This is a genomic window from Clostridium mobile, from assembly GCF_018918285.1.
In the GTDB taxonomy this organism is placed as follows: domain Bacteria; phylum Bacillota; class Clostridia; order Clostridiales; family Clostridiaceae; genus Clostridium_AW; species Clostridium_AW mobile.
Genome location: NZ_JAHLQF010000002.1, coordinates 1,095,761 through 1,137,742 on the forward strand (window position 1 = coordinate 1,095,761; position 41,982 = coordinate 1,137,742).

The following is a 41,982-nucleotide window of genomic DNA, read 5'->3' on the forward strand; positions in this document are numbered from 1 at the left end:
GAATTCTTAAAAGTAAAGGAAAAAACTCAAGGAAATTAGAAAGTCACCAGGAGGATAATATGAGCGGTATTACTTATGACTACATGGAAGAATATTTAAGGGGATTGATAACTGAAGATAGAATTCCGTTATTAGAGCTGGAGAAATATGCTTTAGAAAATAATGTTCCTATAATTCAAAAAGAAGTTAGAAAATTTTTAGAGGTGATATTAAATATAAAAAAACCAAAAAAAATTCTAGAACTTGGAACTGCTATAGGGTATTCTTCTATTCTTATGGCAATGAATCGCAAAGAGCAATGTAAAATAACCACTATAGATAGAGATGAAACTATGATAGAACTTGCTAAAAAAAATATTGAAAAGTATGGTTATAGTGACAATATAAATATAATTCAAGGTGAATGTTTGGAAGTTTTAGAAAAATTAGATGACAAATTTGACTTTATATTTATGGATGCTGGAAAAGGTCATTATAATCACTTTCTTCCTCATTGCTTAAGAATGTTAAATGAAGATGGAATTATTGTAGCAGATAATGTATTGTTTAGAGGAATGATAGCCTCAGATGATCTTGTAAAAAGAAGAAAAATTACTATAGTAAAAAGAATGAGAAATTTTCTAGAAGAGGTTTCAGGAGATGATTTTCTAACTTCCATAATTCCTATGGGAGATGGAATAGCGGTTATAACAAGGAGGAATAAATATGAATAAACCTGAAATATTAGCCCCTGCAGGCAATTTAGAAAAATTAAAGACAGCTATTTTATTCGGAGCAGATGCTGTATATTTAGGAGGAAGCAAATTAAATTTAAGAGCTTTTGCTGATAATTTTTCTGATGAAGAATTAAAAGAAGGAATAGAATTTGCGCACAGCAGAGGAAAAAAAGTATATGTAACAGTAAATGTATTCCCTCACAATGAAGATTTAGAAGGATTAGATGAATATTTAATTCAATTACAAGACTTAAATGTAGATGCTATATTAGTAGCTGACCCAGGAATAATAATGACAGCTAGAGAGGTAGTACCAAATCTAGAAATACATTTAAGTACTCAGGCCAATAACGTCAATTGGAAATCAGGGTTGTTTTGGTACAATCAAGGGGTTAAAAGAATAGTTATGGCTAGAGAATTATCTATAGAAGAAATAAAAGGAATTAGGGCTAAACTACCTGAAGATTGTGAAATAGAAGCTTTTGTTCATGGCTCCATGTGCATGTCCTATTCAGGAAGATGTGTTATTTCAAATTACATGACTGGAAGAGATTCAAATAGAGGACAATGTGCACAACCTTGCAGGTACAAGTATAATGTAGTTGAGGAGAAAAGACCAAATCAATATTTCCCTGTATTTGAAGATGAAAGAGGAACATATCTTTTCAATTCAAAAGATTTATGTATGATTAAGCATATACCAGAATTGGTTCAATCAGGAATAAATTCTTTAAAAATAGAGGGTAGAATGAAAAGTTCCTATTATGTTGCCGCTGCAGTAAAATCTTATAGAGAGGCTCTAGATAGTTACTTTGAAAATCCAGAAGAATATACATTTAAAGAAGAGTGGATGGATAATCTCTTAAAGACTAGCCATAGAGAGTACTATACAGGATTTTATCTTGGGGATAAAGACAGCATTGTATATGAGAGTTCATCTTATATAAGAGATTATGATATAGTTGGTATAGTAAGAGGATATGATGAATCTACAGGAGAGGCTATAATAGAGCAAAGAAATAAATTATTTGAAGGAGATGTTGTCGAAGTATTAAGACCTACTGGAGACAATTTTAAGGTTAGACTTCAAAATTTAAGAGATGAAAAGGGAAATAAAATAGATGCTACCCCAGTAGCTCAGATGATATACAAGGCAAATGTAGATAAATCATTAGAAGAAAATTATATGCTTATTAAAAGCAAGGATGAATAAGCATAATTCAAGGGGGAGAAGTTTTACAACATGAGAAAGCCAGTTTTAATAGGTATAACAGGTGGAACAGGTTCAGGCAAAAGTACAATTGCTAAAGAGATTTATAAAAAGTTCAATGAGGACTGCATAGCTATGATTGAACAGGATAGCTACTATAAAGACCAAAGTAATCTTACTCTTGAAGAAAGGATGAAAACTAACTATGATCATCCAGATGCTTTTGACAATGAATTATTAGTAGAGCATTTAAAACAGCTATTAAGAAATGAAGTAATAAATAAGCCAATATATGACTTTGAGAAACACAATAGAAAAGAAGAAACTGTAAAAGTTTATTCAAAGGATATTATAATTGTTGAAGGTATATTGGTATTAGAAGATAAGGCATTAAGAGATATGCTTGATATTAAAATATTTGTAGATACAGATGCAGATGTAAGAATAATAAGAAGGCTTCTAAGAGATATGAAGGAAAGAGGAAGAACAGTAGATTCAGTTATAAATCAATATTTGGATGTGGTTAGACCTATGCATATGCAATTTGTTGATCCAAGCAAAAGATATGCAGATATAATTATTCCAGAAGGCGGACATAACAAAGTTGCTATAGATGTAATTGTTGGTAATATAAAGCAGTTATTACAATACGGTAAATAAAACAGAAGAATAGAATACCTCATTTTGGCTATAATCATAGTTGAAAGTGAGGTGTTTTTTTGTGCGCAGAGACAGAGTAAAGTATATATTTTTAGTTTTTATAATTTGTTTTATATATTTATTTGCAAGGGTATTTAATTTACAATATAAAGAAGCTGATGAATTAAGTGTTATAGCAGATTCTCAATATACTCAAAAGGAATGGGTGGAGGAGCTTAACTATAAATTGTTAGATTATAGTGGGAAAGACCTATTAGAATATAATATAAAGTATAATGCTGTCATACTTCCAAGTACATTTATAAAAAATAATACAGAGTCGGAAAAGGAAGAGATGCTTAAATTACTATATATATTAAAAAATTATGATGAAGAATATGATTTAACAGAAGGTAAAATAAATAATATAAGCCAAAAATTATATTTTCCTATAGATAAAATAACTTATGAAAAACTTAAAAGAATTAAAGGGGTAAAGGGGTTTTATGTTTATTCATATGAAGAAGTGGATAGAAGTGAAGGATGGAAAATAGAAAACTTAATAACTAATACAAGAAATATAGTTGATAATTCATTTAAAAAAGAAAATAGTTTAGAAATGTTTTTAAACAATAAGGTAAAAAATAATAAAAGGCCTTCTAAAGAATTCATATTAGACATGGATGGCAACATAAGTAGTAAGGAAAATGAAAAAGATTATTTAAATAATAAAAACATTATGCTCACTTTAGATAGGGATTTTCAAGATAAAATAAGAGAAGTTTTGAATAGTAAATATAATAAATATGAGCAAATTGGTGTGGTAGTAATGGAGAGTGAAACAGGTAACATAAAAGCAATGGTGCAAAAAAATGACAAGTTACCTAATGTAAATATAGGTGCTGAAACATTGAATGGTTTTTTTCCAGGGTCCATTTTTAAGACCATAATACTAGAAGGAATACTAGAGGAGGGAAATATATCTCTAGATGATAAAATGACCTGTAGAGGACTTTACGAGGGAGGTAAAGACAAAAAAAATCCTGGGCATGGCACTTTAAGTGTTGAGGATGCTTTTGTAATTTCTTGTAATGATGTATACTCTCAACTAGGAAATAAATTAGGGGGAGAAAAAATATTAGAACTAATAGAGAAACAAAATATACTTTCCAAGGTGTTAGGCTTTGAAAGAGAACAAAGTGGAGCTTTAGAGAAGAAAGAATTAAAAATTGAAGATGGAAGTTTAGGTATTACAGCTATAGGACAAAATATAAGAATGACACCAATTCAGGCTATTGGAATAGTAAATACCATAGTAAATGATGGAGTGTATATAAAGCCTAGGCTTGTAGAAGGATTAGTAAATAAAAATGGAAGCATATATGAAAAGATGGAGAGTAGTAAATGGCAGGTTTTTTCAAAGGATACAGCCACTAAAATGAAAAGAGCAATGAATAGAGTTGTAAATGAAGGTACTGGAAGAAGTGCTAGGGTAGAGGGGATAGAAGTTGGTGGGAAAACCGGTTCTACAGAAAGAATAGAAAATGGAGAAAAATATTCTGATGGATGGTTTATTGGATACTTTAATAAAGATAGCAAGTATTATTCTACAGTTGTATTTGTGAAGGGAATAGATAAAGACAATGAAAGTGGAGGTAGCACTGCATCACCAATATTCAGTGATATTGTAAAAATAAAATAAAAAATTCCCTCCCGTATATACCATTTTAGGTAGGGAGGGGATTTTTATTTTTTAGGAAACCAGCCCTTTTTTACTCTTTCACGTTGCTGTATAAGCTCGTGAATTCCCCATAAGAAAGTCACCCCAACAATTCCAAGAGAGCCTGATACTAAATCATTTTTAACTATGAAAGATGAAAGAGTGCATAAGATTCCTACTATGAGAAATAATGGCCACAATTTAATTCCAAAATGATATTCACCTTTAATAACAATAATGTGTCCTAGACCAGTTGAAATTAACATAACTAGTCCGATAATTAAACCATAAAAATTTAAAGTCATTGCTATTTCACCTCGATTCAAAAGTGTATATTATATTTATTATACATTCAATAAATTAGTATTAAAACCTATTTATAGGCAAATTGTTATAAATTTTATCATACTTTAAAAAACAGAACATATGTTTGATTTTTCGCGAAAAGAGTAGTATAATAATCTTATAGCTCAATATGAATCAGAGGTGTTAAAAATGTATGATTACGTATTAAGAACATCTTTAACAGAGCATAAGATTATTGACATAATGTATTTAAAAGGTAATGAAATTACACAAAGAAAAATAAAAGTCATTAAAATCAACGATAATAATATAGAAGCGTATTGTTATTTAAGAAATAATATAAGACACTTTAAAAAAGAAAATATACTTGCTGCAATGTATACCAACTAGCATGTATTTTCAATTAAATAAAAGATAAATTTTAGAAAATACATATCTGAATAATCTTATAATATGGTATACTTAAATTAGACATTTTTTTAGCAATACAACTATAGGTAAGGTATATTTATATCAAAGACAGCTTTTTATAGTGTTTATATGACATAATTTTACTTTATCTTAATTTTAAAAAGGAGCAAGTTTATGAAGGGAGATATGACAAAAGGGAGTGCATCAAAGCTACTTGTATCTTTTGCAGTTCCTATGATGCTTGGAAATATATTTCAACAATTGTATAACACTGTTGATTCTGTTATAGTAGGGAGATTTGTAGGAAAAGAAGCATTGGCGGCTGTTGGTGTTGCCAATCCAATTATGTCCATTGTAATTTTCTTTATTGTAGGAATTTGTATGGGTGCTTTGGTGCTTATGGCAGAATTTTTTGGTGCAGAGGAGAAGGACAAACTAAAGAGAGAAGTATCTACATCGCTGATTATTGGAACAATATTTACTTTAGTGTTATCTATAGTGAGTATAATGTTGTCGAAAACTATTCTTATATTAACTCAAACTCCTGAAAATATAATCAATGATGCGGATGCATATCTAAAAATAATATTTATTGGACTTATATTTTCTTTTTTATATAATTTTTACTCTTCAGCCTTAAGAGCAACTGGAGATTCAAGAACTCCTGTATTTTTTTTGGTTATTTCAGCAATAATTAATGTTATTTTAGACATTGTTTTTGTGGTGGTTTTCAATTGGGGCGTAGTTGGTGCTGCAATTGCAACTGTTGTGGCGCAGGCAATATCAGCGATACTTTGCATACTATATATTTATTTCAAAATACCAATATTGCGTCTTAAAAGGAATGAATTAATTGTTGATAAAGGGCTTTTAAAAGCAACTATAAATTACAGTTGGGTTTCCGCTACACAGCAAACTTGTTTATATGTTGGTAAATTATTAGTACAGGGAGTGGTTAATTCTTTTGGAACAAATGCAATTGCTGCATTTAGCGCTGTTACAAGAATAGATGCCTTTGCATTGGCACCAGGAGGCAGTATTGCCGACGCTGTTACTACATATACAGCTCAAAATAATGGTGCAGGAAGACAAGACAGAATAAAGGAAGGATATAAGAAAGGTAATGTAATTATTATTGTATACTGCTTTATTGTAACTACACTTATTTTCTTTGGAGCTGACATAATAATGAAGTTTTTTGTGTCGGAATCTGAAAGAGAGGTTATTTTAATCGGCGTTGATTATCTAAAAACAATGTCATTATTTTATGTAGTTTCAGGACTTTGTAATGTGTTCCAAGGATTATTTCGTGGAGTGGGAGAACTACGCGTAACTTTATTTGCTACCCTTCTTCAAATATCTATTAGGGTTGTTCTTTCCTATATGCTTGCACCTTATTTAGGTGTAACAAGTGTCTGCTATGCAGTTATTATAGGTTGGATATTTATGATTTGTTATGAAGGAATGGCATATAGGAAATATGTATATAAAATTAATCAGGTTTCCTTGAAAGAGTAAATTAAAAACATTTATATTAAAATAATGAATTGAAATAGAAATCCCTAGGATTAATCGGGGATTTTTATTTCGCATAGAAAAATAAGTAAATATTTAAAAGAAAAATTAAATACTAGAAACAAAGAAATATATATGAAAAGCTAAATTGCATTGATTTTACTAACTTGTAAAAAAAATATAGGTAAATAGGAACTAAAATTACAGTTTTTGAATAATATAATAATAAGCACTATTTGGAGGAACAAATGTGTTATTCATTAATAATTTACTAAACCTATTAAGTGATAGTATTTTACTAACTGCCTATGTAAGTGGAAGAAATTCCTTTCCCCAACCCTTAGATGAAAAAGAAGAGGAATACTATTTAACTAAATTAAAAGAAGATGGAGATCTCAATGCAAAAAATATATTAATCGAAAGAAACTTAAGATTAGTTGCTCATATAGTGAAGAAATATTCCTATCCAGGAAAAGATATGGACGACTTGATTTCTATAGGGACCGTAGGTTTAATTAAGGCCATCGATTCATTCAATACTAATAAAGGAACAAGACTTGCTACTTATGCCGCTAAGTGTATTGAAAATGAAATATTAATGTTAATTAGAAATAATAAAAAGACTAAGGGAGAAGTATATCTTCAAGACCCTATAGGTGTTGATAAAGAAGGCAATGAAATATCTCTTATGGATGTGCTTAGCTATGAGGAAGATTCTATAGTAGAGATGGTAGAGCATAAAATACAGGTGAAAAAATTGTATAATAAAATATGCAATTGTCTCTTAGAAAGAGAAAGATCTGTTATTGAAATGAGATATGGACTTGTAGATGGTAAACCTAAAACTCAAAGAGAAATAGCGGTAATATTGGGTATATCAAGATCTTATGTATCTAGAATTGAAAAAAGGGCATTAAAAAAACTTTACAAAGAATTAAACAATAAGGTATAAAAATGTATTAAGCACTAGCAATTCTTGTAATTTTATTATAAAATTAAATTGGTAATAAAATATAATTAATGAATAGTATACCATAGGAGAAAAAAATGAAATATACTGGACTTTTAGGAAAAAATATAGGGTATTCTCAATCTCCTCAAATTCATAACAATTATTATAGAATTAACAATATTGACTTTTATTATAAAATCTTTGATATTGATGAGAAAGATATATCAGATTTTATAGATAATCTCAAGGAAAATGACATACTAGGTTTTAATATAACTATACCCTATAAGAGAGTAATATTGAACTACTTAAAAAAAGTAAAATATCCTGCAGATAAAATAGGAGCAGTTAATACAGTGGTTTTAACTGAAGAAGGATTAGTAGGATACAATACAGATTATTATGGTTTTTTAGAAAGCTTAAAAATAAATGAAATAAATTTATATGATAAAAAAGCTCTTATAATTGGTAATGGAGGAGCAGCTAAATGTGTTTATGAAGCACTTGTAACTTTAACCTTAGGTAGTATAGATATGGTGAGTAGAAGTATTATTAAAGATAAGGATGAATTTAAAAATATTAATAAATTTTTAATCTTAGGAGAAGAAAATGATTATTCGCCTTACCATATAATAATAAATTGTACACCAGTGGGTGGAGAAAATTATAAAGATATTTCACCAATAAATCTTGGTGAAATTAATGAAAATTTAATAATTTATGATTTAAATTACTCGCCAAGTAAAACTAAGCTATTAAAAGAAGGAGAGCTTCTAGGAGCTAAAATAATTAACGGAGAACTCATGCTTAAATTACAAGCGTACAAAGCAATAGAAATTTGGAAACAACATAGGTTAGAGAGGAGATAATTAACTTGGTATCTTTAAATAGTTTGTTAGAAACCACAATCAAAGAAAAGGCGTCTGATTTACACATCACTGTTGGTGTATCACCAGTGATTAGGGTAAATGGTGATTTGAAAAACATAGGAGAGGACAAATTAACCCCAATAGAGACTGAAAAATATGTTAGAGAAATTTTAGGTGACTTATATGAAGAATATATGCTGAAAGGTGAAATTGATACATCTTTTTCAGTATCTGGACTAGGAAGATTTAGGGTAAATGTTTTTAAACAACGAGGCAGTGATGCGGCTGCAATAAGAGTAGTAGGACTTAAAGTTCCAACAATAGGAGAATTGAATTTACCACCAGTGATAACTAATTTAACTAATAAACAAAGAGGATTAGTATTGGTAACTGGACCTACTGGTAGTGGTAAGAGTACAACTTTAGCAGCAATGATAAATGAAATTAATTCTAACAGAGCAGCTCATATAGTTACACTAGAAGATCCAATAGAATATTTACATAAGCATAACAAATCCATAATCAATCAAAGAGAAATAGGTAAGGATAGTAAAAGTTATGCTAATGCACTAAAATCCGTTTTAAGAGAGGATCCAGATGTTATACTAGTAGGAGAAATGAGAGATCTTGAGACTATTTCTATTGCTCTAACAGCTGCAGAAACCGGTCATTTAGTATTTTCAACCCTTCATACTATAGGAGCAGCTAAGACTATAGATAGAATTATAGATGTTTTCCCTCCTTATCAACAGCAGCAAATAAAAATACAACTTTCTGCAGTGTTAAAAGGAGTAATATCACAACAATTAATTCCAAGAGCTGATGGCAATGGAAGAATTGCTGCATTTGAAGTTATGGTTTCTACTCATGGAATACAGAATTTAATAAGAGAAGGGAAGACGCATCAAATAGAGTCTTCAATACAAACAGGTGGGAAATATGGAATGAAAACTATGGATATGTCCATATCTGAAATAATAAAAAAAGGACTTATAAGTAAAGAAGATGCTATTGCGTATTCTGTAGATAGAGAAATGTTAAGCAGATTAATTAATTTATAAGAAATAAAAAAGAGAGGTAGTTAGAACTATCTCTCTTTAATTTGTTAAAATACAGTATAATCGTACATCTTTAAACAATATTGGTTGTAGAGCTTGTTTATTTTTTGACTATATAAATATTTTCGTACTTTTTTATTGTTAACCATTTTTATATTTTTTTTACTATACTTTCTCATAATTACCCCTCCTAATTTCTGAAAATAAAGAAATATGAAGGGTCTACCAGAAAGATTCATCTTTTTTATGCAATTTTCTTAAATCTAAAAAATATATAGAATGAAAGTATCTCATCGTTTTAGCCCCCTTTAATGGCGCCATGGAATGGATATTTATTTACTTATATGATATCATATATAATTGAGAAATTCAAAGTTGATAATATTGCATAATGAGTTACTTATTCACACCTATTTTTTATATATTTAAATGATTATTATTTTCTTCAATGTTCCTATTAAATCCTTAAATTTAGCTATATGTGCAATAATTATTTAATTAATTGTAAATAATTAATGCATATATATAGTAATTATGAAATTTTTGTGCTAAAATAACTGTGAATTAGGGGGGAATATTAAATGGAAATTATAAATAGCTTAATTCTCGAAGTATCAAAAGTAGCAACCTATATAGTATACATAATTTCTATGTACTATTTGTTTATTTCCTTTTTCGGATTGTGGAGAAGAAAGGATGAAGAGGAAATTCCGCCGAAGAAGAGCTTCGCGTTAGTAATCGCAGCTCACAATGAAGAGATAGTTATAGGCAACACCGTTCAAAGTTTATTGGACATAGATTATCCACGAGAGTTATATGACATATATGTTATAGCAGATAATTGTACAGATAGAACAGCACATAGAGCTAGAGAAAAAGGTGCTTTTGTCTATGAGAGGAATAATATCAAAAAAGTGGGTAAAGGATATGCTTTAGAATGGATGTTTGATAAACTATTCAAAATGGATAAAAAATATGATGCTGTAGCTATTTTCGACGCTGATAACTTAGTACATAAGAATTTTTTAAGAGAAATTAATAAAAAGATGTGCAAAAATTATAAGGTGGTTCAAGGCTACCTTGATAGTAAGAATCCTGTAGACACCTGGATTACTGGCAGCTATTCAATTGCATTCTGGACATCAAATAGAATGTTCCAACTTTCAAGAAGCAATTTAGGATTGTCAAATCAGCTGGGGGGTACAGGATTTTGTATCGACATAGATGTGCTTAAAGAACTAGGATGGGGAGCTACATGCCTAACAGAAGATTTAGAGTTTACTTGTAAACTGGTGCTAAACGGTTACAAGGTAGGATGGGCTCATGATGCAATAATATATGACGAAAAACCGCTAACATTAAAACATTCATGGGCTCAAAGAAGAAGATGGATGCAAGGTTTTGCTGATGTATCCCATAGATATTTTTTTAAGCTAATAAAAAGGTCAATAAGAAAATTTGATTTTAAAGCATTAGATTGTGCATTATATACTATTCAACCAATAGTTATAATATTAACTGGTTTTTCAATGGTGGCATCAATCTTTAATTATTTAGTAAGAGCTTATAACTTAATGATTAATTTTAATACACATATAAATATTTATTCTATGAACTTTAAATTAGTGGCGTTACTTGGTATATTGGTATCAATTATGCAATTTATTTATACACCTTTCATATTGCTATTGGATAAAAAATTAAGCCCTAAAATATTTTGGTATTACTTAATTTATCCTATATATACAATAACTTGGTTACCAATATCAATTCAAGGTATTTTAAGGAAAAATGATAAGGTATGGAGTCATACTCCTCACACGAGGGATGTACACATTAATGAACTAGAAAAAGCCAATTAAAAGAAAGATTTCATAATCTTTCTTTTTTCGTTAAAAAATATGTATATTAATGTATATATTTTTTAAATAAGGCTGAAATATAGGTTAAATTTTTTTCTGCTTTTAGAGGAAAAAACTCTTTTTTGTTGAATATATAACTTAACGGTTCTCTTTAAGGAGGTTGTGGATAACATGAATGAATATGTAGTAGGAATCGATATAGGATCTTCAAAAGTGTGTGCAGCAGCAGGTAGATTAGATAGAAACAATAAAATTCAAATTATTGGTATTACTTCAACTCCTTGTAGTGGTTTAAAGAGAGGTATAGTAGTTGACATAGATAGTACCGCTGATGGGATAATAAAAGCTTTAGAACAGCTCGAAAGAATGATTGATTCTAAAATTAAAGACATTTATATTTCTATTTCAGGAGAAATTTGTGAAATTACTTCTAATAGAGGAGTGGTAGCAGTTTCGGCTGAAGATAGAGAAATAACAAAAAATGACGTTGATAGAGTATTAAAAGCAGCTAAAATTATTTCAGTTCCATCCGATAAAGAGATAGTAGGTGTAGTGCCTGAACAATTTGTTGTAGATGGATATGATAATATTACAGATCCAGTTGGTATGTGTGGGATGAGATTAGAGGTAGATGCGCAAATAATAATGTGTCAATCTACTATAATTAGTAATCTGTTTAAGAGCATCAACAAAGCTGGATTTCAAAGTAAAGGAATAGTTTTTCAGCCAATAGCAACTGCTTTAGCTGTTATGAACAGTGAAGAAATGAAAATAGGAACTCTTTTGTTAGATATTGGAGCTGAAACAACAAACATATCAGTGTTTAAGGATAATAAATTAGTATTAAATGATAAATTACCTTTAGGCGGAAACACTATAACAAATGATATATCACTTTGTTTAAAACTTCCTCAATCAGAGTCAGAAAAAATTAAAATTAAATATGGTAACATTACGGACGCTTTTGATAATGAGGATTTTAAAATTAAAATTAATGCTAACTATGATAGTATTGTAGAGGTTAGCAATAATTTATTAAATGATATAATTGCTGCAAGAATTGAAGAGATTATGTATTTATTAAAAAAGAAATTGGACTTACATGGTTATTTAGAAGAAATTTCAGGTATAGTCGTAATAGGGGGAGGTATAAGTTTAGTAAAAGGTAGCATTGATATTTGTAGAGAAATTCTAGGAAAACCTGTTAGAATAGGAATTCCAGAATACATTGGTGCAGAAAACACAATGTATTCATCTGCTATTGGAGTTGTAAAAGACGTAATAAGTTCAGGAAAAGTAGATTTCAAAGAAGAAAAAATAACTAAAGAAAAAAAGAAAAGTGATGTTAAATCTATTTGGAATGATGAAGATGATGAGGATAATGATGAAGAAAATGATGAAGGATTCTTCTCTAAAATAAAAGATTTTTTTACAGACTTTTTTTAATATGAATTAAGGGAGGTATTATTGTGCTAGATTTCGATGTAGATGTAAAACAATTTGCGCAAATAAAAGTAATTGGTTGTGGCGGTGGAGGAAATAATGCTGTAAATAGAATGATTAAGGAAGGACTTAGGAATGTTGAATTTATAGCAGTTAATACAGATAAACAAGCATTAATGTTGTCACAAGCTTCACAAAAAATTCAAATTGGAGATAAATTAACAAAAGGACTTGGAGCAGGTGCTAATCCAGAAATTGGACAGAAAGCAGCTGAGGAAAGTAAAGAGGAAATTTCTCAGGCTATAAAAGGTGCAGATATGGTATTTATAACTGCAGGAATGGGCGGAGGAACTGGTACAGGTGCTGCTCCAGTAATTGCTGGAATTGCAAAATCTATGGGTATACTGACAGTAGGAGTTGTTACAAAACCTTTTCCATTTGAAGGAAGAAAAAGAATGCTCCATGCTGAAATGGGAGTTAATAATTTAAAAGACAGTGTAGATACTTTAGTTACAATACCAAATGAAAGATTGCTAAATATAGTAGATAAGAAAACTACATTAATGGATTCTTTTAGATATGCTGATGATGTATTAAAACAAGGTGTACAAGGTATATCAGACTTAATCACTATACCTGGATTAGTTAATCTTGACTTTGCTGACGTAAGAACTATCATGACAGATAGAGGACTGGCTCACATGGGTGTTGGTAATGCAACAGGCGATAATAGAGCTCAAGATGCTGCTAAGCAAGCTATATCCAGTCCACTTTTAGAAACCTCAATTGTTGGTGCCACAGGAGTATTGTTAAATATAACTGGTGGAGCTGATTTAGGATTATTGGAAATAAATGAGGCAGCTGAAATTGTACAACAAGCTGCTGATCCAGATGCAAATATTATATTTGGTGCAGTTATAGATGAAAGTTTAAAAGATGAAATAAGAATTACTGTTATAGCAACAGGATTTGAACAAGATAAATCAATTGCAAAAGAAAAAGGCGCATCAACTATTAACACAAAAGCTGGAAAAACTAATTCAGAAGCAGCTGCAACTGTAGAAGATAATTTTGACAATTATAGCCCAGAAGATTTAGAAATTCCAACTTTTTTACGTAGACAAAGACTATAAACAACATATTATATTAAAAAAATCTGATCATTTAACAAAATGGTCAGATTTTTTTATTTTTATGGGGAAATATAAAAAATAAAAATAGGAATAATTAATAAAATATGACAAAATTTTGAAGTGAATAGTTATATAATTATCTATAGAGGTGAAGGGATGTGGTTATTTATTTAGATGTATTACTTTTAGAAAACTTTATTGTAAACACCTTTTTAATATTTTTAACATCAGATACGTTAAAAATAAGAGCAAAGAAGTTAAACGTATTAATAGGTGCCTTAATAGGAACTTTGTATGTTATAACTATACTTTTTAAGAGCTTAAATGTATTTAATAACATACCAGTTAAAATTAGTATGGCACTTATAATGATTTTAATTTCCTTTAGAAAAAAAAATATACTGTTTAATTTAAAGGCAACTGCCATATTTATTTTATATTCTATGCTACTTGCTGGTTTATGCATTTTTATTGAATTTAATAAAAGTGGTGGGAGATTAGATTACGGTATAATAATTAATTTTTCTTATAAAAAACTTATGATAGCTTTAATGGTAATATACTTGATTTTAAGAAGAGTAGTATTCTTTATAAAAGATAGAAAAATATTGAATAACTACATTTACGGAGTTGAAATAGTATTAGATAGCTCTGTAAAAAAGATAAGAGCATTTTTAGATACAGGAAATGAACTTGTAGAGCCTATAACCAATTTACCAGTAATTATAGTAGAAGAGAGTTTATTTACAAGAGAAGAGATTAAAAATTATAAATATTATTATATACCTTACAATGTTATAAATGGTAGCTATGGTAGATTAGAAGCAATTAAACCAGAGAAAATTATGATATATAAAGAAGATTCTGTAGAAGAGAAGGAAGCACTGATAGCTTTTTGCCACAATAAATTAAGTGGTGAAGACGATTACCAAGGTTTATTATCTAGGGGAATATTATAGGGAGGTTAGAATATGATAAACATAAAATTATTTCTAAACAATATAATTAGCAAACTAAAGATATTTGCTAGAAAAGTCTATTATATTGGAGGGAATGACGCTCTTCCCCCACCCTTGACAAAAGAAGAGGAGGAAAATTTAGTACAAAGATTAATTTATGGAGATGAAAGTGTAAGATCAATTTTAATAGAAAGAAATTTAAGATTAGTTGTTTATATAGCTAGGAAGTTTGAGAACACTGGTGTTAATGTTGAGGATTTAGTATCAGTGGGAACTATAGGCCTCATTAAAGCAGTTAATACCTTTGATCCTGATAAAAAAATAAAGCTTGCTACATATGCATCAAGATGTATAGAAAATGAGATACTAATGTATTTAAGACGCAATAGTAAAGTTAAGGCAGAAATATCTTTCTATGAACCATTAAATGTAGATTGGGATGGAAATGAACTTTTATTATCAGATATATTGGGAACAGAAAATGATGTGGTTTATAATTTAATCGAAGATGAGGTTGATAAACAACTGCTTTTTATAGCTATGGGAAAACTAACTAATAGAGAAAAAGAAATAGTAAATTTAAGATTTGGATTAGGGGGGCATAATGAGAAAACTCAAAAAGAAGTGGCAGATATGCTAGGAATATCCCAATCCTATATTTCAAGATTAGAAAAAAGAATTATAAAAAGACTTAAAAAAGAAATTAATAAAATGTTATAAGGCTTGTTCGTGTATAAAAATCAGCTTCAAAGGAGATAATTAAAATGCAACAATATAGAAGGGGCTGATTACATATGATGATAAACAAAGTTGAGATTTGTGGAGTAAATACATCTAAATTACCGGTTTTAAAAGAAAAAGAAATGATTAGATTACTGAAATTAATGCGTGATACCGGAGATAATGAAGCTAGAGAAACTTTTATTAAAAGCAATTTAAGATTAGTTTTAAGTGTTATACAAAGATTTAACAATAGAGGAGAGAATGTTGACGATTTATTCCAAGTAGGCTGTATTGGGCTTATTAAAGCCATAGATAACTTTGATTTAAGTCAGAATGTAAAATTCTCGACATATGCTGTTCCTATGATTATAGGCGAAATAAGAAGGTATTTAAGGGATAATAACTCCATTAGAGTTAGTAGATCGCTTAGAGACATTGCTTATAAAGCTCTACAAGTTAGGGATAGATTAATTGCTGAAAATAACAAGGAGCCTACGGTAGCTGAAATTGCTAAAGAGTTGGAAATTCCAAGGGAAGAAGTGGTTTTTGCACTAGATGCCATACAAGATCCTGTGTCTCTTTTTGAGCCTATTTATAACGATGGGGGAGATGCAATCTTTGTTATGGATCAAATAAGTGATAGTAAAAACTTAGACGATAGTTGGCTTGAGAATATAGCTATTAAAGAAGCCATGAAAAAATTAAATGATAGAGAAAAATTAATATTAACTTTAAGATTTTTTGATGGCAGAACTCAAATGGAAGTAGCAGAAGAAATAGGAATATCTCAAGCACAGGTATCTAGACTGGAAAAAACAGCTTTAAAGCACATGAAAAAATACGTATAAAAATTTAATAGGTAAAACTAAAAAAGAGGCTAACTTAATCTATATTTGTAGCCTCTTCTTTTGTTTTATAAATTTAGTTATATAATATTCTAAAAAACATAAAATATAGTATAAAATAAAAGGGGGATGAAAAATGGAGTTAACATATCATTCTATTAACAATATAAGAACTATGGAGATTATAGATATTAATTCAGGGGCTAAGTTAGGATATATGAGAGACTTTAAAATAGATGTAATAAATAGTAAAATAATATCAATTATAATTCCATCTCAAAAAATATCTTGGTTTGGAAAGAATAATGATATTGAAATACCCTGGGAAAAAATAAAGAAAATAGGTGTGGATGTGATATTAGTAGATGGAGAAGAATATTTTATTGATAAACCTTAGTGAAAATATAGAAAAAAAGCTGTATAATATATTATTATATAACTAATAAGGAAAAAGGCGGGAGAATATATGAAATGTCCATTTTGTGGATATACAGAAAGCAAAGTTGTAGATTCAAGAGCTACGGAAGAGAATGTATCAATAAGGAGAAGAAGAGAATGTTTAAAATGCAATAAAAGATATACAACCTATGAACAGATAGAAAATATACCGGTGTTGGTTATCAAAAAGAATATGAGCAGAGAATACTTTGATAGAACCAAGATGATTAATGGAATCATTAAAGCTTGTGAAAAGAGACCAGTTTCAAGAAATCAAATTGAAAATATAGCTGATGAGGTAGAAAAGAATATTAACAATCAAATGTTAACAGAAGTAAGCTCTGAATACATAGGGGAAATGATAATGGATAATTTAAAAAAAATTGACGAAGTATCTTATGTTAGATTTGCCTCAGTTTATAGACAGTTTACAGATGTAAACACTTTTATAGATGAAATTAAAAGATTGATTTCTAATAAATAATGATTTGAAATGGTTTTATGATAGTCGTAAAACCATTTTTATGTTAAATATACATTAAATAATGTTAAATATATGGAATTTAAATTAACTTTATTTGAAAAGATGTTACAATATAGTTAAAAAACAAATAGTTAAAAACCAATGACTATAATAGTTTTGGAGGTTTATTATGGCTGATGAGAAGATTTTAGTTGTAGATGATGAAGAAAATATAAGAGAATTGCTTAAATTTAATTTAGAAAATCTAGGATACAATGTTATTTGTTCAGACAATGGTAAGGATGCCTATAATGTTGCAAAGGCTGAAAAACCTAATTTAATATTACTAGATGTAATGCTACCAGGTATGGATGGATATGATGTGTGTAAATCAATAAGAATGAACAATTCAATATCAACTACTCCTATAATAATGATTACCGCAAAGGGAGAAGAATTAGATAAAGTATTAGGGTTAGAGCTAGGTGCTGATGACTATATAACTAAACCTTTTTCTATAAGGGAATTAGTAGCAAGAGTAAAAGCTCTATTAAGAAGAACGGGTATATCATCAATAGAAAATAATAACTTTAATTTTGGCAATATAATAATAGATTTTGAAAAGCATGAGGTTTTGAAAGAAGGAGAGAAGATAGACTTAACATTGAAAGAATATGAATTGTTAGAGACTTTTATAAAAAATAAAGGCAGAGTTTTAACTAGAGATTTTTTGTTGGATAAAATATGGGGTTATGAATATATTGGAGAAACTAGAACGGTGGACGTCCATATAAGGCATTTAAGACAAAAAATTGAAGAGGATGATAAAAATCCTAGATATATAGAAACTATAAGAGGAGTAGGCTATAGATTTAATTATTCAGAATAGTTTGCAGGGTGATAAAATGAAAAAAAAATTCATGTTATATATGTTCTTAACACTGCTCTTTAGCTTAACCATTGTGGTAACTTCTTTTATAATAATTGTTAACTACCAAAACACTGAAAACACTAAAAAGATGTTAAAAGCTAACAATCAATTAGTTATAAATATATTAGAAAATGCAGAAAAAGAAGAGTTAGACAGTGTTATTAAAAAAAGTTTTAATGGAAATGAAATAAGAGTTACTATAATAGATAGAAATGGTGTAGTTGTTGGAGACTCTAAAATGGATTCAAATACTATGGAGAATCACAATAATAGAGAAGAGATAATTTTAGCAAGAACTAACGGAAGTAGGTATGCAATAAGACATAGTGATTCTACAAAAATAGATAGTATGTATTTTACTACTTTATTTAATGATGGATATGTGGTAAGAAGTGCTATAGGTATGAAAATAGTATCTGGCTTTGAAAAAGAATATGGAAAATACTACATAATGATAATATTAATATCTATTATTATATCTATATTTTTTTCCTCAAAATTTTCCATGGGTTTTGTAAAACCTATAAAGGATTTAGAATTTATAACATCAAGAATAACTGCAGGAGAATTAGATAGAAGAGTTAATATATATTCAAAGGATGAAATAGGTCAGTTATCTAGGACTTTTAATAAGATGGCTGACAAGTTACAGTTAAATATAAATGATGTAATTGATAAGCAAAACAAACTAGAAGCAATATTAACTAGTATGGACAGTGGGGTTATTGCCGTAGATAAGAACTTTAGAGTAATAATGATAAATCCTTATGCAAATAAAATATTTGGTATCGATAAGGATATAATAGGTTGCAATTTATTAGACTATGTAAGGAGCTTTGAATTAGAGGATATTTTAAAAAATACTGTAGATGAATATGATGAATATAGAGAAATAAAAATCTTAAGTCCTAAAGAAAGGGATTTAAGAATAAGAACAGCGGACATTAATAATGGCAGACAATTAATAGGAACTGTTGCAGTTGTTCAAGATGTAACAGATATAAAAAGGTTGGAAAACATGAGATCTCAGTTTGTTGCTAATGTATCTCATGAACTAAAGACTCCTCTTACTTCTATAAAGGGTTTTGCAGAGACCTTAAGGTATGTTGAGGATTCAGCGAATAAAGAAAAATTTTTAAATATTATTAACGATGAAGCTGAAAGGCTGACTAGGTTAATAAATGATATCTTAGCTTTATCCCATATTGAAAATAACAAAGATGCTAAACAAGAATTGATTGACGTTGATAAGGTAGTAGAGGATGTATGCCATTTAGTTAGTAGTTATGCGAAGAAGAAAAACATATCTTTAAATATAGAGGGAGACAAGTGCCCTAGAATATATGGAGATACGGATAGATTTAAACAAATAATATTAAATTTAGTGGATAATGGGATAAAATATACAGAAGACAATGCAAAAGTTTTAATAAAAAAAGAATTAAAAGATAAGGATTTAGTAATAACTATAAAAGATACTGGAGTAGGTATACCAAAAGAAGATATAGGAAGAATATTTGAAAGATTTTATAGAGTGGATAAAGCTCGTAGTAGGGCAGAAGGTGGTACGGGGCTAGGATTAGCCATTGTAAAGCATATCGTCCTTTCCTTTAATGGAAGAATAGATGTAGAAAGTGAAGTAGGTAAGGGAAGCAAATTTATAGTTACTATACCAATAGTAAGGGCTTAGAATTAAATATAAATAATTTTAAAAGGAATCTTGGGTAACCAAAATTCCTTTTTTTATTCATGTAAATTAAATTTAACACACCTATAATATTTGTTTAACGTCCATATAATATGATAAATACAACAAGACAAATAAACAGTTTTGAATGGAGGGTACTTAAATGAATAAAAAATCATTAAGAACTTTAGCAGCAGCATTGTCATTAACTTTAATGACAGGGGTATTAGCAGCATGTGGTGGAGGAGAAGGTAAAAATGAAAATAAGAATACATTATCAGGAACCATAACAGCTGTAGGCTCAACAGCACTTCAACCATTAGTACAGGAATCAGCAAAAAACTATAGAGCAAAAAATCCTGATTCTATAATAAATGTTCAAGGTGGAGGAAGTGGTACTGGTATAAACCAGGTAATAGAGGGTTCAGTGGAAATAGGAAACTCTGACGTAACTGCAGAATCAAAAATAAAAGACAAAGAAAAATTAAAAGAATTAGTTGATCATAAAGTTTGTGCTATAGGATTTTCTATAGTAGTTAACAAAGATGTAAAAGTGGATTCTTTATCAAAGGAACAGCTTCAAAAAATATTCACAGGAGAAATTACAAACTGGAAGGATGTTGGAGGGCAAGATTTACCGATCAATGTAGTAAATAGACCAGCTTCATCAGGTACAAGAGCTACATTTGTAGATACTATTATGAATGGTAAGAGTGAAAAAGAAGGATTAGGTACAATTCAAGACTCCAGCGGTAGCGTAGAAAAAACAGTAACAAGTACTCCGGGATCAATAAGCTATCTTGCATTATCCTATTTAACAGAAGAAAAGAGAAGCGATTTAAAATTAGTAAAGATTGATGGAGTGGAAGCTTCAAAGGAAAATATCGTAAGCAAAAAATATCCTTTCTGGTCCTATGAACATATGTACACAAAAGGAGAAGCAACTGGTTTAACTAAATCATTTATAGAATATGTTATGAGTGATGAAAATAAAGCATTAGTAGAAAAGTTAGGATATATTCCAATAGGAGATTTTAAATAATTATACCCAAAAGGGCTGGCTAAATCTATGCCAGCCTTACTACAATAATGAAGAAGGAAGATAGTATGAATAAAAAGTTTTGGAAGCGTATGAAAACTGAATATTTAGGAAGAGGATTTACTATACTATGTGGTGCTTTAATTGTAGTACTTACTTTAACTATAATAGGATTCATTGCATGGAAAGGTATTAATACATTTACTAAATGGGACTATCCAATAAGTAAGTTTATTTTTTCATCAAAGTGGTCGCCAGAGGCAGATACTCCGCAGTTTGGTACATTGATATTTATAGTTGGTTCAACTTTAGTATCAATTGGAGCAGTAATAATAAGTGCACCTATAAGCATAGCTTTAGCAGTATTTATAAACTATATATCTCCCAAGTTCGGTAATAATGTGTTGAAACCAGCATTGGAATTGTTTGTAGGAATACCTTCAGTTGTATATGGATGGTTAGGAATAACGGTGCTATTGCCATTTTTAAAAAGCGTATTTGGTGGAATAGGATTTAGCTTGCTGGCAGGTATTTTGGTATTAAGTATTATGATATTGCCTACAATAGCTAGTTTATCTGTAGATGCACTTAAATCAATTCCTAAGGATTATTTAGAAGCTTCCTATGGATTAGGAGCAACTAGATGGCAAACAGTAAGTAAAGTTGCCATACCTTCAGCTAAGGGGGGTATATTAACAGCAATAGTATTAGGAATAGCAAGAGCTTTTGGGGAAGCATTAGCAGTACAAATGGTTATAGGTAATACAATAAAGCTTCCAAATAGCTTGTTAAGTCCTACGACTACATTAACTTCAGTATTGACTATGGATATGGCAAACACCATATCAGGAACACAGTGGAATGACGCGCTATGGTCTCTAGCATTAGTTCTTTTAATCGTTTCATTTATATTCATTCTAATAATAAGAGCTATAGGTTTAAGAGGTGAGATTAAATAATGACTGAAAGAAAAAAAGATAGAGTTTTTACAATTATAACTTATATAATATCCTCATTAGTACTACTTTTATTAGTGCTATTAATCGGCTATATACTATTTAGGGGAGTAAGACATTTAACTCCAAGTTTTTTATTTGGCGAGCCTAAGGTTGGAGAAGCAGGAGGAGGAATAGGACCTCAGTTGTTTAACTCTTTTTATATGTTAATTGTGTCTTTAATAATTACCATACCTTTCGGAGTGGGAGCAGGTATTTATTTAGCTGAATATGCAAAGGAAGGGAAGTTCCTTAATATAATTAGATTATGCATAGAAGCTATGGCATCATTGCCCTCCATTGTTGTAGGTCTATTTGGGTTATTGGTTTTTGTAAAACTAACAGGATGGGGTTTCACTTTATTATCAGGTGCTTTGGCCTTAGGTATAATTAATTTACCATCTCTAACTAGAGTATGTGAAAATGCAGTAAGAGAAGCTTCAAAAGGAATAAAAGAAGCTAGCTTAGGATTGGGAGCTACAAGATGGCAGACCATATGGAAGGTTGTATTACCAACAGCTATGCCTCAAATTTTAACAGGAATAATATTGGCCGGAGGAAGAATATTTGGAGAAGCGGCAGCACTTCTATATACATCAGGTATGAGTGCTCCACCATTATCTTTTTCTCCAAGTAATTTATTTTCAAAATCATCACCATTTAGCTTGTTAAGGCCAGCTGAGACGTTGGCTGTGTATATATGGCAAGTAAACTCTGAAGGAATGATACCCGATGCAACTAAAATAGGAGATGCTTCTTCAGCAGTATTAATAATAATGGTATTATTATTCAATATATTGGCAAGAGTAATAGGAAATAAAATATATAAACGATATTCAGGAACTAGATAAGGAGGGGGAAAGCATGTCTATAATAGAAGTTAAGGATTTAGATTTATATTATGGAAATGTTCAAGCATTAAAGAAAATAAACTTAAATATAGAAAAAAACGCAGTTACAGCTCTTATTGGCCCTTCAGGTTGTGGTAAATCAACGTTTTTAAGGACTGTAAATAGGATGAATGATTTAATTAAAGGAGTAAGAATTGAAGGCAATGTTCTCTTTAATGGTAAGGATGTCTATAAAGAATTTGATGAAATTGAATTAAGAAAAATCATAGGAATAGTATTCCAAAAACCTAATCCATTTCCTATGTCTATTTATGATAATGTAGCTTATGGTCCAAGAGTACACGGTATAAAAAATAAAGCTACGCTAGATGAAATAGTAGAAAAAAGTTTGAGGGGTGCAGCCCTTTGGGATGAAGTTAAAGATAGATTAAAGAAAAGTGCTCTAGGGCTTTCAGGAGGTCAACAACAAAGGTTATGTATAGGAAGAACATTAGCAGTAGAGCCAGAAATATTACTGATGGATGAACCTACTTCAGCCTTAGACCCTATATCAACTTTAAAAGTAGAGGAGTTAATGGGTAGTTTAAAAGAAAAATATACAGTTATTGTTGTAACTCATAATATGCAACAGGCAGGAAGAGTATCAGATTACACAGCATTCTTTTTAAATGGAGAAGTAGTGGAGTTTGGAAAAACAGAAGATATATTCTATAAACCGAAGGACAAAAGAACAGAGGATTATATAACAGGAAGATTTGGATAATAAAAAAAGAGGTGATTGAGTTGGTAAGAGGTAATTTTGATCTTCATCTTCAAGAGTTGCACAATTACATTTTAAGGATGGGCAGTATTGTTGAGAAACAAATTCATGGATGTATTGAAGCTTTAATAGAACAAAGATATGAATTAGCAGAGCAAATAATAAAAAATGATGACTTAGTGGATAATCTAGAAAAGGAAATAGAAGACAAATGTATAAAATTAATTGCAAGGGAACAACCATTAGCTAAGGATTTAAGGATGATATTTACAGCCACTAAAATTGTAACGGACTTAGAAAGAATGGCAGATCACGCTGTAGATATTGCAAAAATTGCTATAAGATTGAAAGATGAAAAATTTATAAAGCCATTAGTTGATATACCAAAGATGGCAGATATCGCAAAGGAAATGATTAAAGAAGCCCTAGATGCATATGTAGAAGGAGACGTGGAAAAATCCTATTTAGTTTGCAAAAAAGATGATAAAATTGATGAAATCTATAGGGATGTATTTAAAGAAATGATTCCAATAATGACAAAGGATAATAGCACTATAAATCAAGCTACACAATTTTTATTTGTATGCAAATATTTAGAGAGAATAGCAGACCATGTGACAAATATTTGTGAATGGACAATATACCTAGTTACAGGTGAATTAAAAGATTTAAATGAATAGTTTATAAGAGACTGTACATATTAATAGACAGTCTCTTTTTAATCATAAGAATTGACTAAATAAGAAGATTAATGTAATATTACTAGTGTTACATATAGGTATCTTAAAAAAGATGCTTAAAGCAAAGGCAGGGTTAGGTAAATGAAAAATAAAATATGTGAAGTATTACCAAATAGCATAGGAGAAGAAGTAGGAATTGAGCCAGGAGATGTGTTAATGACCATTAATGGGAATGCTGTTAATGATATTATAGATTATAGGTTTTTAATGGCAGATGAATACATCTTAGTAGAAGTAGAAAAAAGCCACGGAGAAGTTTGGGAAATAGAAATTGAAAAAGAATATCATGAAGATTTAGGTGTGGAATTTGAAAAATCCATAATGGATGAGGCAAAGAGTTGCCAAAATAAATGTATTTTTTGTTTTATAGATCAATTACCTAAAGGTATGAGAGAATCTTTATATTTTAAGGATGATGATTCAAGACTTTCATTTTTACAAGGTAATTTTGTTACATTGACAAACATGAAAGATGAGGACATTGATAGAATAATAAAATATAGAATAAGTCCTATAAATGTTTCTGTACATACAACTAATCCTGAATTAAGGCAAAAGATGCTCCATAATAGATTTGCAGGAAATATTTATGAAAGACTTAAAAAACTTAGTAGTGCTGGTATAATAATAAATTGTCAAATAGTGCTCTGCCCAGGAGTAAATGATGGTGAAGAATTGGTTAGAACCTTAGAGGATTTATATAAACTATATCCAAGTGTACAAAATGTGGCAGTAGTTCCAGTGGGAGTAACTAAGTATAGAGAAGGGCTCTTTAATATGAACTTATTTAATAAAGAAAGGGCATTAAAAGAGATAAATCAAGTATTAAAACTCCAAGATAGATATAAAAAAGAGATAAATAGCCCCTTTGTAAGGCTGTCTGATGAATTCTATGTTTTATCAGAGGCAGATTTGCCAGAAAGTGATTTTTATGAAGGCTATGAACAGTTAGAAGATGGAGTAGGTATGATAAGAATATTTAGAGATAATATAGAGGATAACATACCAAATTTGAGGAAAAATATAAAAGGAAAGTTCACTTTTATCACTGGAGCATTAGCCTATAACGAACTTAAAAAATGCAAAGATAAAATTGAAGAAAACAATAGTAATATAAAAATAGATGTAATTAAAGTTATAAATAACTTTTTTGGTGAAACTATAACTGTAGCCGGTTTAATTACGGGCAAGGACATAATGGAAGCCTTAGATAAAAACCAGGTAGGGGATTACATATTTATACCTAGAAATATGTTAAGAGCAGGTGATGACGTGTTTCTGGACGATATCACATTAAAGGATTTAGAAAACTACTACGGTAGAAAAGTTATTGTATGCGAATATACAGGAGAAGATTTAATAGAAAATCTAAATGAGTACGGTAAGGAGGAGTAATAATGGCAAAACCTATAGTTGCTATAGTTGGAAGACCAAATGTAGGAAAGTCTACATTATTTAATAAATTAGCAGGAAAGAGAATATCAATAGTTGAAGATACTCCAGGTGTAACTAGAGATAGAATTTACGCAGAAGCGGAATGGTTAAAGTATAATTTTACTATGATTGATACAGGTGGAATTGAGCCTAGTAGTGATGATATCATACTAGCACAGATGAGAAGACAGGCGCAAATAGCCATAGAAACAGCTGACGTAATAATGTTCATAGTAGATGGAAAAAATGGTTTAGCGCCAGCAGATTATGAAGTAGCTCAAATGTTAAGAAGAAGCGATAAGCCTATAGTTTTGGTTGTAAACAAAGTAGATAGATTATCAGAAGAAGATAATGCTTATGAATTTTACAATTTAGGTATAGGTGATCCAATAACTATATCTGCCTCTCAAGGATTAGGACTCGGAGATATGCTAGATAGAGTAGTTGAGCATTTCGATCAGATAATTGAAGAGGACGAAAATGATGAATATGTAAGAATAGCCTTCGTTGGAAGACCAAATGTAGGAAAGTCTTCTTTAATAAATAAATTGCTTGGAGAGGACAGAAATATAGTAAGTGACATTCCAGGAACTACAAGAGATGCTATAGATAGTTACTTGGAAACAGATGAAGGAAAGTTCATACTTATAGATACAGCAGGTATTAGAAGAAGAAGTAAAATTAAAGATGAAATAGAAAGATATAGTGTTATCAGAACATATACAGCGATTGAAAGAGCAGACGTATGTATACTAATGATAGATGCAGAACAAGGTATCAGCGAACAAGATAAAAAAATAATAGGATATGCTCACGAGATGAGTAAGGCTATTATGGTATTGGTAAATAAGTGGGACTTGATTGAAAAAGAAACTAACACCATGAGTAAGTTTAAAAAAGATTTACAATCAGAGTTGAGTTTTATGAGTTATGCTCCATACCTATTTATATCAGCTCTAAGTGGCCAAAGGGTGCATAAAGTACTAGAATTATCAAAAAAATGCTATGATAACTACAATAAGAGAATAAAAACTGGTGTATTAAATGATGTAATAGGTAAGGCAATAATGATGAAGGAACCACCTGTGGTAGGGACTACAAGATTAAAAATATTCTATGTAACACAAATTGGTGTAAAGGCGCCAACCTTTGTTTTCTTTGTAAATAACCCACAGGCATTACATTTCTCTTATGAAAGATATTTAGAAAATCAGCTAAGGGATAGTTTTGATTTTGAAGGAACTGGTATTAAAATGGAGTTTAGAGAAAGGAAAGAATAGCTATGAGTTGTAATATTACTTTCATCGGTGGTGGAAGCTTCGGTACAGCTTTAGGTGTTATGTTAGGTAAAAAAGGCCTAGATGTAAGAATATACGATAGAAATAACAATGTAATAGAAGATATAAATGTTAAAAGAGAAAATATGAAGTACTTACCCCATGTTATAATTCCTTCCAATGTGACAGCTTATAATAATATTGAAGAGGCTATTGATGGAAGCAAGTATTTAGTTTTATCTGTACCATCTAATGCAGTTAGAGAAGTTAGTAAAAGTTTAAAATCTTACATAAATGAAGATGTAATAATTATAAACGTATCTAAAGGAATTGAAGAGCATACTGGAAAAAGATTATCTCAAGTTATACAAGAAGAGCTACCTAAAAATCATGTTGTAGTACTATCAGGACCGAGCCATGCTGAAGAAGTAGGTCTAGATATTCCTACAACAGTGGTAGTTTCCTCAGAGGATATGAAGTATGCAGAAGAAGTACAAGAAATATTTATGACTAGTAAATTTAGAGTATATACTAATGAAGATTTAATTGGTGTTGAAATTGGAGGGGCTGTAAAAAATATTATAGCCCTAGCAGCAGGGATTTCAGATGGTATAGGTTATGGTGATAATACGAAGGCAGCTTTAATGACTAGAGGTATGAATGAGATTATAAGGATAGGGGAAAAACTAGGGGGCAAAAGAGAAACCTTTTCTGGGTTAACAGGTATGGGAGATTTAATTGTTACTTGTACAAGTATGCACAGTAGAAATAGAAGGGCTGGAATACTAATTGGTAAAGGCTATTCCATGGAAGAAGCCATAGAAGAAGTAGGAATGGTAGTAGAAGGAATAAAAGCTTGCAAGGCTTTCTATGAACTGAAGAAAGAGTTAGATGTTTCTATGCCTATAACTGATGTTCTATATAAAGTTTTATTCGAAGGAAAAGATCCTAAATACGGTGTATATGAATTGATGACTAGGGATAAAAAGAGTGAAATTTACTAATTACTCTAGTGGAAATTAAAAAGTGAAAAAGCATAAGAGGAGTTTGTTCTTTTTTTAGAACAAACTTTTTTTATTTAAATCTAAGAAAATTTCAGCTACCAATGGATAAAAATACTTGAGATTTTTATTTAAATAGTTATATTTGTAGGGCCTTATAAATATATATATAGTGTTAATATTATATTTATGGGAGGGTATAATAGCTTGGAAAATTTTGATATATACAAAGATATAGCGGAAAGAACCCAAGGGGACATTTATGTCGGCGTAGTGGGCCCTGTTAGAACTGGTAAATCTACATTTATTAAAAAATTTATGGAGCTTATGGTATTACCCAATATGGATAATGAATTCAAAAAGAAAAGAGCTCAGGATGAGTTACCACAAAGTTCGTCAGGGAAATCCATACACACTACAGAACCAAAATTTGTGCCAAATGAAGCTGTTGAAATAAAGCTCAAAGAGGGAGCAAAATTTAAGGTTAGAATGGTAGATTGTGTAGGATATATAGTAAAAGGAGCTTCTGGTCATATGGATGGAGAAAAATCTAAGATGGTTACAACACCATGGTATGACTATGAAATTCCCTTTGAAGAGGCAGCAGAGATAGGTACTAAAAAAGTTATAAATGAACATTCAACTATAGGGTTACTTGTAACTACTGATGGTTCAATAACAGACATTTCAAGAGAAGACTACTTAGAGGCAGAGGAAAGAGTAGTTAATGAACTTAAGGCAATAAACAAGCCATTCATAATAGTTTTAAATACTAGACATGCATACGAGCCTGAAACAATAGAACTAAGAAAGGAATTAGAAGCTAAGTACGACGTTCCTGTTCAGATAATGGACATATTAAACATGAAGACAGAAGATGTAACTCATGTATTTAACAGAGTACTTAAAGAATTCCCAGTTAAAGAAGTTAACATAGATATGCCAGAATGGATAGAAAAATTAAAAGGCGAGCATTGGCTAAAAATTAATTTTATGAATCTGGTTAAAGATATGTGCAAAAACATATATAAAGTTAGGGATATTGGGAAAACTCTAGATGGATTTAAGGAGTTTGAATTTCTAGGAGCTTCGGACCTAAGTGAAGTTAACATGGGTGAAGGAACAGCAAGAGTTAATTTAGCGCCAAAACCAGGGTTGTTCTATAAGATTTTAGGAGAGGTTTGCGATAGAGAAATTAACAATGAAAATGAATTAATGTCAATAATGAATGAGATGCATAGGGCTAAGGTTGAATTTGATAAGATATCTCAAGCTCTACAAGATGTAAAGGATACTGGATATGGATTAGTAGCTCCTCAACTTACAGAAATGAGATTAGAAGAGCCAGAAATAGTTAAGCATGGAAGTAGATATGGTGTAAAGCTAAAGGCCAGCGCTCCATCATTACACTTCATAAAGGCAGATATACAAACAGAAATATCGCCTATAATGGGAAGTGAAAGGGAAACTGAAGAGTTAGTAAAATCATTATTAGAACAATTTGAAAATGACCCTTCAAAGCTATGGCAAAGTAACATATTTGGTAAATCTCTAGAAGTATTAGTTAAAGAAGGACTTCAAAATAAATTATATAAGATGCCAGAAGATGTTCAAACAAAGATTCAAAGAACCCTTCAGAAAATCATAAATGAAGGTAGTGGCGGACTAATTTGCATTATCCTTTAGGGGTGTCTCTTTATAGTGTTTTACAGTAAAATATTTATTAGTGGAGAGCCAAGGTTTAAAGTAATAATAAATTACTCTAAACTGAAAGCTTTCCACTTTAAATTGTCATGAAAACAGAGTACAAATGAAAAATATAGCTAAAAGGAAGGTATATTGATTTTATGTATAATTATGTTATAATATTAGTATTATCTGGGTATGGCGCAGATGGTAGCGCGCATGTATGGGGTGCATGAGGTCGCTGGTTCAAGTCCAGTTACCCAGACCAGCGGAATTAAGGACTGTAGAAATACAGTCCTTTTTTGTATTAAGTTATGAAATAAAGTTTAGTTATATAATGTATTTGACATACCTTGACCATCTAAGTATAATTATACTTAGATGGTCAAGGTATAATTATTGGAGGTATTCATATGAAAATGGATAAAGGTTTAATTGGTGGAAGTACTATTTTGCTATTGCTGTCTTTACTAGAAGAAACTGATAGATATGGGTATGAGATAATAAAGGAACTTGAGTTGCGTTCGGATAAAGCTTTCCAATTCAAGGAAGGTACGCTGTATCCTGTTTTACACAAACTTGAAAATAGCGGATATGTAAAATCGTATATAGCTAAAGGAGATACAGGTAAAGATAGAAGATATTATCAGATAACTAAAAATGGGAAAAAACAACTTGTAGAGGAAAAGAAAAAATGGGAAGTGTTTTCTATGTCTGTTAATAAAGTAATAGGCGGTGAATCAAATGCCTTCGCCTAAAAAAGAAAAGTTTTTAGAAGAGGTCTTGTCATGTATTAAATTTCCTTTTGACAGAGGTGATATCAAATTTGAGCTTGAGTGCCACATATTAGAGAAAATAGATTATTATACTGAACAGGGATATGATCAAGAAACAGCGGAACAGTTATCTATAAATGATATGGGAGATGCTAAGAAAATTGGAATTGAACTTAATAAACAACACAATCCATTTCTTGGTTGGATATGGAAGATAACAAATGTAATGGTTGTCTTATTTGTAATATTTAATGTCTATATTATAGGAGCTCATCTTATAATTACTTTATTTGATAATAATCCCATTAATAACATTCCAAAGTCAAATATAGTTTATAGAATCGATTTAGATGAAAAGGTTAAACTGGATGATAGAATTATTAATTTTACAAATGTTATTTATGACAAAAATGGAAATATGAATATTTTTTACGAGTATTACAATACCAAGTTTTGGAGAACTGGATGGAGCCTTGGTACAATTGGGGATATAACTGATAATCTAGGAAACACATATATCACTGGATCAGGTGGCGGTGGTGGTAGAATAAAATCCAAATGCATATGGACAGCTACCAACTTTTCAAAGGAAGCAGACACATTGATTATAAATTATGATAGCTATAATAGAAAATACAAAGTAGAAATTCCTCTACAAGTAGGTGATAACAATGAGTAGGTCTAAAAAAGTTGTGAGAAATATTATTGTTCTAATAATTTTATTCTTTTTATTTCTTATGGGGTCAGGTCTTTATTTAAGTCCATTATCAGCTCATGAACACTCTGAGCGTAGTATACACTACGGTCCATCAGAAGTGGTACATGTAGAAGATTTTGGTGAAGGTAAATATATACTTGGTAAATATGACAAATGGGTCTCCTGTAATACAGTGAATAGAGAATTATTTTTCCTTTGGGGATTTGGGAGCCAGGTAACTGGATTTGAAAATGATAAGAGTAAAGCTATAGATTATACTTGGGACATGTCTAGAACGTATTATAAACTTTACGGTATTATAAATGATGATAAGGTGAAAAGAATCGAAATTACTTTAGATAATGGAAAGATTTTTACACAAACAGAATTTTATGATGATTTATTTTTATTTACTTGGATGTCAGATGATAAGAAAGATTGGAATTTCAAGAGTATTAAAGTATATGACTCTGATAACAATATGATTTTTGAAGATGAATATTAATGTAATGGTTAAGCCACATTATTCTCGTAAGAAAGGAATAAAAAAGGAAATAGGAGAATATATAGGCTCTTATAGGATTAAAGAAATACCACCAGCTTAGCTGGTGGGTGATTATTAAAGTTGTAGAATAAAAGCTTGAAGAAATTACATTGTGGGGTTATGCTGGAAAAAATTGTGCTAAAGAAGAAAAAAAACAAGACGAAAATAAGAAAAAAGAAATAAGATTTTTTATAGGAGGTTTTCTTATGAATATACCATTAGGATTAAATGCTAATACACAAGAAAACTATGTACTACAATATTTGAAGGACAAGAAAATAAAAGTAGAAAAACAAATAAATCAAACTAATAATAATTACCAAGGAGAAAAAGTGGAATACATATATAAAGAACAAATTGGAAAAATGGAAATGGAATCAAAAAAACTAATAGAAAAAAGTCTAGAGTCTAAAGTATCTCTACTTTACGATAAAAATAAAGAAGAGTATTCTATACAAGGACCAATATCACCTTCTTTATATAATTTAGTCTCAGCAAATTACAAGGTGCTACATTTTAGGGCTTTAAAAGTAAATAAAAATACGTTAAAAGTTAATAGGAATTTTAATGAAGACAATAAAGAGGATGATATAAATAAACTCATATTAAAAGCTGGTATTGAGATGTTAGAGGAAGCAAATAATGAAGTTAAAAAGTCTATAGCTATAGGAATTAAAGAAGCTGAAGCTATTCGTATAAATAAGAATAGAAATAATAAGAATAAAATTAAAAAAATAAAAATATATAGTAATCCTAATGAAGAGAGCAAATCTCAAAGAACCATGAATCAATATATAAAAAATAAAATAGAAGATAAACTTAAATTTGATAAAATTCATACTAAGGATAGTAATATGAAAATAGATAATAATGCAAAGTTGAATTATATAAACACTAAAGCTTAAAAAAATGTAAGTATATTTGCTGGATATTTAAAAAATATAGTGTTTTTCTGCATTATATATAATAAACAAATACATATAGAAATCATATAGTGGTATAATATAGCAGAGAGGTGATTAACTTGGGACGTAAAAATAACAGAGGCAAAGGTAAAACACCAACTGATTTTAGCCATTTAATTGATAAAGTTGAGGAAAAAGAAAATACTAAAGAAATAAAAATTGAAAAAGAAGAGCAATAATCTTCTTTTTTATTCTGAAAACAAAAGGAAGATGCTTAAGAAAGATATTATTTAATATATGGTTTTTAAATAATAGGGAACATTATATTGATGTCAATAATATATTAGTAATAAGAAAGAACCTAAACTTAAAGCAGTTACTGTGATTAAAGATACAGAATTGACTCCATAAGGAAGGTTCTTTTTATATAAAATAAAAAGAATAATAAAGATTTATTATGGATAGCCTAATACTAAAAGAGGTGAAGGCTATGGCAGATAAAAAAGTAGGAGATTTAGATAATCTTGAAAACGCTGCTGAAAACACCATTGCTTCCTTAGTGAATATGGGAGTGTTTAATCAAGCAATATCAGGAATATCACCAATTACACTATTAACTCCTCCACCACCATATTTTGAACCAAATGCGAATAATAGTGAAGATAATGAAGAAATTAATCCAGAAAAAGATACTTTTAAAGAATAATATATAGATAAGAGAGGCATTATAAATGCCTCTTTTTTAATTAAAAAATATGTGGATACAATGGCTAAGTTAATTATAACAAAATTCACATATATATGATAAAAAGGAAAATAATCTGTTGTATAGAAGTATATTAAAATATAGAGTATTATAGAAGGGTGTATTATAAATTTAAAAAATGAAGGTTCTAATACCCTTGGATGTTACAGAAAGAAGTATGCACTCTCTTGACTGATTACAAGAAAAATTACTGATTACGAAGTTGAAAAATATATTACTATGGGATATGCTTCAAATGAAATACTAAAAAAATCTAAAGAAGATAATTATGATATAATAATTATGACTAAATCCACTAAAAAAGGATTAACTAGAATGATTGGTTCAGTAACATCAAAAGTAGCTAAGCAGTCACAATGTTTAGTTATGATTGTTCTTGAATGGTATTTTAAAATAATTAATTAGAAGGTAGAAACCCTGTAATAGAAAATTACAGGGTTTTGCTTTTGTGCAAATAGTAAAAAATATTAATAAATTTATATGCTAAAATTTTTTTATTCATACATATATTTAACAACTATAATATCCCGATTTTGATAGTATCAAATAAGAAAGGAGGGGTATTATGGAAGTTAAAAAACTTATGAAGAAAATTGACGCACTTAGGAAGTACATGTATGAATTAATCGAAGAAAAGTCAGACCTAGTGGACCCGGAAGTAGTTGCAGCAAGTCAAATGTTAGACTCGGCTCTTTATGAGTACTACAAAGTTCTTGAAAAGAAAAAAGATAAGTAGTAACTAAAAAAAGGGGAGGGGTTAAAGAACACCTCTCCTCCTTTAAATGATGCTTTGATTGATTAATAAATACATTTAGTATATAAAAAATTTTCATTTGGATAAACTAACATTAGGAGGTGACTGATTTGTCAGAAGTAGAAGATTTATTGAAGGATGTTAATATCCTAAGGGAGAAATTAGAATATTTAATAGATAAAAAGAATGGTAATCTTATTGATCCAGAGGTAGTAGCAGCCAGCAAAGTATTAAATGCTGCACTAAACAGATATAATGAGCTTATAGAGGAGAAGATGAAAAAGTAGCCTAAGGGCTATTTTTTTATGATTGAAGAATAATATCAAATACATATCTCCAGTTTTTTTCTCTTAGCTAATACAAAAGGCCATAAAATATAGTTACTTTATTCACTAATATTTAGCAAAGACAAATGTTATAATTGTTAGTGAGTAAATTTTATAACATAAATTTTGTAATTTATATTAGCATACTTATGTTATACTAATAAATTAATAGAAAAGTGCGAGGTAAATTATGGGACAATTTTTAGAAGACTTGAAAGATAATATTACTAAGACCTATGGAATAAGATTTTTTCCTAAGCAAAAGAAAAAATTTTTAAAATATGTAGAAGATGAACTTGAAAATTTAGGATTTGAATATACTGTAATAAAAGGAAATTTGGTAGTTGGAAATGTAAATGAGGCAGAAACTATATTTACAGCACATTATGATACTCCAGGGATTATGCCTCATTGGATGAATTATATTATGAAACTATCAGGCCACACTAGACAAATTACCATGGGAATATTGATCTTTGTAATAATTTCAATTCTAAATTATTTCAATCTTAATATTATAAATAATATATTATTTTTGTGGTTTATAACTATTTTAATTCCAAATAGGAATAACTACAATGATAATTCATCAGGAATAGTAACTTTGCTTAATATAGCTAATGAAATTTGCAACAATGATAATTATAAGCATAAAAAGAATAAAATAGCGTTGGTGCTTTTTAATAATGAAGAGTGGGGATTGCTTGGGTCAGCATATATGAAAAAACATTGGACAAGCAACGGATTTTTATTAGAAAATAAAAAAATTATAAATATAGATTGCGTAGGAACAGGGGATAATGTTATGATTACCCATGGAAAGAATGAGAAATTAGCAGAAAATATAGAAAGGGTTTTAATGGAATCTGGCAAAGGAAAAGAAGTTATAAAATATAAATATAAGCTAGTACCTCTATCCGATGAATATAACTTTAGAAAGTATAATATATCAGGAATAATATTCTGCAATAAGAGCTTAATTCCTGGGGGATATTATATTCCACTAGTACACTCATATAAAGATAAGGTATTAGATTTAGAAAATGTAGTGTGGCTTACAGAAGAATTATTGAAAGTGGTTTAATATTAGCCACTAATATTTAGAATATGTAACATTGAGTATGATAATAATAAGCAATAACTAATATTAATAAAAACACTAATGATAAAGAGGTAAAACTAATGAAAGAATTAAATTTTAAAGACTTCCATATAAGTGAAGAAATATTAAAGGCTTTAGTTAAATTAGGTTATGAAGAACCTACAAAAGTGCAAAAGGAAGTTATTCCAGAGGCATTAAATGAAAGAGATATAATAGTTAAATCAAAAACAGGAAGCGGTAAAACTGCCTCCTTTGGTATTCCCATATGCGAAAAGGTGGAAGTGGAAAAGGGAAAACCTCAAATACTAATAATTACTCCAACTAGAGAATTGTGTATTCAGGTAAAGGAGGATATATCTAATATTGGAAGGTTTAAAAAAATAAGATCTACAGCAGTCTTTGGGAAGCAGTCATTTGTCACTCAATCAAGGGAGTTAAAACAAAGAACTCATGTAGTAGTAGGAACTCCAGGAAGAACTTTAGACCATATTGATAGAGGGACTTTACAATTAGATGAGATTAAATATCTGGTTATTGACGAAGGGGATGAAATGCTCAATATGGGATTTATTGAGCAAGTAGAGTTGATTATTAATAAGTTACCTTCCAACCGAGTGACCATGTTATTTTCTGCGACAATACCAGAAGAATTAGAAAACCTATGTAAAAAATATATGAAAAATCCTATTACAATAGAGGTTACCCCAGAGGAAGTCACAGAAGGAAACATAGAACATATACTTTACGAAGTTGAGGATAAATATAAGCCTAGAGTCTTAAATAAAATAATAATCACTGAAAATCCAGACAGCTGTATTATATTCTGTAGAACCAAAGAGAACGTCGATAATGTGTATAATGGACTTAAAAATAAAAATTATCCCTGTGGCAAAATTCATGGTGGAATGATGCAAGATGAGAGACTAGAAGCCATGAAAAGATTTAAAAGAGGAGAATTTATATACCTAGTAGCTACTGATGTAGCGGCTAGAGGCATTGACGTAGAAGAAGTAACTCATATAATCAATTATGACCTACCTATGGAGAAGGAAAGCTACGTCCATAGAACAGGAAGAACAGCTCGTGCTGGTAAAGAAGGAAAGGCTATAACCTTTGTAACACCATATGAAGATAGATTTTTGAAAGATATAGAAGAGTATATAGGATTTTCTATACCTAAAGTAGAGGAGCCTATGGAGTATGAGGTTGAGAGTGCCAAAGAAGCCTTTTTAGAAAAAATAAAAGCTGCACCAAAAATAAAAAAAGATAAGAGCAGAGAATTAAATAAAGATATTATGAAAATATACATAAATGCTGGTAAAAAGAAAAAGATAAGACCAGGAGATATTGTAGGAGGTATTACAAGCATTCCAGGAATCACTGCTGATAATATTGGAATAATAGATATACAAGATAATATTTCCTATATAGATATACTAGAAGGAAAAGGGAAAGTTGTATTAGAAGGCTTAAAATCTGTAACCATAAAAGGTAAGATTTTAAAAGCAGAAAAAGCAAGAAAATAAGGCAGATGAAATAACTAGTATGCTGACGAATTATTTTTAGAGATACCTAAGTAAAAAAAATAGCCATTGGAGAATATCAAAATCTCATATGGCTATTTTTTAATGGAAAAGTTTTTAATCAACATAAGCTTTTCATTTCTTCTAAATTGCTTAATTTTATACTCCCTCTTTTGGGCAGATATCTTGTCCTCAAATTCTTCGAAATAAACAAGTTCTACAGGTAATCGACAACGGGTATATTTAGCCCCCTTACCCTTAGAGTGCGTTTCTATTCTTTTATTCAAATCAGTAGTCCATCCAGTATACAAAGTACCATCTGAACATTGAAGTATATATACATAGCACATATTAATCACCAAGGTTATTATATCACAGTGCATAACTCTTTATCTATTAACATATTTCAGTTTTAAACAATATAAATAAAAAAAATATATATAAAATATATATGTATTTTTATATAACATACATCAATGGGTAATTACTAACGCAATGGTTTTACTTGCAGAAATTCAATAAAACAGCCATACTATATATAGATATAATATATACCTAATTTTCCCATAAGTACATGAATAATTGAAATTGTTAAGAATTTATTTGTACTGCATGTAGAAGGTTAATGGATAAATCATTAAAATAAAGTAGATATAGTATATGTAGGAAGAAGGGAATAGAATATGATTTTTGGAGCTATAGAAGCAGGAGGAACAATTTTATTCATTATTTTAATTTTAATTTTTTTATCTAAAAAAATAAGAAGGCAGCACTACATAAATGAGCATAGCATTAGTTGATGATAAACTCGCTGGATGTATTACTCTTCGCAAGATTTCTGAAGAAATACGTGAGATGAAAAGATTATATATTTTAAATTGTATTATGGAGGTATTAAAAATATGTGGAAGTTATTCGCAATATTATCAGCGTTATTTGCTGCGTTGACATCAATTCTTGCCAAAATTGGTATAAAGGGTGTGGATTCTAACCTTGCTACAGCAATTCGTACAATTGTTATTATATTTTTATCATGGGGAATTGTATTTGCAACTGGTGCACAGAGTGGAATTAAAAGTCTAACAAAACAAAACTGGACGTTTTTAATCCTATCTGGATTAGCAACAGGTTTATCATGGATATTTTATTATAAAGCAATATCTCTTGGTAATGTATCACAGGTTGTGCCAATTGATAAATCTAGCATTGTTCTTACACTAATATTATCTTTCTTCATATTAGGAGAACAATTTACTGTAAAAACTTTAATTGCTGGTTTACTCATCACCGCAGGTACATTTGTAATGCTATGGAAATAGATTATTTAAGATAAAATTACGTCACAATTATTAAACATTGTGTATTAAAATCAAGGTTTAACTTTATTTGAAAGTGAGTTGATTATTTTGAACTATAGATTACTTGAGAGGTCAGAACTTAAACTATTAGGTGAAATTGATAGAAGAGAAATTGTAAATGAAGTTTATTATTTTAGAGGTGATAAACTTGAAATAGTAAATGAATTTTATAATATTGAGGGCTGGATTTTGAAAGAACTCCATGAATATATTGATAGATTACAAGGTATATATGATAGAAATGGAACTATATATGGGGCCTTTGACGATAAAACAATTGTAGGTTTAGGGGCTTTAGAAAGCAAATTTATTGGAAGAAATAATGACCAACTTAAACTTGATATGTTATATATAAGTAATAACTATCGTAAAAATGGTATAGGTAAAAATTTAGTGAATTTGCTATCTAAAAGAGCAAAAGAATTAAATGCTAAAAGTCTATATATATCTGCTACACCATTTAAAAATACAGTAGATTTTTATTTTGCTATGGGTGCAAAAGTGACAAATGAGATAAATAAAGATTTATATGAATTAGAACCTTGTGATATACATATGGTCTTACAATTATAATTATATATTGTTCTTTAGTAAATAAGGGGGGGCAAAATGTTTAAATTAGATCACTTTGTAATAAATATTGATGTGGCTTACCAATCTAATTCGAAAATTATTGAACAAATAATAAATTCTGGATTTCCCTATGAGCCTAAGTGGGGAAAGGGAACTAAAGGGTTTAAAGCATCAAATTTATGGATTGGAAATGAATATTTTGAGATGATAAATATCTTAAAACCTGATGGTGGAGGATGGAAAGAAGATTGGGTTAAATTATATAACCAAGGGCATAGAGAGATGATTTGCCTTATGTTAGATACAGATAATATTAATAGAGTTTATGATTTGTTAAAGAAAAGGAATATTGAAATTACAACTCCTGAATTTCTAAAGTTTAAGTGGTTTTTTAATATATTTACTCGAACAATGCCATGGGAAAATAGTTATATTAATTTTTTTCAAGGAATTCCTTTACAAATTGGAATACAACAAATGAAAGATCAGAAATCTCGTGAGTTTATGAATCAGTATATGGTTCCTAATAGTAGAGATAACAAGATTGTTGGCATAAGTAAGGTTGTAGTTAAAGGTCCTTTTACCATAGAGGATATTAAATTAATAAATGATATTTTTTATGAATCCATTATAGATAAAAATCCAATTACTATTAAGTTAGATAAAGGACAAACGTTAATGTTTGAAGAAAATGATAAATATCATGTTGATGTTTTTACTCAGTGTAATAATGAAACTTTTTATAGTAAAAATATAACTATAGAAAATGTTACTTTATATAATGGGATTTTATAAATGTAATACAAATAAAATATACCACTTTGATTGATTATATTAAAAATAATAGAAAGTAAGGTGTATTAATGATGTTAAGCAAAATTGATTCAGAAATCATTAGGACGGAAAATGATGTATTTGTTATGTTGGACAATCTATTAGACAGAAGAGAAAGTGAATGGTGGGATAAGTTTTATTCTGATAAGGATAAACCGATTCCATTTTTTAAAAATGCTCCCGATGAAAATCTTGTTTCATATGTGAAGAGGGGGCTATTTAAACAAGGAAAAGTACTTGATATTGGTTGTGGATATGGTAGAAACTCTTTTTATCTTGCAAAAGAGGGGTTTGAAGCTCATGGATTAGACATTTCGACAACTTCTATAGAATGGGGAAAACAAATAGCAAAAGAGCAATCTATAAAGGTAAATTTATTATGTGAATCTATATTTAATTTTGAAGCTAAAGCAGAGAGTTTTGATTATATATATGATAGTGGTTGTCTCCATCATATAAAACCTCATAGAAGAAACCTGTATCTAAAAACCATTTTAAATTATTTAAAACCAGAAGGATATTTTGGTATGACATGTTTTAATTTAAAAGGTGGAGCAAACATATCTGATTACGATGTTTATAGAGAGTGTTCAATGCATGGAGGAATTGGATTCTCTGAATATAAAATAAAAAGTATTTTAGAGACTTATTTTAAAATAGTTGAATTTAGAGAAATGAAAGAAAGCATTGATGATAATATATTTGGAAAAAGTTTTCTTTGGACAGTATTAATGAAAAAGAAATAAAATATTTAGATCTATATTGTAAAGTCATTTTTAGTGAATTTGATTTAGGATGGATAAAAGAGATTATCGTTAGGTATAAAAAATTGGGGGGTAAGACATATGCTAAATCATTTAGGAACAAAGGTCTTAGAAACTGAAAGGCTTATATTAAGGCCTTTTAGGAAGGAGGACGCTAGAGATGCATATGACAATTGGACATCTGATTCAGATGTCACTAAATATCTAACATGGACAATTCATGAAGATATAGAAGTAACAAAAAAAGTACTTGAAATATGGATTGATGAATATATTGCTTATGAAAACTATAATTGGGGAATAGAGTTAAAAGAGAGGGGAAGTATAATAGGTTCGATTTGCCTTATGAATATTAATAATTATAAAGAGAATTGTGAAATTGGATATTGTATAAGTAAAGATTATTGGAATAGAGGTATAACAACTGAAGCTTTTTCAAGAGTAATTAAATTTGCATTTGAAGAAGTTGGATTTGAGCGTATAACTGGTAGACATCATATAAACAACTTAGCCTCAGGGAAAGTTATGGAGAAATGTGGATTGAAATATGAAGGAACTTTGAGAAAAATTACAAAAAATAATACAGGATTATTAGTTGATTGTAAATATTATTCTATATTAAAGGAAGAATTTTAATAAGTTAATAAAAGAATCAATGTAATTTAACTTCAGAAAGGAGCATTTTAACATGAATATAATCATAAGACAGGAAACTGAAAAGGATTATAAGATATCGGAGTATATTATAGAAAAAGCATTTGAAGATGTTGAGTATAGCGATCATAAAGAGCAGTTTTTAGTTGAAAGATTGAGAAAAAGTGACGTATTTGTACCAGAACTTTCCCTAGTTGCAGAACTTGATGGAGAAATTGTGGGACATATTATGCTTACAAAACTTCTTATTAAAAATGATGAAGAGGAGTATGAATCGTTGGCATTAGCTCCTGTTTCGGTGCTACCACAACATCGAAATAAGAGTATCGGCAGCAAACTAATCATTGAAAGCCTGAGAATTGCAAAAGAGCTTCAATTTAAGTCAGTAATTGTTCTAGGGCATGATGAATATTATCCGCGATTTGGATTTAAACCTGCAGGCATATGGGATATAAAGCCTCCTTTTGATGTACCAAAGGAATCATTTATGGCATTAGAACTTGAAAGTGGTAGCCTTGTTAATGTGTCAGGGATTGTAGTTTACCCAAAAGAATTCCTTTAACTTAGCTTTAGTACATTCTATAGAGAAATAATTACCACATAAAAATACCGTAAAATTCATTTTGAACTGCACCCTGTCAAGTAGACAGTGAAAATAACAAAAATTGACCTAACCGGTCAAAGCTCTAAATTCCATTGGGCTTAGGCCGTTTAATCTTTTTTGTAGTCTCTTAGTATTATAG

48 protein-coding genes and 1 tRNA gene (1 of these 49 running past the window's edge) are annotated in these 41,982 nt (G+C 29.7%); 46 read left to right on the forward strand and 3 right to left on the reverse strand.

The window, feature by feature from the left end; genetic code table 11:
- From mltG to KQI86_RS20520, 5 genes are all read left to right on the forward strand, one after another.
- Positions 1 to 39, forward strand: the 3' end of a protein-coding gene (mltG, locus tag KQI86_RS11425) for an endolytic transglycosylase MltG (protein ID WP_216439464.1). It extends 969 nt beyond the left edge of the window; the window shows 39 of its 1,008 coding nt (coding positions 970-1,008); its start codon lies off the left edge, out of view; it ends in the stop codon at positions 37 to 39.
- Positions 40 to 59: 20 nt separating this feature from the next.
- Positions 60 to 713, forward strand: a complete 654-nt coding sequence (locus KQI86_RS11430; RefSeq protein WP_216439465.1) for an O-methyltransferase — start codon at positions 60 to 62, stop codon at positions 711 to 713.
- Positions 706 to 1,929: a peptidase U32 family protein gene (locus KQI86_RS11435; RefSeq protein ID WP_216439466.1), complete on the forward strand. Its 1,224-nt coding sequence runs from the start codon at positions 706 to 708 to the stop codon at positions 1,927 to 1,929. The genes KQI86_RS11430 and KQI86_RS11435 overlap by 8 nt, the downstream gene beginning before the upstream one ends.
- A gap of 30 nt (positions 1,930 to 1,959) precedes the next feature.
- Positions 1,960 to 2,586 carry a uridine kinase gene (gene udk, locus KQI86_RS11440; protein WP_216439467.1) on the forward strand — a complete coding sequence of 209 codons (627 nt, stop codon included), beginning with the start codon at positions 1,960 to 1,962 and terminating at the stop codon, positions 2,584 to 2,586.
- 61 nt (positions 2,587 to 2,647) lie between these two features.
- Positions 2,648 to 4,267: a peptidoglycan D,D-transpeptidase FtsI family protein gene (locus KQI86_RS20520; RefSeq protein ID WP_343216165.1), complete on the forward strand. Its 1,620-nt coding sequence runs from the start codon at positions 2,648 to 2,650 to the stop codon at positions 4,265 to 4,267.
- Between the two features lie 44 nt (positions 4,268 to 4,311).
- On the opposite strand, the gene KQI86_RS11450 is transcribed toward KQI86_RS20520, so the two are convergent.
- A complete protein-coding gene (locus KQI86_RS11450; protein WP_216439566.1) occupies positions 4,312 to 4,590 on the reverse strand; it encodes a DUF4491 family protein in 279 nt (92 codons plus the stop codon).
- A gap of 190 nt (positions 4,591 to 4,780) precedes the next feature.
- On the opposite strand from KQI86_RS11450, the gene KQI86_RS11455 reads away from it, so the two are divergent.
- The 5 genes from KQI86_RS11455 (at position 4,781) to KQI86_RS11475 (ending at position 9,399) form a co-directional block, all read left to right on the forward strand.
- A complete protein-coding gene (locus KQI86_RS11455) occupies positions 4,781 to 4,981 on the forward strand; it encodes a hypothetical protein (RefSeq protein WP_216439469.1) in 201 nt (66 codons plus the stop codon).
- A gap of 207 nt (positions 4,982 to 5,188) precedes the next feature.
- Positions 5,189 to 6,520: an MATE family efflux transporter gene (locus KQI86_RS11460; protein WP_246582746.1), complete on the forward strand. Its 1,332-nt coding sequence runs from the start codon at positions 5,189 to 5,191 to the stop codon at positions 6,518 to 6,520.
- A 247-nt stretch (positions 6,521 to 6,767) separates the two neighbouring features.
- A complete protein-coding gene (sigK, locus tag KQI86_RS11465) occupies positions 6,768 to 7,469 on the forward strand; it encodes an RNA polymerase sporulation sigma factor SigK (RefSeq protein ID WP_216439471.1) in 702 nt (233 codons plus the stop codon).
- A 95-nt stretch (positions 7,470 to 7,564) separates the two neighbouring features.
- Positions 7,565 to 8,338 (forward strand): shikimate dehydrogenase family protein, encoded by a 774-nt coding sequence (locus KQI86_RS11470; RefSeq protein ID WP_216439472.1) that lies wholly within the window; start codon positions 7,565 to 7,567, stop codon positions 8,336 to 8,338.
- Between the two features lie 5 nt (positions 8,339 to 8,343).
- Positions 8,344 to 9,399 carry a type IV pilus twitching motility protein PilT gene (locus KQI86_RS11475; protein ID WP_216439473.1) on the forward strand — a complete coding sequence of 352 codons (1,056 nt, stop codon included), beginning with the start codon at positions 8,344 to 8,346 and terminating at the stop codon, positions 9,397 to 9,399.
- A 44-nt stretch (positions 9,400 to 9,443) separates the two neighbouring features.
- Here KQI86_RS11475 and KQI86_RS20395 read toward each other — a convergent pair whose 3' ends face one another.
- Positions 9,444 to 9,575: a hypothetical protein gene (locus KQI86_RS20395; protein WP_281417250.1), complete on the reverse strand. Its 132-nt coding sequence runs from the start codon at positions 9,573 to 9,575 to the stop codon at positions 9,444 to 9,446.
- A 402-nt stretch (positions 9,576 to 9,977) separates the two neighbouring features.
- Here KQI86_RS20395 and KQI86_RS11480 point away from each other — a divergent pair, with 402 nt between their 5' ends.
- The 30 genes from KQI86_RS11480 (at position 9,978) to KQI86_RS11625 (ending at position 37,059) form a co-directional block, all read left to right on the forward strand.
- Positions 9,978 to 11,258, forward strand: coding sequence for a glycosyltransferase family 2 protein (locus KQI86_RS11480; protein WP_216439474.1), 1,281 nt, complete (start codon positions 9,978 to 9,980; stop codon positions 11,256 to 11,258).
- A gap of 171 nt (positions 11,259 to 11,429) precedes the next feature.
- Positions 11,430 to 12,704 (forward strand): cell division protein FtsA, encoded by a 1,275-nt coding sequence (gene ftsA / locus KQI86_RS11485; protein WP_216439475.1) that lies wholly within the window; start codon positions 11,430 to 11,432, stop codon positions 12,702 to 12,704.
- Positions 12,705 to 12,727: 23 nt separating this feature from the next.
- A complete protein-coding gene (gene ftsZ / locus KQI86_RS11490) occupies positions 12,728 to 13,834 on the forward strand; it encodes a cell division protein FtsZ (RefSeq protein ID WP_216439476.1) in 1,107 nt (368 codons plus the stop codon).
- 158 nt (positions 13,835 to 13,992) lie between these two features.
- Entirely contained in the window at positions 13,993 to 14,793 is an 801-nt protein-coding gene (spoIIGA, locus tag KQI86_RS11495) for a sigma-E processing peptidase SpoIIGA (protein WP_216439477.1), read from the forward strand.
- Positions 14,794 to 14,805: 12 nt separating this feature from the next.
- Positions 14,806 to 15,513: an RNA polymerase sporulation sigma factor SigE gene (sigE, locus tag KQI86_RS11500; protein ID WP_216439478.1), complete on the forward strand. Its 708-nt coding sequence runs from the start codon at positions 14,806 to 14,808 to the stop codon at positions 15,511 to 15,513.
- Positions 15,514 to 15,587: 74 nt separating this feature from the next.
- On the forward strand, positions 15,588 to 16,364 hold the full coding sequence (gene sigG / locus KQI86_RS11505; RefSeq protein ID WP_216439479.1) for an RNA polymerase sporulation sigma factor SigG: 777 nt from the start codon (positions 15,588 to 15,590) through the stop codon (positions 16,362 to 16,364).
- 133 nt (positions 16,365 to 16,497) lie between these two features.
- Positions 16,498 to 16,758: a YlmC/YmxH family sporulation protein gene (locus KQI86_RS11510; RefSeq protein ID WP_216439480.1), complete on the forward strand. Its 261-nt coding sequence runs from the start codon at positions 16,498 to 16,500 to the stop codon at positions 16,756 to 16,758.
- Between the two features lie 69 nt (positions 16,759 to 16,827).
- On the forward strand, positions 16,828 to 17,283 hold the full coding sequence (gene nrdR, locus KQI86_RS11515; protein ID WP_216439481.1) for a transcriptional regulator NrdR: 456 nt from the start codon (positions 16,828 to 16,830) through the stop codon (positions 17,281 to 17,283).
- Between the two features lie 169 nt (positions 17,284 to 17,452).
- A complete protein-coding gene (locus KQI86_RS11520) occupies positions 17,453 to 18,151 on the forward strand; it encodes a response regulator transcription factor (protein WP_216439482.1) in 699 nt (232 codons plus the stop codon).
- 16 nt (positions 18,152 to 18,167) lie between these two features.
- Positions 18,168 to 19,883, forward strand: a complete 1,716-nt coding sequence (gene pnpS, locus KQI86_RS11525; RefSeq protein ID WP_216439483.1) for a two-component system histidine kinase PnpS — start codon at positions 18,168 to 18,170, stop codon at positions 19,881 to 19,883.
- Positions 19,884 to 20,043: 160 nt separating this feature from the next.
- The gene (locus tag KQI86_RS11530) at positions 20,044 to 20,922 is read left to right on the forward strand and encodes a phosphate ABC transporter substrate-binding protein PstS family protein (RefSeq protein WP_216439484.1); all 879 of its coding nucleotides are present in this window, start codon (positions 20,044 to 20,046) and stop codon (positions 20,920 to 20,922) included.
- A gap of 47 nt (positions 20,923 to 20,969) precedes the next feature.
- Positions 20,970 to 21,878, forward strand: coding sequence for a phosphate ABC transporter permease subunit PstC (pstC, locus tag KQI86_RS11535; RefSeq protein WP_246582747.1), 909 nt, complete (start codon positions 20,970 to 20,972; stop codon positions 21,876 to 21,878).
- Complete coding sequence (pstA, locus tag KQI86_RS11540; RefSeq protein ID WP_216439485.1) at positions 21,878 to 22,765, forward strand: phosphate ABC transporter permease PstA; 888 nt, start codon at positions 21,878 to 21,880, stop codon at positions 22,763 to 22,765. The genes pstC and pstA overlap by 1 nt, the downstream gene beginning before the upstream one ends.
- A gap of 13 nt (positions 22,766 to 22,778) precedes the next feature.
- Positions 22,779 to 23,528 carry a phosphate ABC transporter ATP-binding protein PstB gene (gene pstB / locus KQI86_RS11545; RefSeq protein ID WP_216439486.1) on the forward strand — a complete coding sequence of 250 codons (750 nt, stop codon included), beginning with the start codon at positions 22,779 to 22,781 and terminating at the stop codon, positions 23,526 to 23,528.
- A gap of 20 nt (positions 23,529 to 23,548) precedes the next feature.
- Complete coding sequence (phoU, locus tag KQI86_RS11550) at positions 23,549 to 24,205, forward strand: phosphate signaling complex protein PhoU (RefSeq protein ID WP_216439487.1); 657 nt, start codon at positions 23,549 to 23,551, stop codon at positions 24,203 to 24,205.
- A 141-nt stretch (positions 24,206 to 24,346) separates the two neighbouring features.
- The gene (locus KQI86_RS11555) at positions 24,347 to 25,660 is read left to right on the forward strand and encodes a DUF512 domain-containing protein (RefSeq protein WP_216439488.1); all 1,314 of its coding nucleotides are present in this window, start codon (positions 24,347 to 24,349) and stop codon (positions 25,658 to 25,660) included.
- 2 nt (positions 25,661 to 25,662) lie between these two features.
- Complete coding sequence (der, locus tag KQI86_RS11560; protein WP_216439489.1) at positions 25,663 to 26,979, forward strand: ribosome biogenesis GTPase Der; 1,317 nt, start codon at positions 25,663 to 25,665, stop codon at positions 26,977 to 26,979.
- A 2-nt stretch (positions 26,980 to 26,981) separates the two neighbouring features.
- Entirely contained in the window at positions 26,982 to 27,980 is a 999-nt protein-coding gene (locus KQI86_RS11565) for an NAD(P)H-dependent glycerol-3-phosphate dehydrogenase (protein WP_216439490.1), read from the forward strand.
- A gap of 204 nt (positions 27,981 to 28,184) precedes the next feature.
- Entirely contained in the window at positions 28,185 to 29,663 is a 1,479-nt protein-coding gene (spoIVA, locus tag KQI86_RS11570) for a stage IV sporulation protein A (protein WP_216439491.1), read from the forward strand.
- A 192-nt stretch (positions 29,664 to 29,855) separates the two neighbouring features.
- Positions 29,856 to 29,931, forward strand: a tRNA-Pro gene (locus KQI86_RS11575).
- 145 nt (positions 29,932 to 30,076) lie between these two features.
- Positions 30,077 to 30,421, forward strand: coding sequence for a PadR family transcriptional regulator (locus KQI86_RS11580; RefSeq protein WP_216439492.1), 345 nt, complete (start codon positions 30,077 to 30,079; stop codon positions 30,419 to 30,421).
- A complete protein-coding gene (locus tag KQI86_RS11585; RefSeq protein ID WP_216439493.1) occupies positions 30,408 to 31,118 on the forward strand; it encodes a permease prefix domain 1-containing protein in 711 nt (236 codons plus the stop codon). Before KQI86_RS11580 ends, KQI86_RS11585 begins: the two co-directional genes overlap by 14 nt.
- Positions 31,111 to 31,641 carry a hypothetical protein gene (locus tag KQI86_RS11590; RefSeq protein WP_216439494.1) on the forward strand — a complete coding sequence of 177 codons (531 nt, stop codon included), beginning with the start codon at positions 31,111 to 31,113 and terminating at the stop codon, positions 31,639 to 31,641. Before KQI86_RS11585 ends, KQI86_RS11590 begins: the two co-directional genes overlap by 8 nt.
- A 245-nt stretch (positions 31,642 to 31,886) precedes the next feature.
- Positions 31,887 to 32,585 (forward strand): hypothetical protein, encoded by a 699-nt coding sequence (locus KQI86_RS11595; protein WP_216439495.1) that lies wholly within the window; start codon positions 31,887 to 31,889, stop codon positions 32,583 to 32,585.
- Positions 32,586 to 33,075: 490 nt separating this feature from the next.
- The gene (locus KQI86_RS11600) at positions 33,076 to 33,291 is read left to right on the forward strand and encodes a hypothetical protein (protein ID WP_216439496.1); all 216 of its coding nucleotides are present in this window, start codon (positions 33,076 to 33,078) and stop codon (positions 33,289 to 33,291) included.
- Positions 33,292 to 33,570: 279 nt separating this feature from the next.
- Positions 33,571 to 33,756, forward strand: a complete 186-nt coding sequence (locus KQI86_RS20585) for a universal stress protein (protein WP_425514366.1) — start codon at positions 33,571 to 33,573, stop codon at positions 33,754 to 33,756.
- Positions 33,757 to 33,916: 160 nt separating this feature from the next.
- Complete coding sequence (locus KQI86_RS11610) at positions 33,917 to 34,087, forward strand: aspartyl-phosphate phosphatase Spo0E family protein (protein WP_216439497.1); 171 nt, start codon at positions 33,917 to 33,919, stop codon at positions 34,085 to 34,087.
- A 128-nt stretch (positions 34,088 to 34,215) separates the two neighbouring features.
- Positions 34,216 to 34,392 (forward strand): Spo0E family sporulation regulatory protein-aspartic acid phosphatase, encoded by a 177-nt coding sequence (locus KQI86_RS11615; RefSeq protein WP_216439498.1) that lies wholly within the window; start codon positions 34,216 to 34,218, stop codon positions 34,390 to 34,392.
- 229 nt (positions 34,393 to 34,621) lie between these two features.
- Positions 34,622 to 35,515, forward strand: a complete 894-nt coding sequence (locus KQI86_RS11620; protein ID WP_216439499.1) for a M28 family peptidase — start codon at positions 34,622 to 34,624, stop codon at positions 35,513 to 35,515.
- Positions 35,516 to 35,613: 98 nt separating this feature from the next.
- On the forward strand, positions 35,614 to 37,059 hold the full coding sequence (locus KQI86_RS11625; RefSeq protein WP_216439500.1) for a DEAD/DEAH box helicase: 1,446 nt from the start codon (positions 35,614 to 35,616) through the stop codon (positions 37,057 to 37,059).
- 92 nt (positions 37,060 to 37,151) lie between these two features.
- On the opposite strand, the gene KQI86_RS11630 is transcribed toward KQI86_RS11625, so the two are convergent.
- On the reverse strand, positions 37,152 to 37,406 hold the full coding sequence (locus tag KQI86_RS11630) for a GIY-YIG nuclease family protein (RefSeq protein WP_216439501.1): 255 nt from the start codon (positions 37,404 to 37,406) through the stop codon (positions 37,152 to 37,154).
- 552 nt (positions 37,407 to 37,958) lie between these two features.
- Here KQI86_RS11630 and KQI86_RS11635 point away from each other — a divergent pair.
- The 6 genes from KQI86_RS11635 to KQI86_RS11660 all read left to right on the forward strand — a co-directional run bounded on the left by KQI86_RS11635 (position 37,959) and on the right by KQI86_RS11660 (position 41,801).
- Positions 37,959 to 38,375 carry an EamA family transporter gene (locus KQI86_RS11635; protein WP_216439502.1) on the forward strand — a complete coding sequence of 139 codons (417 nt, stop codon included), beginning with the start codon at positions 37,959 to 37,961 and terminating at the stop codon, positions 38,373 to 38,375.
- An 87-nt stretch (positions 38,376 to 38,462) separates the two neighbouring features.
- Entirely contained in the window at positions 38,463 to 38,987 is a 525-nt protein-coding gene (locus KQI86_RS11640) for a GNAT family N-acetyltransferase (RefSeq protein WP_216439503.1), read from the forward strand.
- 36 nt (positions 38,988 to 39,023) lie between these two features.
- Positions 39,024 to 39,782 carry a hypothetical protein gene (locus tag KQI86_RS11645; RefSeq protein ID WP_216439504.1) on the forward strand — a complete coding sequence of 253 codons (759 nt, stop codon included), beginning with the start codon at positions 39,024 to 39,026 and terminating at the stop codon, positions 39,780 to 39,782.
- Between the two features lie 71 nt (positions 39,783 to 39,853).
- Positions 39,854 to 40,567, forward strand: coding sequence for a class I SAM-dependent methyltransferase (locus tag KQI86_RS11650; protein ID WP_216439505.1), 714 nt, complete (start codon positions 39,854 to 39,856; stop codon positions 40,565 to 40,567).
- Positions 40,568 to 40,666: 99 nt separating this feature from the next.
- Positions 40,667 to 41,221 (forward strand): GNAT family N-acetyltransferase, encoded by a 555-nt coding sequence (locus KQI86_RS11655; RefSeq protein WP_216439506.1) that lies wholly within the window; start codon positions 40,667 to 40,669, stop codon positions 41,219 to 41,221.
- 52 nt (positions 41,222 to 41,273) lie between these two features.
- Positions 41,274 to 41,801, forward strand: a complete 528-nt coding sequence (locus tag KQI86_RS11660) for a GNAT family N-acetyltransferase (protein WP_216439507.1) — start codon at positions 41,274 to 41,276, stop codon at positions 41,799 to 41,801.
- Positions 41,802 to 41,982: the final 181 nt, after the last annotated feature.

What these genes read in the sequence shown, in the direction of transcription:
- KQI86_RS11430 (WP_216439465.1), top strand. Translation starts at nt 60, where the DNA reads ATGAGCGGTATTACTTATGACTACATGGAAGAATATTTAAGGGGATTG.
- KQI86_RS11435 (WP_216439466.1), top strand. Translation starts at nt 706, where the DNA reads ATGAATAAACCTGAAATATTAGCCCCTGCAGGCAATTTAGAAAAATTA.
- udk (WP_216439467.1), top strand. Translation starts at nt 1,960, where the DNA reads ATGAGAAAGCCAGTTTTAATAGGTATAACAGGTGGAACAGGTTCAGGC.
- KQI86_RS11450 (WP_216439566.1), bottom strand. Translation starts at nt 4,590, where the DNA reads ATGACTTTAAATTTTTATGGTTTAATTATCGGACTAGTTATGTTAATT.
- KQI86_RS11455 (WP_216439469.1), top strand. Translation starts at nt 4,781, where the DNA reads ATGTATGATTACGTATTAAGAACATCTTTAACAGAGCATAAGATTATT.
- KQI86_RS11460 (WP_246582746.1), top strand. Translation starts at nt 5,189, where the DNA reads ATGACAAAAGGGAGTGCATCAAAGCTACTTGTATCTTTTGCAGTTCCT.
- KQI86_RS11470 (WP_216439472.1), top strand. Translation starts at nt 7,565, where the DNA reads ATGAAATATACTGGACTTTTAGGAAAAAATATAGGGTATTCTCAATCT.
- KQI86_RS20395 (WP_281417250.1), bottom strand. Translation starts at nt 9,575, where the DNA reads ATGAGAAAGTATAGTAAAAAAAATATAAAAATGGTTAACAATAAAAAA.
- KQI86_RS11480 (WP_216439474.1), top strand. Translation starts at nt 9,978, where the DNA reads ATGGAAATTATAAATAGCTTAATTCTCGAAGTATCAAAAGTAGCAACC.
- ftsA (WP_216439475.1), top strand. Translation starts at nt 11,430, where the DNA reads ATGAATGAATATGTAGTAGGAATCGATATAGGATCTTCAAAAGTGTGT.
- sigE (WP_216439478.1), top strand. Translation starts at nt 14,806, where the DNA reads ATGATAAACATAAAATTATTTCTAAACAATATAATTAGCAAACTAAAG.
- sigG (WP_216439479.1), top strand. Translation starts at nt 15,588, where the DNA reads ATGATGATAAACAAAGTTGAGATTTGTGGAGTAAATACATCTAAATTA.
- KQI86_RS11510 (WP_216439480.1), top strand. Translation starts at nt 16,498, where the DNA reads ATGGAGTTAACATATCATTCTATTAACAATATAAGAACTATGGAGATT.
- nrdR (WP_216439481.1), top strand. Translation starts at nt 16,828, where the DNA reads ATGAAATGTCCATTTTGTGGATATACAGAAAGCAAAGTTGTAGATTCA.
- KQI86_RS11520 (WP_216439482.1), top strand. Translation starts at nt 17,453, where the DNA reads ATGGCTGATGAGAAGATTTTAGTTGTAGATGATGAAGAAAATATAAGA.
- pnpS (WP_216439483.1), top strand. Translation starts at nt 18,168, where the DNA reads ATGAAAAAAAAATTCATGTTATATATGTTCTTAACACTGCTCTTTAGC.
- KQI86_RS11530 (WP_216439484.1), top strand. Translation starts at nt 20,044, where the DNA reads ATGAATAAAAAATCATTAAGAACTTTAGCAGCAGCATTGTCATTAACT.
- pstC (WP_246582747.1), top strand. Translation starts at nt 20,970, where the DNA reads ATGAAGAAGGAAGATAGTATGAATAAAAAGTTTTGGAAGCGTATGAAA.
- pstA (WP_216439485.1), top strand. Translation starts at nt 21,878, where the DNA reads ATGACTGAAAGAAAAAAAGATAGAGTTTTTACAATTATAACTTATATA.
- pstB (WP_216439486.1), top strand. Translation starts at nt 22,779, where the DNA reads ATGTCTATAATAGAAGTTAAGGATTTAGATTTATATTATGGAAATGTT.
- KQI86_RS11555 (WP_216439488.1), top strand. Translation starts at nt 24,347, where the DNA reads ATGAAAAATAAAATATGTGAAGTATTACCAAATAGCATAGGAGAAGAA.
- der (WP_216439489.1), top strand. Translation starts at nt 25,663, where the DNA reads ATGGCAAAACCTATAGTTGCTATAGTTGGAAGACCAAATGTAGGAAAG.
- KQI86_RS11565 (WP_216439490.1), top strand. Translation starts at nt 26,982, where the DNA reads ATGAGTTGTAATATTACTTTCATCGGTGGTGGAAGCTTCGGTACAGCT.
- KQI86_RS11580 (WP_216439492.1), top strand. Translation starts at nt 30,077, where the DNA reads ATGAAAATGGATAAAGGTTTAATTGGTGGAAGTACTATTTTGCTATTG.
- KQI86_RS11585 (WP_216439493.1), top strand. Translation starts at nt 30,408, where the DNA reads ATGCCTTCGCCTAAAAAAGAAAAGTTTTTAGAAGAGGTCTTGTCATGT.
- KQI86_RS11590 (WP_216439494.1), top strand. Translation starts at nt 31,111, where the DNA reads ATGAGTAGGTCTAAAAAAGTTGTGAGAAATATTATTGTTCTAATAATT.
- KQI86_RS11595 (WP_216439495.1), top strand. Translation starts at nt 31,887, where the DNA reads ATGAATATACCATTAGGATTAAATGCTAATACACAAGAAAACTATGTA.
- KQI86_RS11600 (WP_216439496.1), top strand. Translation starts at nt 33,076, where the DNA reads ATGGCAGATAAAAAAGTAGGAGATTTAGATAATCTTGAAAACGCTGCT.
- KQI86_RS20585 (WP_425514366.1), top strand. Translation starts at nt 33,571, where the DNA reads ATGGGATATGCTTCAAATGAAATACTAAAAAAATCTAAAGAAGATAAT.
- KQI86_RS11610 (WP_216439497.1), top strand. Translation starts at nt 33,917, where the DNA reads ATGGAAGTTAAAAAACTTATGAAGAAAATTGACGCACTTAGGAAGTAC.
- KQI86_RS11620 (WP_216439499.1), top strand. Translation starts at nt 34,622, where the DNA reads ATGGGACAATTTTTAGAAGACTTGAAAGATAATATTACTAAGACCTAT.
- KQI86_RS11625 (WP_216439500.1), top strand. Translation starts at nt 35,614, where the DNA reads ATGAAAGAATTAAATTTTAAAGACTTCCATATAAGTGAAGAAATATTA.
- KQI86_RS11630 (WP_216439501.1), bottom strand. Translation starts at nt 37,406, where the DNA reads ATGTGCTATGTATATATACTTCAATGTTCAGATGGTACTTTGTATACT.
- KQI86_RS11635 (WP_216439502.1), top strand. Translation starts at nt 37,959, where the DNA reads ATGTGGAAGTTATTCGCAATATTATCAGCGTTATTTGCTGCGTTGACA.
- KQI86_RS11645 (WP_216439504.1), top strand. Translation starts at nt 39,024, where the DNA reads ATGTTTAAATTAGATCACTTTGTAATAAATATTGATGTGGCTTACCAA.
- KQI86_RS11650 (WP_216439505.1), top strand. Translation starts at nt 39,854, where the DNA reads ATGTTAAGCAAAATTGATTCAGAAATCATTAGGACGGAAAATGATGTA.
- KQI86_RS11655 (WP_216439506.1), top strand. Translation starts at nt 40,667, where the DNA reads ATGCTAAATCATTTAGGAACAAAGGTCTTAGAAACTGAAAGGCTTATA.
- KQI86_RS11660 (WP_216439507.1), top strand. Translation starts at nt 41,274, where the DNA reads ATGAATATAATCATAAGACAGGAAACTGAAAAGGATTATAAGATATCG.